This window comes from Streptomyces sp. NPDC000134, assembly GCF_042899225.1.
In the GTDB taxonomy this organism is placed as follows: Bacteria; Actinomycetota; Actinomycetes; order Streptomycetales; family Streptomycetaceae; genus Streptomyces.
In genome coordinates this window covers 57,672-115,342 of record NZ_JBIAZN010000018.1, presented here as the reverse complement: position 1 = coordinate 115,342, position 57,671 = coordinate 57,672, and the positions used below count along the sequence as shown (strand labels likewise).

Below are 57,671 nucleotides of genomic sequence, written 5' to 3'. Positions count from 1 at the left end.
CGACGCCCGCCACCCCGGGGAGTGGCGCGACACCCACGTCGAGGTGCGCGGCCCCGCCGTGGACGGCATCGCCGCCGCCTTCGCGCAGAACTGGGCCGAGTGCCACGACGAGTTGTACGACGACCGGGACCGCTTCACCGGCCACGAACGGCACGGCGACGCCGTCGTCCAGGTCGTGCGCGGTTCGGCCAGCATCGGCTGGCAGGACATGCAGACGCTGATCCGGCTCATGCTGACCTCCGCCGAGGAGCGGTTCCGCCTGGCCACCGCCTACTTCGCGCCCGACCAGTACTTCATCGACCTGCTGTGCGCCACCGCCCGCCGGGGCGTCGAGGTGGAGGTGCTGCTGCCCGGCCCGCACACCGATCAGCGGGCCTGCCGGCTCGCCGGACAGGCCCACTACACCGAGCTGCTCGACGCGGGCGTCAAGGTCCGGCAGTTCCAGCCCACGATGATGCACGCCAAGATCATCACCGTGGACGGGGTGGCCTCCCTGATCGGGTCCACCAACTTCAACCGCCGCTCCCTGGAGCACGACGAGGAGGTCATGCTCGCCGTGCTCGACGAGAACTTCACCGCCACCCTGGACGGCCACTACGACGAGGACGTCGCCCGCAGCGTCACCATCGACCTGAGCCGCTGGAAGCGCCGGGCCGCCCTCCAGCGGGCGGCGGAGCTGGCCGTGACGCCCATCCGCCGCTTCCTCTGACCGGCCGCCCGGCGGCCCCGCTACGCCGGGGCGCCCAGGGACCAGCCGGAGACGTCGCCGACCCGGCCGCGCCACAGCGGGGACGTGGGGGTCCCCGGCGCCGACAGGAACGTGACGTCGACCAGGTGGGCGAAGTCGTGCAGGCCGCCCGGCCCGGCGTCGTCGAGGGCGTCCTGCACGGTGCGGGGCAGCGTGACGACCTGCTCGGCGTCGTCCTGGTCGCCGACGGCCCGCGCGACGACGCCCTCCCACCGCTCGGCCCAGACCCGGCCCGCCACGAGGCTGCCGCTGACGATGCCGCCCACGGTCGTGAGGGTCACGGCGACGGCGGCCCCGGGCTGGGCCTCCACCAGCCGCAGCAGCATCTCCAAGTGCGCGTCCGGGACCGGGACGCCGGGCTCCGGCTCCCGTTCCCCGTTGTCGCTGCGGTCCTGCGTGCTCATACGGTTCCTCCAGGTCGTGCGTCCTGCTGGCCGGGGTGGTTCCCCGGCCCGTCGTGGTCACCGGCCAGCGGGGTGGGGGAGAGGACGGCCGGTTCCTCGCCGGGCTCCAGCAGGGTGTCGGCGGCGCCGACGATCAGCGGGTCCGGCTTGCCCACGTGGGCGTGTTCCTTGGCCGGGTAGTCCAAGCGGTCGAGCAGGCTGCGCATCGCCTCCAGCCGGCCGCGCCGCTTGTCGTTGTTCTTCACCACCGTCCAGGGGGCGTACGGGGTGTCCGTGGCACGGAACATCTCCACCTTGGCGGTCGTGTACTCGTCCCAGCGGTCCAGCGAGGCCAGGTCCGTCGGCGACAGCTTCCACCGGCGCACCGGGTCGACCTGGCGAATGGCGAAACGGGTGCGCTGCTCGGCCTGGGAGACGGAGAACCAGAACTTCACCAGCAGGACGCCGTCGTCGGTCAGCATCTGCTCGAACATCGGCGCCTGCCGCAGGAACCGCTGGTACTCCTCCTGCGTGCAGAAGCCCATCACCCGCTCCACACCCGCCCGGTTGTACCAGGAGCGGTCGAAGAAGACGATCTCCCCGCGGGCCGGCAGATGCGCCACGTAACGCTGGAAGTACCACTGGCCCGCCTCCCGTTCGGTGGGCTTCTCCAGTGCCACCACGCGGGCACCGCGCGGGTTCAGCCGCTCAGTGAACCGCTGGATGGTGCCGCCCTTGCCGGCCGCGTCCCGGCCCTCGCAGACCACGACGATGCGCTGGCCGGTGTCCTTCACCCAGCGCTGCATCTTGAGCAACTCGATCTGCAGGACCCGCTTCTGCCGCTCGTACTCGGCCCTGCGCACCTTGCGGTCGTACGGATGGTTCTCCCGCCAGGTGTCTATCGGGGTGCCGTCGGCGTTGAGCAGGATCGGCCTCTCCGGCCGCCGCTCGTTCACCGTCAGGCCGTCGAGAAGCTCGTCCTCGGGCACGTCCACCGACTCCTCTCCCGCTGGTCAGAACCGCACGCGCCGGCGCGCCCGCCGGCCGGCGGAGCCGCTGCGGCCCATGGCACGCGAACTGGAACTGAACGGCTTGCTGAGCAGCTTCCCCAGCGGACCGGGGGCCTTGGACCCGGTGCGCGAACCGGCACCCAGCACGCGCTGGGCACCGTTCTGCGGGTGCCGGGACAGCCGGGGGAGCAGGAAGGCGAGCACGGCCAGGACGACACAGGCGCCTATCACGCCGACGATCAGCACGGGGGACTCCAGAGGTCTCGACGGTAGAGCCGGACACGGACGCGCACCGCGCGTCCGCTGTGAACCGCGTGCCCCTTCACGTCGTGAACAGTCACCCGACCTGCCCCGGGATACGGAGCCCCGCACGGGCCGCGGCGGTCTCGGGCCGTCCCGCGTCCGGGCCGTCGTACCGGGTCCGCCGGCTACCGGGCCTTCCGCACGTGGGTGGTGTCGGCGTCGAGACGGGTGCCGTCGGCGCCGGCCGGCGCCAGTTCCGGTACGGGTGTGCCGTGCTGGTCGACAAGCACGGAACGGGGTTCGCCGGGGGTGAAGGCGTGGCGTTCTCCCCACTGCCGCAGCGTGAGGACGACGGGGAAGAGGTCGCGGCCGGCCTCGGTGAGCACGTACTCCTGACGGCGGCCCGAAGGCGCGGGGCGCTGCGCGAGAAGCCCGTGAGCGGTGAGCTTGCGGAGGCGGTCGGTGAGGATGTTGCGGGCGATGCCGGTGCGTCGCTGGAACTCGGTGAACGACCGTGTGCCGTCCATCGCGTCGCGGACCACGAGCAGGCTCCACTTGTCGCCGACGAGATCGAGCGTGCGGGCGACGGGGCAGTCGGGGTCGGTCCAGTCGGGGTTCGGGGCGCGCGTGGCGGCAGATGACATGACGCCTCCAAATGAGTTGCGGATCGAAACCATCATGCCGTACCGTCGAAACAGTTGCGATCTGCTACCAATCGAGTCGGGGTGCGATGAACGTATGGCGGCGGTCACTGCTGTCCGTGGTGTGTGGTGTCGCCGTGTCGGGCGTCTATGCCGCCCAGCCGGTCCTGGAACCGATGGGACGCGGTCTCGGTGTGCCGGAGGGACTGACGGGGTGGATCGTCGCGGCCGGCCAGTTCGGTTATCTGGCGGGGCTGCTGCTGCTGGTGCCGCTCGGTGACGTGGTCGACCGGCGCCGGCTGATCGCCCTGCACCTGGCGGTCACCGCGGCGGGCATGACGCTGACCGCCTCGGCGACGGTCGCCTGGGTGGCGTTCGCGGGACTCGCGGCGGCCGGGGCGTTCGCGGTCGTGGTGCAGACCGCGGTGGCCTACGCGGCGTCCGTCTCGCCGCCCGCCGAACGCGGACGCAACATCGGCGTCGTGACCTCGGGCGTCGTGGTCGGCATCCTGGGCGCGCGGGTCGTCACCGGCACGCTCGCCGAGAACTGGGGCTGGCGCAGCGTCTACGCCGTGCTCGCGGTGCTGTCACTGGCGCTCGCGGCCCTCGTCCTCGCCGTACTGCCGTCGGGGGAGCGCTCCGGTCCGCCGGTGCGGTACGCGCAGGCCGTCGGCTCCCTCGGCGCACTGTTCGGGCAGCGCCTCTTCCTGACGCGAGGGCTGATCGCGTTCTTCCTGTTCGCGTCGTTCGGCACCCTGTGGAGCGGGCTGTCCCTGCCGCTGGCGGGCGCGCCGTGGGAGCTGAGCGAAGGCCGGATCGGACTGTTCGGGCTCGCCGGACTCGCCGGCGCGCTCGGCGCGGCCCGCGCGGGGCGGTGGGCGGACGCGGGACGGGCGGCTCCGGTCAGCGGGCTCGCGCTCACCGTGCTCGTCCTGTCCTGGGCGGCGATCGCGCAGTTGCCGTGGTCGCTCTGGCTCCTCGCCGGGGGAATCGTGGTGCTCGACTTCGCGGTCCAGGCCGTGCACGTGAGCAGCCAGCACCTGCTCACCACCGCGCATCCGGACCGCCCCGGCGGTGTCCTCGGCGGCTACATGGTCTTCTACTCACTCGGCTCGGCCCTCGGCGCGGCCGCGACCACCGCCCTCTTCACCGCCTACGGCTGGTACGGCTCCAGTCTCCTCGGGGCCGGCTTCGCGGCCTGCGCGCTGGCCGTCTGGGCGGCGGACGGATCGCTGCCCCGGGGCCGCGCGGACCGCCGGTGCGGGGCGGGAGCGCCCCAGGCGCCGGCGGAGGGGCGGAGCACTCACCGAGCCGGACACCCGACGGACACCTCCAGCGCTCCGAACCCCGCGCGGCGGAGCTGCTCACCGTCCTGACCCGGCCCGGTGCCGCCTCGGTCGCCGACCGGCCCCCGCGTTCACCCCGGCGCCGGGGCCCCCTCGCGGGGCGGTGCCGTCGAGGCGCGTACCACCAGCTCGGTGGCGAGTTCGATGTGGTGGGACTCGGCCTTCCCGCCGTTGGCCAGTCGCAGGGCGATGCGCAGGGCGGTGCCGCCCATCTCGCGCAGCGGCTGGCGCACGGTGGTCAGCGGCGGTGAGGCCATCCGCGCGACGCTCGTGTCGTCGAACCCGACCACGCTCAGCTCCTCGGGGACGCGCAGGCCCCGGGCGCGGGCGGCCTCGACGACTCCGACCGCGATCTCGTCGTTGCCCGCGAAGACCGCCGTCGGCGGCTGCTCCAGGTCCAGCAGCGCCGCGGCGCCGAGCAGTCCGCTGTCGTACGTGAAGTCCCCGGGCCGGACGTAGGCGTCGGGCACCGGGGTTCCCTCGGCCTCCATGGCGGCGCGGTAGCCGTGCATGCGGGCCTGGTTGCACACGGCGTCGGCCGGTCCGCCGAGGTAGGCGACGCGGCGGTGGCCCAGGGACAGCAGGTGCCGGGTCGCGGCCAGGCCGCCGGCGAAGTTGGTCGCCCCGACGCTGTTGACCCGGCTGTCCGGCAGGTGCAGCGGGTCCAGCACCACCAACGGCAGCCCGGAGCGGGCCAGTTCGTCCAGGTGCGCCGCGGTGTACACACTGGTGACCGCGATGACGGCCCGGCGCCCGGCCGAGACCAGGTCCCGGGCCCGGTGCGGGGCGGAGGACGCCTTGCTGACCACCACCGAGGCCCCCAGTTCGGCGGCCGAGTCGATGATGCCCTCCAGGGTCTCGGCCACGTACGCCTTCAGGCCGCCCTTGAACTGCACCTCGATGGTCGGGTTCTCGGCTGCCTCGGTGTGGCGGGACATGGGGGCGAGGTACTCGTGCCGGTTCAGCAGCTCCTGCACCCGGGTGCGGGTGTGCGGGGCCACGTCACCGCGACCGTTGACCACTTTGGACACGGTCGCGACGGAGACCCCCGCGGCCTGGGCGATGTCCGCCAAAGTGGTGCGCTTGGCGTTCGGTCGCATCGGTTCCTCTCCGTCGTGCCTGGACAGTGCGTCAGCCGCAATCGTCGCACCCCACCCCTTCTGCCAGCCACCGTTTTCGAAACGTTTCGATCCCTGGCGGGGGTGCTGGTATGTCCTTCTCATCCCGGAAGAGGAAGGAAAGATGCAGGAAAATAACGGCCCCGCACATGTCTTGACAGTGCTTCAGTCGAAAACCTAACTTGCACGCACAGAGCCCGACGAAGCCATTTTCGAAAACCTTTCACCCTTACTTCCGAGAAGCCGGTGGCTCTCGAGTGCGGAGAAAAGACATGGCGCTCTCCCGACGTACCCTCCTCGGCCTGGCCGCCGGCATACCGGTCTCCGCGGCGCTGGCGGGCTGCGGCTCGTCCGGCCCCGGCAAGAGCGGCGGCGGGGCCACGTACTGGTACCTGAACGGTCAGCCGCAGGAAGGGGTGAGGGCCGGCGCGGTGGACGCGTTCAACAAGGCCCACCCCGACGGGCAGATCAAGGACACCACCTTCCAGAACGACGCGTACAAGACGAAGATCAAGACCGCCATCGGCGCCGGACAGGCGCCCACCATCATCTGGGGCTGGGGCGGCGGGACACTGCGCACCTACGCGGAAGCCGGCCAGGTCGAGGACCTCACCTCGTGGTTCGACGAACACCCCGAGGTCAAGAAGGGGCTGTTCCCGTCCTCGTTCGGCGCGGCGACCGTCGACGGCAAGATCTACGCGATGCCCTGCGAGACCGTGCAGCCGATCGTCCTCTACTACAACAAGAAGGTCTTCGACCGCGTCGGCGCGGAACCCCCGCAGTCCTGGGACGACATCATGGCGCTGGTGCCCCGGTTCAACGCGAAGGGCATCGCACCGTTCTCCCTGGGGGGCCAGTCCCGGTGGACCAACATGATGTGGCTGGAGTTCCTGTTCGACCGCATCGGCGGTCCCGAACTGTTCCAGGCCGTCATCGAGGGCGAGAAGAACGCCTGGTCCCACCCGGACGCCCTGACCGCGCTGACCAAGGTGCAGGAACTGGTCGAGGCCGACGGGTTCATCAAGGGCTTCTCCTCGATCACCGCGGACTCCAACGCCGACCAGGCGCTGCTCTACACCGGCAAGGCCGCGATGATGCTGCACGGCACCTGGTCGTACGGCATCCAGCAGGCCGACGGCGGGGACTTCGTCTCCAGCGGCGCGCTCGGCTACATGAACTTCCCGCCCGTGGAAGGCGGCAAGGGCGATCCGAGCGACACCGTCGGCAACCCCGCCCAGTACCTGTCCGTCTCCGCGAAGGCGAGCGCCGAGCAGAAGAAGATCGCCAAGGACTTCTTCGCCACGGGCGTCCTCCAGGACGCGGAGGTGAAGAAGTGGATCGACAACGGGTCGGTGCCGATCAGGCTGGGCACGGAGAAACTGCTGGCCGCCTCCAAGAGCGCCGATTTCCTCCAGTTCACCTATGACATCGCCAGCAAGGCCAAGGTGTTCGGCCAGTCCTGGGACCAGGCGCTCAGTCCGACGGCCGCCGAGACCCTGCTGGACAACATCGTCAAGCTGTTCCAACGGTCGGTGTCGCCCAAGCAGTTCGCCGCCAACCTCAACGCGGTCATCGGCGCATGAGCGCAGTCACCGGCCGTGTGCCGCGCCGCGAACCGCGCAGCGTCCTGCCGTGGCTGGCGGCACCGGCCCTGCTGGTCTTCGTCGGCTTCGCCGTGATCCCGCTCGTCGGTGTCTTCGCGCTGAGCTTCACCACCTGGGACGGCATCGGCGCCATCCACCCCTCCGGGCTGACCAGTTGGCGTGCGGTGCTCACCGACCCCGGGCTGCCGCACGCCCTGTGGGTGACGTTCCTGGTGATGGCGGTGTCCTGGGCCGTCCAGACGCCGCTGAGCATCCTGCTCGGCGCGTTCCTCGCGGGCCGCCAGCGCTACCGCGCGGTGCTGGGCGTGGTGTACTTCGTGCCGCTGATGCTCAGCTCCGCGGCGATCGCCATCGCCTACAAGGCATTGCTCGACCCCAACTTCGGGCTCGGCGCCGGCCTGGACATCCGCACGCTCAGCCAGGACTGGCTGGGGCGCCCCGGACTCGCCTTCGGTGTCGTCGTCTTCGTCGTCTCCTGGCAGTTCGTCCCCTTCCACACCCTGATCTACCAGGGCGGTGTCCAGCAGATCCCCAAGTCCCTCTACGAGGCGGCGCAGTTGGACGGAGCCGGACGCGTCCGGCAGTTCTTCAGCATCACCCTGCCCCAGCTCAAGTACACCGTCATCACCTCGTCCACGCTGATGGTGGTCGGCTCGCTCACCTTCTTCGACCTGATCTTCATCCTCACCGAGGGCGGCCCCGGCGACGCCACCCGGGTCCTCGCCCTGGACATGTACAAGCGCGGATTCCAGGCCAGCCTGATGGGACCGGCCAGCGCCATCGCCGTCATCCTGGTCCTGGTGGGCCTGGCCCTCGCCCTGCTGCTGCGCCGGCTCGGCGGCCGGGACGCCGGCGCCAGCCAACTCGAGGGGGCCTGAGGTGACCACCACGCTGACCGAGCCACGACGACCCCAGAAGACCCCCCAGCGCGAGCGGCGCCGCCCCGCCCGCCGCACGGCCCGCCGCCCCAACTGGACGGCCGGCCTCGCCGGATGCGTCTGGCTGGTGGTCGTCGCCGTACCCCTGTACTGGACCCTCATCACCAGCTTCAAGGCCCAGAGCCGCTACTACGCCGACAACCCGCTGGTGCCCTCGGCCGATCCCACCCTGGACAACTACCGGCTGGTCATCGAGTCCGACTTCCTCCGCTACTTCCTGAACAGCGTCGTGGTCACCGCCGGCGCCGTGATACCGGCGGTCGTGTTCTCCTTCATGGCCGCCTACGCGATCGTGCGCGGCTGGCGCATGCGGGTGCTGCGCGCGATGAACGGCCTGTTCCTGATGGGCCTCGCCATCCCGCTGCAGGCCACCGTGATCCCGGTCTACCTGATCATCATCAAACTCCGCCTGTACGACAGCCTGCCGGCCCTGATCCTTCCGTCGATCGCCTTCGCCATCCCGCTGTCCGTGCTCGTCCTCGCCAACTTCATCCGGGACGTGCCCAAGGAACTGTTCGACTCCATGCGGGTCGACGGCGCCACCGAATGGACCACACTGTGGCGGCTGGCCGCACCGCTCACCCGGCCGGCCATCCTCACCGTGACCATCTTCAACGCGCTGACCATCTGGAACGGATTCCTGCTGCCGCTGGTCCTCACCCAGAGCCCCGACCGGCGGACCCTGCCGCTCGCCCTGTGGACCTTCCAGGGCCAGTACGGGGTCAACGTCCCCGCCGTCCTCGCCGCCGTCGTCCTCACCACCCTGCCCGTCCTGGTGCTGTACGCGTTCGGCCGCCGCCAACTGCTCAGCGGACTGACCGCCGGATTCAGCCGTTGACCGCCTCGAGTCAGGAGGAAAGTGAACGCCGACGTGGCTGTAGAGAGCACCCCCGCGATACCCCTCTGGAACGACCCCGCCCTTCCCGTCGCCGAGAGGGTCGACGCCCTGATCGCCGCGATGACCCTCCAGGAGAAGACCGCCCAGTTGTACGGAGTCTGGGTGGGCGCCTCCGACCAGGGCGGCGAGGTGGCCCCGCACCAGCACGACATGGAGGAGGCCGTCGATCTCGACGCGCTGCTGCCCACCGGACTCGGCCAACTGACCCGGCCCTTCGGCACCGTGCCCGTCGACCCCGCCCTGGGCGCGCTCTCCCTGGCCCGCACCCAGGCCCGTATCGCCGCCACGAACCGGTTCGGCATCCCCGCCCTCGCGCACGACGAGTGCCTGGCCGGTTTCGCCGCCTGGTCGGCGACGGCCTACCCCGTCCCGCTGTCCTGGGGAGCCACCTTCGACCCGGACACGGTGCGCCGGATGGCCGCCGCCATCGGGGGCGACATGCGGGCCGTCGGCATCCACCAGGGCCTCGCGCCCGTCCTGGACGTGGTGCGCGACGCCCGCTGGGGCCGGGTCGAGGAGACCATCGGCGAGGACCCGTACCTCGTCGGCACCATCGGGACGGCCTACGTCCAGGGCCTGGAGTCCGCCGGGATCGTCGCCACCCTCAAGCACTTCGCCGGCTACTCGGCCTCTCGCGCCGGCCGCAACCTCGCGCCCGCCTCCGTCGGCCCGCGCGAGCGTGCCGACGTCCTGCTGCCGCCCTTCGAGATGGCGATCCGGGAAGGCGGCGCCAGGTCGGTGATGAACGCCTACACCGACACCGACGGCGTGCCCTCGGCGGCCGACGAGGAACTCCTCACCGGGCTGCTGCGCGACACCTGGGGCTTCGACGGCACGGTCGTCGCCGACTACTTCGCCATCGCCTTCCTGAAGACCCTGCACGGCATCGCGGCCGACTGGGCCGGCGCCGCCGGCGCGGCGCTGCGCGCGGGCATCGACGTGGAGCTGCCCAACGTCAAGACGTACGGCACGCCCCTGGCCGAGGCCGTGGCCGACGGCCGCGTCCCCGAGGCGCTGGTCGACCGCGCCCTGCGCCGGACACTCACCCAGAAAGCGGCGCTCGGCCTGCTCGACCCGGACTGGAACCCCCTGCCGGCCGGGCTCGACGGGGCCGGTCCGGACGACGACCCGGAGACCCTGCGCGGCCGGATCGACCTGGACGGTCCGGCGAACCGCGCGCTGGCCCGCACGGTCGCCGAGGAAGCGGTGGTGCTGCTGAGCAACGACGGCACCCTGCCGCTCGGCAGGCCGCGCCGCATCGCCCTGCTCGGCCCCAACGCCGACGAGCCCACCGCCGTACTGGGGTGCTACTCCTTCCCCCAGCACATCGGCGTCCGCCACCCCGGCACCCCCCTCGGCATCGAGCTGCCCACGCTGCGCGAGACGCTCGCCGCCGAGTTCCCCGACGCCGAGATCACCGTGGCCCGCGGCACCGGAATCGACGACGGGGACGTCTCCGGCATCGCCGAGGCCGCCCGGGTGGCAGCCGGGGCCGACGTCGCCGTGGTGGCGCTGGGCGACCGGGCCGGGCTGTTCGGGCGGGGCACCAGCGGCGAGGGCTGCGACGTCGAGACGCTGGTGCTGCCCGGTGCCCAGCAGCGGCTCCTCGACGCCCTGCTGGACCTGGAGACACCCGTGGTCACCGTGCTGATCGCGGGACGGCCGTACGCCCTGGGCCGCGCGGTGCGGGAGTCCGCCGCGATCGTGCAGTCCTTCTTCCCCGGCGAGGAGGGCACCCACGCCATCGCCGGGGTGCTCAGCGGCCGTACCGACCCCTCCGGGCGGCTCCCGGTCAGCGTGCCGCGCGGGCCGGGCGGCCAGCCGGCCACGTACCTCGGGGCACGGCTCGCCCACGCCGGCGGGGTGTCGGCCGTCGACCCGACCCCCGCGTTCGCCTTCGGGCACGGCCTGACCTATACGCGGTTCGACTGGACGGACCTGACCGTGGACGCCCAGGAGGCGCCGACGGACGGCGAGTTCACCCTCGGCCTCACCGTCCGCAACACCGGCGGGCGCTCCGGCACCGAGGTCGTCCAGCTCTATCTGCACGACCCGGTCGCCTCCGTCGTCCAGCCGGTGCAGCGCCTCGTCGGCTATTGCCGGGTCGCCCTGCGGCCGGGCGAGGCGCGCCGTCTGCGGGTCACGGTCCCGGCCGACGTCGCTTCCTTCACCGGACGCGACGGCCGGCGCGTCGTCGAACCCGGCGAGCTGGAGGTGCGGCTGGCCGCCTCCAGCGCGGACTGCCGCCTGACGGCGCGGGTCACGCTGACCGGGCCCGAACGCCCCGTGGACCACACCCGGCGCCTGCACGCCGCCATCTCGCAGGAACCGGCCTGACCCGGACGTGAACGGGACACGTCACTCGCCGCCGGCCGCCCCGGTACCCGCCGGGGCGGCCGGCCGTACGCTCACAGCACCCCGCGCCGGGCGAGGCCGCGCATCAGCTCCCGCACGCCGAACGTCCACGGCGCGGCCCGCTCGCTGGGCACGACGGTGTTGACCAGGGCGCCCAGCCGCGGGCTGGAGATCCGCACCAGGTCGCCGTACTCGTGGGTGAAGCCGCCGCCGGGGGCGTGCCGGTCCTCGGTGGGGGCGAACAGCGTCCCGGTGAACAGCACGAAGCCGTCCGGGTACTGGTGGTGCGGGCCGAGTGTGGCGGCCACCAGGTCCAGTACGTCGCGGCTGATCTCGCGCAGCGAACTGCTGCCGCGCAGCACATAGCCGTCCGGGCCGTCGACCCGCAGGCCGATGTCGAGGGCGCGGACGGCGTCGAGGCCGAAGCCGTCGTCGAGCAGGCGGACGAACGGGCCGATCGCGCAGGAGGCGTTGTTGTCCTTGGCCCGGGACAGCAGCAGGGCGCTGCGGCCCTCGATGTCGCGGAGGTTGACGTCGTTGCCGAGCGTCGCCCCGCGCACCCGGCCGCGCGAGTCCACCACGAGGACGGCCTCGGGCTCGGGGTTGTTCCACACCGAGGCGCCGAGCACCCCGATGTCGGCGCCGGTGCCGACCGCGGACAGCACCGGCGCCTTGGTGAACACCTCCGGGTCCGGCCCGATGCCGACCTCCAGATACGGCGACCACAGCCCCTCGGCGACGAGCAGTTCCTTGGCCCGCTCCGCTTCCGGCGACCCGGGGCGGACGCCGTCGAGCGCGCCGCCCACCACCTGGCCGACGCGGGCCCGCACCCGCGCCGCCTGCGCCGGATCGCCGCCCGTGCGCTCCTCGATGACGCGTTCCAGCAGGCTGCGGGCGAAGGTGACGCCCGCGGCCTTGATCACTTGGAGGTCGATCGGGGCGAGCAGATGCGGCAGGTCGGGGCGGCCGGGCGGTGCCTGGAGCAGTTCGTCCAGGCGCCAGGTGGCTCCGCCGGCGGCCTCGCGGACGACCGCCGCCGCGTCGTCGCGTTCCAGAAGGTCGGAGACGGTGGGTGCCACAGAGGTCAGGTCGACGACGTGCTCGCCGCGGATCGCGGCCACGCACGGCCCGTCCGCTTCCGGGTCGTGGACGCGGGCGACGAGGGCGGCCCGGTCGGCGTCCTCGGGCAGGACGGTGCCGGGGGTGAGGATCGGGCGGGGGCGCGCTGCTGCCGGTTCCACGGTCGATGCTCTCCTGAAGGCGGGGGCGCGGGCGCCCGGGGCGGGCTCAGTGGGAGTCGCGGGGGACCTCGTGGCCCCGGCCGCCGCGCAGGAAACCGAAGTCGGCGCCCCGGTCGGCCTGTTCCACGTGCTGGGTGTAGAGCCAGGTGTAGCCGCCGGTGTACTGCTCGGCGGGTGCCTGCCACGCCTGCCGGCGCCGGGCGAGTTCGGCGTCGTCCACGTCCAGGCGCAGGGTGCGGCGGGGGACGTCGAGGACGACCGGGTCGCCGTCGCGCACCAGGGCGAGCGGCCCGCCGACGGCGGCCTCGGGCGCCACGTGCAGCACCACGGTCCCGTACCCGGTGCCGCTCATCCGGCCGTCGCAGATCCGGACCATGTCCGTGACGCCGGCCTTGAGCAGCTTGGCGGGCAGCGGCACGTTGGAGACCTCGGGCATCCCGGGGTAGCCCTTGGGCCCGGCGTTGCGGATGACGACGACGGTGTTCTCGTCGATGTCGAGGTCCGGGTCGTCGGCCACCTCGTGGTACGCCTCGGGGGAGTCGAAGACCCGCGCGGGGCCGCGGTGGGTGAGCAGGTGCGGGGACGCGGCGGACTGCTTGATCACGGCGCCGTCGGGGCACAGGTTGCCGCGCAGGACGGCGATACCGGTGCCGGCCGGCTGGAAGGGCGCGTCGAGGCCGGTGATGACGTCGGAGCCGACACGTTCGGCGCCCTCGGTGTTCTCGGCGACCGTGCGTCCGGTGACCGTGATCTGCTCGCCGTGCAGCAGCCCGCCGCCGAGCAACTCGGCCAGGACGGCGGGCAGTCCGCCCGCGTAGCAGAAGTCCTCCATCAGATATCTGCCGCTGGGCATCAGGTCGACCAGGGTCGGCACCGCGCGGACCAGCTCGTCGAAGTCCCGCAGGTCCAGGTCGACGCCGACGCGTCCGGCGATGGCGGTCAGATGGATGACGGCGTTGGTGGAGCCGCCGATGGCCGCGTTGACCCGGACGGCGTTCTCGAACGCCTCCCGGGTCAGGATCAGCGAGGGGCGCAGCTCCTCCTCCACCATCCGTACGACGCGCTGCCCCGCCGCCTGCGCGGTCTCCATCCGCCGGGCGTCGACCGCGGGCCAGGCCGCCGAGCCCGGCAACTGCATGCCGAGCGCCTCGGCCAGGCAGGCCATCGTGGAGGCGGTGCCCATGGTCATGCAGTGCCCGTGGGAACGGGCCATGCAGCCTTCGGCGAAGAAGCACTCCTCCTCGGTCATCCGGCCGGTCTTCAGGTCCTCCTCGAACTTCCACACATGGGTGCCGGACCCCACGTCCTGGCCCCGGTACTTGCCGTTGAGCATCGGCCCGCCGGTGACCATGACGGCGGGCAGGTCGACGCTGGCGGCGCCCATGAGCATGGCGGGAGTCGTCTTGTCGCAGCCGGACAGCAGCACGACGCCGTCGAGCGGATTGGCCCGGATCAGCTCCTCGACCTCCATCGCCATCAGGTTGCGGTACAGCATCGCGGTGGGGCGCATCAGGGTCTCGCCGGTGGCCATGGTGGGGAACTGCAACGGGAAGCCGCCGGCCTGCCACACCCCGCGCTTGACGGCTTCGGCGACGCGGGTCAGATGCGCGTTGCACGGGGCGAGTTCGGAGGCGCTGGTGGCGATGCCGATGACGGGACGCCCGTCGAACACCTCGTGCCCGAACCCCTGGCTGCGCATCCAGGAGCGGTACACCATCCCGCCGCGGCCCCGCGCGCCGAACCACGCCTGGCTGCGGCGGCTGGTCTGCTGACCGTCGGTCATGTGGCACTCCCGTGGCTCCGGCGTCGTCCGCTCCGCGATGGGGCGCTGTCGGGTGCGGACCCGGGGGCCGTACCCTGTGACGCAATCATTAAATGATTCGATGAATGGCGTCCAGGGGGCGGGCAGAGATCGTGGTGCACTTCCTGACCATGCACCAGCGCGTGGTCGACGAACTCGGGCGGCGCATCACCGGCGGCGCGTGGGGGCCGGGGGACGCGCTGCCGGTGGAGGACGCGCTCGCGGCCGAGATCGGCGTCAGCAGGGGAGTGGTGCGGGAGGCGGTCAAGGCGCTGGTGGCCAAGGGGATGCTGCGCGTCCGCCCGCGCACCGGCACGCGCGTGCTGCCCCCCGGGCAGTGGAACCACCTCGACCGTGACGTGCTGCGGTGGCAGCAGGCCGGGGACGCCGCGGCCCTGCTGCGCGACACCGGTGAGCTGCGCCGGATCGTCGAGCCGGAGGCGGCCCGGCTCGCCGCCGGCCGGGCCGGCCCCGACGACGTACGCGTCCTGTACGCCGCCCTGGCGGCCATGGAGACCGCGGCGGCGCAACCCGGCCGCCGCGGCTACGTCGAGGCCGACATCGCCTTCCACCGGGCCCTGCTCGACGCCAGCGGCAACCGTCTGCTCGGCTCCCTCGGCCGCGCCGTCGACATCGCGCTGGAACACAGCTTCCAGGTCAGCACCCGGACCCCCGGCGCGGTGGAGGCGTCGCTGCCGGGTCACCGCGCCGTCGTACGGGCCGTCGAGGCCCGCGATCCCGAGGCCGCGGCGGCCGCCGTGCTGGCCATCGTCGAGGCCGCCGAACAGGAGATCGCCCGGTCGCCCGGACTGCCGGACGACGCCGTGTGACGACAGGCGGCCCGGCCGCACCGGGGCTCGGCGCCGTGCCGCGCCGTGCCGCGCCGTGCCGTGCCGCGCGGCGCCGGCGGTCAGGCCGCCGCGGGTTCCTCGGCGAGGAACTTCTCCAGGTACTCCCGGGCGCGTTCGTCGAAGGCCGCGTACTGCGCCTCTCGCTCGGCACCCGCGACCGCTTCGCCGACCAGGAGGTTGCCCTCGGCGTCGACGCGCTGCGGGCGCTCCTCGGCGTCGGTGAGCAGGCCGACGGCGGAGTGGGAGAAACCGCAGTAATAGGCGATGCCCTCGCTCAGATTGGCCTCCAGGACGGCCTTCATCCCCTCGATGACGGGATCGTCGGCGGTGGCGCCGGCCAGGCCCAGCCACAGGATGCGCTTGCCGGCCAGTCGGGGCTTGCTGCGGCCGTAGGCGAACCCGTAGTTCCATACGCGGTCGATCCAGCCCTTGAGGACGGCGGGCACGTTCTGCCAGAACACCGGGAAGACGGCGACGACGACATCGGCGGCGAGCAGGCGCCGCATGTGGGCGTGCGCCTCGTCCGAGTACCGCTTGTCCCGGTCGCCCCAGTCCGGCTGGTCCGCCACCGTCATCCGCGGGTCGAACCCCTCGGCGTGCAGGTCGAGCAGGTCGACGCGGTAGCCGGCGGCTTCGAGCCGGGCGGCGGCCCGGCGGGCCGTGTGCGCGGTGAGGGAATCGGTGCGGTGATGGGCGACGACGACGAGGGCTGTCTTGGTCTGGCTTTCCTGCTGCGGCACAGTGGCTCCCGGCTGGGTCTCGGTCGGTGCGATGACTCCAGTACAACCAGGGCGGCATGGATGATCCATGGGGGAAACGCTCCAAAACATAGGCCATCGTCTACGGTGGCTGCCATGGACCCTCTGAGTTCGCTGCTGAGCGGCATCCGGGCCGAGGGGTCGGTGGTCAGCCACGCCGTGCTGACGGTGCCCTGGACCATCCGCTTCGCCGACGCCGCGCCGCTCACCATGATCAGCGTGCTGCGCGGCGGCGGCACCCTGCTGCTGCCCGGCGGCATCGAACGAGCGGTCGGCGCGGGCGACACCGCCATCGTGCGCGGCCCCGAGCCGTTCCACCTCGCGGACCGTCCCGCCACCGTGCACGGCCCGCACGCCGCGTACGAGATCGCCTGCTTCGCCGCGCCCGGGGAATGCTCCGCCGAGGAACTGGGCGGCATCCGGTGGGGCGCCGACGACAAGGACACGACCGCGCTGATCGTGGGCGCCTACCGCGCCTCGGGCCACCGCCACGAGCGACTCCTGAAGGTCCTGCCGCCCGTCCTGGTGGTCGAGGAGGACGCCGAGGTCTGTGCCTGGCTGGAGACGGCCGCCGCCGACGCCGCGGACCGCTCGGCCGGTTCGCAGGCGCTGATGGACCGGCTCCTCGACTGGGCCCTGGTGTGCACGCTGCGCACCTGGTTCGACCGGGCGGGCGCCGACGCGCCCGCCTGGTACCGGGGCCTCGCCGACCCGGTCCTCGGCCCCGCCCTGCAGTCCTTCCACGACCGGCCCGCCGAGGCGTGGACGGTGGCCTCCCTGGCCGCCCGGTCCGGCGTCTCCCGGGCGCTGTTCGCCAAGCGCTTCACCCAGTTGATGGGCCGTCCGCCCCTGGCCTATCTCACCGAGTGCCGCCTGGACGAGGCCGCGGCGCTGCTGGCCGACACCGACCTCGGCATCGGCCTGATCGCCAAGTCCGTCGGATACGCCGACGCGTTCGGCTTCAGCGCCGCGTTCAAACGCCACAAGGGCCTGAGCCCCAGCAGGTTCCGCGCCGCGACCGCCGCGGCGGCCCTGGACCCGCCCCGACGCAGGAACTGACCGGTGCCCGCTCCCCGTTCACCGGCGATCGCCGGCCGGGCGGGTCCGAAGATTGTCGAGGTCATGTCCTGATGCGCTGTTTAGGCGCGCTCAGCCGGGCACCCGTGGGGCCTGAGATCCCGATCTTGGGATCTCCTACCGAAAGGGCTTCCTCATGAGTGCTGTGAATCCGGTCGGCAACGCGGGCCACCACGCGGGCACTGACACGGTCGCCCCCCGGACGCGCCGTCTCTCCACCGAGACGAAGGCTGCCTTCAAGACCACCGAGTTCTTCGCCTACGTCGCCGCGGTCGTCGCGGTGCTGATCGCCTCCATGGTCGTGGGAGACGACGAAGGCCACGCCGACTACTTCCGGGCCGACAAGGCGTGGCTTTACATCGTGGTCCTCACCGTCGGCTACATGATCAGCCGGGGTCTGGCCAAGTCCGGCAGCCGCGACCCCTATGACGAAACCCGCTGAGCACCTACAGCGTTCGTAGCGAAGGGTCCCTGCGCTCCGTGAGCGACAGGGGCCCTTCCGCTTCGACCCGCACGTCCGTGAGCACGGCGATCTTCGGGGTAGACGGGTTTCATGTTCTTCTTCAGCAATCGCATCGGCTGTCTGGGTTCCCTGCTCATCAGCGCGACAGCGACCGCCATTCTGTACCTGCTCCTTTCCCGCTGACCTCCGCTCGGTCCGCGGTGTCGGACGGCGGTCGTGGTGCAGACGCACGTTGCGCTCGGCCAGGCGGTGCGGAATCACGGGCACCGAGCAGTCCATGCGGCAGGCGCTGCGCTCCACGCGGCCCGGCGGCAACGTCGGCTTCGTCGGCGTCCCTCACGGCGTGGCGGTGGACGGCGCCGAACTGTCGCATCGACCCCGGCAAGGTCTTCGGCCTCACCCTGCCGCTCGAACGGGTGGCCGACGCCTACCGGGCCATGGACGAACGGCGCGCCATCAAGGCCCTCCTCAAGCCCTGAGCCGGCCGTTCCACGGCACCCGCGACACCGACACGCGTCGGCTGTGGCGGGTGCCGTGCCGTGTCGGGGGTCGGTACGTGGGTGTCCGGCCGGAGACGGCGGCACGGCAGGCCGCCGGTGTGTCCCACGGCCTGCGCTTCCAGGTCGGCGGGGGCCCGGTGCCGCACGGTCGGGAAAGCCGTGACCATCACTCTTTACAGTGACGGTGCCGCCGACCCAGGTACGGCCCGGCCGGCTCCTCGCTACGGTGGCGCGGTGTTCGTTACCTCGTACGTCCGCTTGGAGGCGGACGTCGTCCAGACCTCTTCCGCCCGCCCGCACACCGGTGCGTCCCGGCGGTCACCGGGCACGGCGACGGCGCCGCCGCACGGCCGAGGCAAGCCGGGCTCGCCGAAGCGGGGGACACCGTAGCGACGCCCGGTCCGGGCAGCACGCACGCCTGCCGCACCCCCGCCCGTCATGCGCCCCTACGAACCGAAGAGGTGTCTGTGCCTTCGCCCACGCACGCATCCCGTCCTGTGCCGACCGACCGGCGGCTGGCCCGCGAACCGATCGCCGTCATCGGCATGGCCGGCAGATTCCCCAAGGCCGGCGACGTCCAGGAGTACTGGGACAACATCGTCAAAGGACGCGACTGCTCGGACATCGTGCCGGAGAGCTGGTGGAAGACCGAGCAGCACTACGACCCGGACCCGTTCGCCGAGGACAAGACCTACTGCCGGCACGGCGGGTTCCTCACCCCCGAGATCTTCGACCCCCGCGAGTTCGGCGTGCCGCCCAACACCCTGGACTCCACGGGCCTGGTGCAGTTGCTGAGCCTGGTCGTGGCGAAGGAGACCCTGCTGGACGCGGGCCGCGGCCGCGAGCAGTGGTACGACCCGGCCCGCACGGGCGTCGTGCTCGGGGTGTGCGGCACCAACTCCACCCTGATCCCGCTCGCCACCCGGCTGCTCGCCCCGCAGATCACCGAGACGATGACCCGCCTGGGCTTTCCCGAGGAGGAGGCCCGCCGCGTGGTGCGGACGCTGCTGGCCGCCCTGCCGGGGTGGACGGAGGACTCCTTCCCCGGCATCCTCGGCAACGTCGTCTCCGGCCGGGTCGCCAACCGGCTGGACCTGCGGGCCGCCAACCACACCGTGGACGCGGCCTGCGCCAGTTCTCTCGCCGCCCTGCGTTCCGCGGTCGACGAACTGGTCGGCCACCGGGCGGACCTCATGCTCACCGGAGGCTGCGACGCGGACAACTCGATCGTGACGTTCCTCTGCTTCAGCAAGACACCCGCCCTCTCCCTCAGCGGCCGGGCACGGCCCTTCGACGCCGAGGCCGACGGCACACTCCTCGGCGAGGGCGTCGGCATGCTCGCCCTCAAACGGCTCGCCGACGCCGAACGCGACGGCGACCACATCTACGCCGTCCTGCGCGGCCTCGGCGGCTCCAGCGACGGCCGGGGCCAGAGCATCTACGCCCCCTGCGGCACGGGCCAGCTCACCGCGCTCCGCCGGGCCTACGAGGACGCGGACTGCCCGCCGCGGTCGGTCGAGCTGATCGAGGCGCACGGCACCGGCACCCGCGCGGGCGACGAGGTCGAACTGACCGCCCTCGACGAACTGCTGGCCGGCTCCGACGACCGGCACCACACCGCGATCGGCAGCGTGAAGTCCCAGATCGGCCACGCCAAGGCGGCGGCCGGAGCCGCCGGGCTGATCAAGGCGGTACTCGCCCTCCACCACAAGGTGCTGCCGCCCACCATCAACGTGCGCACCCCCAATCCGCGGGCGGCCCGCGAGGACGGGGCCCTGTACGTCAACACCGTCGCCCGCCCCTGGGTCCGGGACCCCGCCAGGACCGTACGGCGGGCCGGGGTCTCCGCGTTCGGCTTCGGCGGGGTGAACTACCACGCCGTCCTGGAGGAGTACACCGGCACCGGCGACGGCACGCGCGGCGAACCCGATCGCCCCCTGCACGACACCCCCCGCGTCCACCTCTGGCACGCCCCGGACGCCTCCGCCCTGCTTGACGCCCTGGAGCGGGGAGACGCCCCGCGGCGGGAACCCCCGCCGGCCGACCACCCCCGCATCGGCTTCGTCGCCACGGACCCGGCGGAATACGCCGACCTGCTCGCCCTCGCCGCGGACCGGCTCCGCGCCGAACCCGGCCGGGACGAGTGGAGCCACCCCCGCGGCGTCCACTTCCGCTCCGCCGCCCTGCCCACCGGCATCAGGACCGCCGTGCTCTTCCCCGGGCAGGGCAGCCAGTACGTCGACATGGGCCGGCCCGCCGCCCTCGCCCTGCCGCCGGTACGCAGGGCCTTCGACGAGGCCAACGCGCTGTTCCCGCCGACGGACAGCCTCGCCCGCACCGTCTTCCCGGCGCCGGGCACCGCGGAACCCGGGGCACTGGAGGCGCGCCTGCGCCGCACCGCCTACGCGCAGTCGGCGATCGGCGCGCTGTCGATGGGACAGTACCGGTGGCTGCGCGAACTCGGTCTCGCCCCCGACGGCTTCCTCGGGCACAGCTTCGGCGAACTGACCGCCCTGTGGGCGGCCGGCGCCCTGACCGACGAGGCGTTCACCGCCCTGGCACGGGCCCGGGGACTGGCCATGGAACCCCCCGCGGGACAGGACGCCGGGGCGATGGCCGCGGTACGGATGCCCGCCGAGGACCTGGCGCGGGCACTGGCCGACCACCCGGAGCTGGTGGTGTGCAACCGCAACGCGCCCGACGAGCACACCGTCGGCGGACCGACCGCCGCCGTCCGGGACTTCACCGGCCGCCGCGCCGCCGAGGGCGTCCCGGCGCACCTGCTGCCGGTCGCCGCCGCCTTCCACACCGCGCACGTGCGGCACGCCGTCGAAGCCTTCGCCGAAGCCTGCTCCGCGACGGACTTCGCCGAACCCCGCGTCCCGGTCTACCCGGGCACCGCGGGCGCCCGCTACGGCCGCGGTGCGCAGGCCGACCGGCGCACGCTGGCCGAACAGCTCCGGGAACCGGTGGACTTCGCGGCCCGGCTGGAGGAGATGTACGAGGACGGCATCCGGATCTTCGTCGAATGCGGTCCCGGGCAGACCCTGACCGGACTGGTGCGCAGGACCCTGGGCGACCGGGGCGTGGAGACGATCGCCTGTGACGCCGGTGCCCGCGCCGACGGTTGCGCGGCGCTCCACCAGGCCGCCCTGAAGCTGGCCGTGCTCGGACTGCCCCTGACCGGCTTCGACCGGTACGCCCGGCCCCGCACGGCCGAGCGTCCCGCCCCCTCGAAGATGGCCAGGGTGCTGGACGGCCCGAACTTCGCGACGGTGCCGCTGCGGCAGGATTACGAACGGCAGCTCGCGCAGGCGAAGGCGGAGGAGGAACAGGACCGCCACGCTCACCGGGCGGAGGTGCCGGTGGCGCCGGCGGCCGTACCCGAGACCGACCCGCTCACCCGGGCCGCCGCCGACCACCTCGCCGCCCACACCCGCTACCTCGACAGCCAGACGCGCACCGCGGAGCGGCTGACCGGACTCCTCGCTCAGCGCCCGCTCGACGACACCCTGGCGGCGGCCATCAGCACCGTCACCGACCACAGCGTCGCGCTGGGGGAGAGCCACGCCAAGGCCGGCGAGGCCGTCGCCGCCATGCTGCGGCTCGCCCACGACGGACGGCCGCCCACCGGAGGGGACGCGGACGCCGCGCCCACGACCGCGACCGGGACGGGCCAGGGACAGAGGCAGGACCAGGAACAGCCACCGGTCCCGCTGGTCCCCCGGCAGGAAGCCCCCGGGGACCGGACGGCCACCCCCGAGCCGGGCTCCGTCCCCGAGCCACGGGCGGGCTCCCCCCGTTCCGCGCTCGCCCAGTTGTGGGCCGCAGAGCAGAGCGGAGAGGGGCTGACCGGGGAAGCCACCATGGACGCCGGCACGGTGGACCCGGCCGAACTGGAGGAGGCGTTCCGCCGCGTGGTCGCCGAGAAGACCGGCTACGACACCGACATGATCGAGCCGGACATGTACCTCCAGGAGGACCTGGGCATCGACTCGCTGAAGCTGGTCGAGATCGGCGCGGAGATGTGGCGCCGCTACCCCGTGATCGGCCGTACCGAGATGTACCGCCTCAGCGAGGCCGGGACCGTCGGGCGACTGGAGGAGATGCTGCACGAGATCCTCGCCCGCCGGCCCCGGCTGGTCCTGGGCACCCATGCCCCGGGGACCGGACGGGTCTTCGTCACCCTCCGGGACCTGCCGCCCGCCGACGTGTGCGTCGACGCCTTCGCCCCCCGGCCCCGCGCCCTGCTGCTCGACGACGGCGGTGACCTGCCGGGCATCCTCCGGAACACGCTCGTCGCACGGGGCTGGGAGGTGTGCCGGCTGACGCTGCCCGGCACCGGCCGGCCCGGCGAAGGGACCGGTACCGCCGCCCGGCCGGCCGACTGGGGGGAACCAGCGCTGGCCTCGGCCATGGAGGAGGCGCTGGACGGGGCCGCACGGCTGGACCTGTGCGTGCTGCCGGTCAGCCGTACCGCGGACACCGACGCCGACACCATGCTCGACCGACTGCGGCACGCGGTCCTGGTGGCCAAGCACACCCGCCCCCTGCTGGAGGCCGCCGCGGCGGACGGCACCCGTACCGCGCTGGTGACGGTGACCCGACTGGACGGCGCCCTCGGCTATGCCGGGTCCGGCGGCGACCCCCTCGCCGCGCTCGCCGGCGGCCTGGGCGGCCTCGTGAAGACCTTCGCCATCGAGGCGACGCCGGTGTTCTGCCGCGCGGTCGACCTCGCGCCCGACCTGCCCGACGAGGACGCCGGCGAGGCTTTCGCCGCCGAACTGGGCGACCTCGCCACCGACGTCCGGGAGATCGGCGTCGACGCGCGGGGACGCCGTACCCCGGTCGTCTCCGCCGACCCTCCGCCGCGCCCGGCGGAACCGGACCGGGCCGTGGAGTTCACCGACGACGACCTGCTGCTCGTCACCGGTGGCGCCAGGGGCATCACCGCCTGGTGCGTCCAGGCACTGGCGGCCGAACACCGCTGCGGCTATCTGCTGTTGGGCCGCACCCCGCTGGAGTCCGAACCGGAGTGGGCCGACGGGCTCACCGAAGCGGAACATCTGCGCGCCGCCCTCGCCGAGCGGGCTCGGCAGTCGGGCGAGGACCCGGACCGGGACGCGGTCCGCGACAAGCTGGAGGACGATGTCCGACGGCTCCTGGCCCAGCGCGGCATCCGCTCCTACCTCGACGCGCTGCGCGCCCACGGCGTGGAGGCCGCCTACGTGTCCGCGGACGTACGGGACCCGCGGGCCGTGTCCGCCGCGCTCGCCCCGTACGCCGCACGGATCACCGGCGTGGTGCACGGTGCGGGCGTCCTGAGCGACCGGTCGCTGGCGGAAGTCACCGCCGAGTCCGTCGCCCCGGTGATCGACACCAAACTCGCCGGCCTCCACTCGGTCCTCGGCGCCCTGGACACCGACCGGCTGCGTCACCTGATCGTGTTCTCCTCCGTCACCGGCATCTGGGGCAACGTCCGGCAGGCCGACTACGCACTGGCCAACGAGAGCCTCAACCGCTTCGCCTGCGCCTTCCAGGCGGCCCACCCGCGCTGCCGGGCCCTGCCGCTGGCCTGGGGCCCCTGGGCCGGTGGCATGGCCGACCGGGTCATTGAGATGTTCACGGAGATCGGCGTGCCCATCCTCAGCCGGGAGGACGGCTGCGCCCACTTCCTCACCGCGACGACCGCCGGCGCCCCCACGGGCACCGTCACCGTCATCGGCCCCACCTCGCCCCTGCACCACCGCCAGGAGCACCTGCCCGCGGGCGGCCGCACCGCCCATCGGTCGCTGCGCGGCATCGCCGCCGAACCTCTCCTGCGCGACCACTCCTACGGCGGTGTTCCGTTGCTGCCCATGACCGCCGCCGTGGGCTGGGCCCTGCACGCCGTCGAACGCGCCCACGGCGGTCGCCGCCCCGTCGTCGAGTGCCGCGACATGCGGATCACCCACGGCCTGACCTTCCCCGACGGCCACGAGGAGGGCTTCCGGCTCCGCATGGTCCCCGAGGACGACCCCGCCGACGTCCGGGTGACCGTCCACGACACCACCGAACGGGCAAGGCTGCGCTTCGAGGGTTCCTTCCGGATCGCCGAACGGCCCGGCGAGCCGGAGAGGCTGGACATCCCCGAGTGCACGGCCGACGGGGACCCGCATCCCGGCTATGCCGACGGCAGGCTGTTCCACGGACCCACCCTACGGGGCCTGCGCGACGTGCTCGTGGCGGAACCCGACCGGTTCGTGATCGCGGCCCGGATGCCCGACCCGCCGTTCGCCGAGGGGGCGTACGCGGGCCTGCTGTACAGCCCGGCACTGTCCGACCTGCTGTTGCAGGCCGCGCTCCTGGCTATGGTCCGCGGTACGGACGACACCGAGGACGTCCCCCTGCCGGTCTCCGTCGAACGCCTGGAACTGTTCGCACCCCTGCCCGACGACGAGCCCTTCGCGGTGAGCGTCGAGGTGCACGACGACGACAACCGCTCACCGTTCTTCTCGGAGTGCACCCTGACCGCGTGCGCCGCCGACGGCCGGGCTCTGCAGCGGTGGCACCGGACGCGGGTGCTGTGGGTCGCCCCCGGCGCGATCACCGACAGCATCGCCCCGCCGGTCGGCCGCGCCGCGACCGCGGGCCGGAACTGAGGGAGGCGGCCGTGGACGAACTCGCCTTCGAGGGCACGCCGTTCATCGCGGAGCCGCCGCCCGTCGCCCCGGAGGCGGCGCCCGGCACGCCGGTGCCGCCACTCGCCGCCCCCGGACCGGCGCCCGTCGCCTCCGGGCCCGCGGCCGGACGCGTCGCACCCGCCGCCCCCGGGGCACCGGCGCTCCGGCTCGCCGCCCAGGTGCAGCGGGCCCACGCCGCGGTGCTGACGGCCCATCAGGCCATCGCGGTCTGGCAGTTCGCCCGTGTCGTACGGCCCGGTCGCACCCCGGCTTCCGTACCCGCGGCCGAGTCCGCCGACGGCAGGGGCGGGCTGCCGGCGGCGGTGGCCCGTGCCGTCCGCGACGCCGGTGCCGCCCCCGGTCCCGGCCGCCTCGCCGTCACCTTCCACGAAGTGGCGCCTGAGGGCGCGGTGACGCTGCGAGCGGTACGGCAGGACGAGGGATGGCAGGTCCGGGACGGCGTCCGCCCCGCCGCCACCGTCGTACCGCACACGGCCGAGTGGCCGCGCCGCCCCGTCCCCCGCTTCCCGGCCGACCCCCGGCCGCTGGCCCGTACGTCCGTGGACCGGCTCACCGAGACGGACCTGACCGCCTTCGCGGCCGGCGACATCGCGGCGGCGCTCGGCCCGGACTACGACCAGAGTCACCTCCCGCCCGACGCCCGGCCGGCGAAGGAGTCCTTCCGGCTCCTGAAGGGCGTCACCGGTATCGACCCTCGTGGCGGTGCCTACGGCCAGGGCAGCCTGCGGGCCGTACTCCGGCTGCCGGACGACGACCCCGGACCCCTCTGGGGCCACCTCGTCGCCGCGGCGCTGGAGGTGCTCCGGGCCTACGCGCTGTACCTCGGTCTGCACCTGTGCCTGCCGGGCGCGCGGGCCGTGCCCGTGTCCGCAGTGCCCCTGCTGGTGGAGGTGGGCGAGGGCGTGGTGCCGGGCGGCGAGCTGTGCGTCGACGCAGAGATCACCGCCACCGGCATGGTCGACCGGCCCTTCCTCGTCGCCGACTGCTCCTTCCGGGCGCGGGGACGCACGGTGGCCCGGGTGCGCGACAGCGGCATGGTGCTGCGGGAGAGCCGGGACACGGACCTGTCCGCCCGGCCGGACGTCCCGAGCTGCCGTCGCGCCCCCGGCGGTGCTCCGGTCTTCCTGCACGAGCTGCACGCCGCGCACACTGCGGAGGGCCGGCCGGGACTGTTCCCCGAGCTGGGCACCGCCCGGGTCCGTCCCCGGCTGCCGCGCGGAGACATGAGAATGGTCGACCGGGGGAGGTACGGCGGGGACGCGCGGCAGGAGTACCGGCCCGGCAGCAGCCTGGGCGTGTTCGAATACGACGTTCCCCCGGACCCGTGGTACCTGCGTGAGTCCGGCGAGGTGCTGCCGCCCTTGGCCCTCATGGAGGTCGCCCTGCAACCGGTCGGGGTGTTCAGCGTGCTGCTCGGCGGGGCCGGTGAGTACGCCGGTCAGGACCTGTACTGCCGCAACCTGGACGGCCGGTTGCGGCTGCTGCGGGAGACGGCGCTGCCCGCCACCACCGTCGAGCAGCGGGTGACGCTGCGATCCCGTACCCGACTGCCCGGCGGGGCGCTGCACCGCTGCGGCTGGGACCTGCGTTCCGGCGGCACCTCCTTCTGCACCGGCGAGGCCGTCCACGGCGTCTTCACCGCGGAGATGATGGAGCGTCAGCGGGGCCTGGACGACGGCCGGAGCGTGCCGCCCTGGCTGGAGGCGCACGGCCCGGCGGCGGGCTCGGTGCGCCGGGTCGACCTGCGGGGCGACGCCCGGCTCGGCCGGGGCCGGCTGGCCCTGCTGGAGGACGTGGTGCTGGTCCCCGGCGGCGGGGAGCACGGCGCGGGGTACGTGCTGTGCGACAAGCCGGTGCGGCCGGACGACTGGTTCTTCGACCACCACTTCTTCCAGGACCCGGTCATGCCCGGATCGGCCGGGGTGCAGATGCTCTTCCAGGCCGTGCACGCCTTCGCCCTGCACACCGGGCTGACGGACCACCTGGCCCGTCCCCGGTGCGCCCTGTCCGTGGGGGAGGAGCTGAGCTGGTCCTACCGCGGGCAGATCCTGCGCGAGCACGAGCGGGTACGCGGCGAGGTCCACCTCCGCCGCGTCCACCGGCACGCCACCGGTGTGCGACTGCACGCCGACGGCAGCGTGTGGCGCGACGACCTGCGGATCTACCGGGTGCGCAACATGGCCGTCGACATCACCGGTTGGGAACCCGGAGACCACGAGGCGCAGGAGGTGCCCGGATGACCGCGGCGGCGGTGCGCTACGACCCGCAGGGCGTGTACGAGGTGCTGGCCGACCTCGCGAGCCCTTGCTACATCGTCTCCGGCGGCGGCCGGGTCGGCGCCATGCCGGAGCCGCCCGCGCCCGGCGGCGGACTGCGTCCGCTGGCCGCCGTGGGACCGCTGTCCCCGGAGGAGATCGGTTCCGGGGACTTCCGGCGGCACCACGGGGCGCGGTACGCCCATATGGCGGGGGCCATGGCCGGCGGGATCGCCGGCGAGGAACTGGTCACCGCCTACGGCCGGGCCGGACACCTGGCCTCCTTCGGCGCCGCGGGACTGCCCCCCGCCCGGATCGACCGCGCACTGGAGCGGTTGCGGGGCGCGCTGGGTCCGTCCGAGGCGCCGTACGCCTGCAACCTCCTGCACCACCCCACGGACCCGGCCGCGGAACGTGCCTGCGTCGACGCGTGCCTGCGGCACCAGGTGCGGTGCGTGGAGGCGTCGGCCTTCGTGCGGCTCACCCCGGACCTGGTGCGCTACCGCGTGGCCGGTCTCGCCCCCGGCTTCGCGTCCGGCGGGGTACGGGCCGGTCACCGGGTCGTCGCCAAGGTGTCCCGTCCGGAGACCGCGGAGCTGTTCCTGCGGCCCGCCCCCGAGGCCATGGTGGCGGACCTGCTGGCGCGAGGACAGGTCACGGGCGAGCAGGCGGCCCTCGCCCGTACCGTCGCGATGGCCGACGACATCACCGTCGAGGCCGACTCCGGCGGCCACACCGACCGCAGGCCGCTGGTGGTGATGCTGCCGATGGTGCTCCGCCTCCGCGACCGCCTGGCCCGCGAGGTGCCGGCCGCCGCGCGGGTCCGGGTCGGCGCCGCGGGCGGGATCGGCACCCCGGAGGCCGTGGTGGCGGCCCTGGCCCTCGGCGCCTCCTACGTGGTCACCGGATCGGTCAACCAGGCCCTCACCGAGTCCGGGACCTCGGCGGCCGTCAAGCGGCTCCTGGCCGAGGCCGGTCCGGCCGACTGCACCATGGCCCCGGCCGCTGACATGTTCGAACAGGGCGTCACTGTCCAGGTACTCGGCCGCGGCACGATGTTCGCGGGGCGGGCCGGACGGCTGTACCGGCTCTACCGCGACCACGCGGGGCTGGAGTCCCTGCCGGACGCCGAACGCGCGTACCTGGAGGGGCGCATCCTGCGCCGTCCCGTGGCGGAGGTGTGGCGGGACACCGCCGCCTATCTGCGGGAGCACCGACCGGAGTGGCTGGACCGCGCCACGGGCGACCCCAAGTACCGGATGGCGATGGTCTTCCGCTGGTACCTGGGCATGGCCTCCCGCTGGGCCACCGAAGGCGACACCGCGCGCCGGGGCGACTGGCAGGTCTGGTGCGGCCCCGCCCTGGGCGCCTTCAACGCCTGGACGGCGGGCAGCGCGCTGGCCGCGCCGGAGCACCGGCACGCCGCCGACGTCGCCGGGCACCTGCTGCGTGCGGCGGCCTTCCACAGCCGGGTCACCCAGCTCCGCCTCGCCGGGGTACGGCTGCCCGCCGTCTGCACCACCTACCGGCTGCCGTCCGCCGCCTCCGGGCCCGGTACGTCCCCGGGCGCGCGGACGGCCGGTCCCTCACCGGTCCCGGCACCGGCTCCCGCCCCGGGCTGACCACTGTGGGCTGACCACTGCGGGCGGCGTCCCGGTGGCCGTCCCGACGCGCACGGCTCCGGGACGCGGACCGCCGCGCGCCCCGCCCATCGGGAGCGGTCGCACGCAGGGGCCGTCGCGCGGGACCCGCTCCGGACGCCTCGCGGGCGACCGTCACCGGAACACCGCTCCCGCCGTCCGCTCTCGCCGTCCGCGCCGGCCGTCCGCGTCAGATGACGCCCTGGGCGAGCATCGCGTCCGCGACCCGTTCGAAGCCGGCGATGTTGGCGCCGGTGACGTAGTCGCCCGGGGCGCCGTAGCGCTGGGCGGTCTCGTGGCAGGTGGCGTGGATGTCGTTCATGATGCGGGTCAGCTCCTCCTCCACCCGGGCCGGCGACCAGGCCGTACGCGCGTGGTTCTGCGCCATCTCCAGGGCGCTCACCGCGACCCCGCCCGCGTTGGCGGCCTTGCCGGGGCCGAAGGCGACGCCCGCGCGCTGGAAGAGGTGCACCGCCTCGGGGGTGGTGGGCATGTTCGCGCCCTCGGCGACCGCCTTCACGCCGTTGCGCACGAGCATCGCCGCGGCGTCCGCGTCCAGCTCGTTCTGGGTGGCGGACGGCAGCGCGATGTCCGCGGGCACCTCCCAGACCCGTCCGTCCGGCACGAAGCGGGCGGAGGCCCCGCGCCGCTCGGCGTAGGTGCTGATCCGCCCGCGTTCCACCTCCTTGACCTGCTTGAGCAGTTCTACGTCGATGCCCTTGTCGTCGACGACGTACCCGCTGGAGTCCGAGCAGGTCAGCGGGTTGGCGCCGAGGGCGAGCAGCTTCTCGACGGTGTAGATGGCGACGTTGCCGGAGCCGGAGACGACCGCCGTCTGCCCCTCCAGGTCCTCGCCGCGCTCGCGCAGCATCGCCGCCGCGAACAGCACGCTGCCGTAACCGGTGGCCTCGGGCCGGATCGCCGAGCCGCCCCAGCCCGTGCCCTTGCCGGTGAGGACCCCGGCCTCCCAGCGGTTGGTGATCCGCCGGTACTGCCCGAACAGGTAGCCGATCTCGCGTCCGCCGACGCCGATGTCGCCGGCCGGGACGTCGGTGTGCTCGCCGATGTGCCGGTACAGCTCCGTCATGAACGACTGGCAGAACCGCATGACCTCCGCGTCGCTGCGGCCGTGCGGGTCGAAGTCGCTGCCGCCCTTGCCGCCGCCGATGCCGAGGCCGGTCAGCGCGTTCTTGAATATCTGCTCGAAGCCGAGGAACTTGACGATCCCGAGGTTGACGGACGGGTGGAAGCGCAGGCCGCCCTTGTACGGGCCGAGGGCGCTGTTGAACTCCACCCGGAAACCCCGGTTGACGTGCACACGGCCCTGGTCGTCCTGCCAGGGCACCCGGAAGATGACCTGGCGTTCCGGCTCGCACAGCCGCTCGATGAGGCCCGGCTCGGCGTACTCGGGCCGCGCCGCCAGCACCGGGGCGAGCGTGTCCAGCACCTCGTGCACGGCCTGGTGGAACTCCGGCTGGGCCGGGTTGCGCCGCTCGATCTCGACGCGCAGGGCGTCGAGCCGGGTCTTGCTGTCGTCTCGGGTCGTCACAGGGGCCCTTCCTCACACGGCTGCCACCGGTACGAGACCGGTGCTGAGCGCTCGGCGCCGTTGCCGCGCGCAGGACGGGCCGTCCCGGGTCGTCGCCCGGAAACGGCCGGTCCTCAGTGTTACCCCTGTGTAAAGCCCGAGGCCAGCACGGATGTGCCAACTGTCCGGACTCTGAGACTCCGCGCCTGCGCGACGGCACGGCGACGGCCGGGTCGAGCATGTTGACGAGGCCGCCGGTGCCGACGCCGAGGCAGCGGGCGCTCTGCCGCAGTACCGGGTTCACGGCGAGTCGGGCACGGGGGCGGCCGCCACCGGAGTCCTCGGCGAGACCTCGCTGAGCACTCCCCGGTCCAGCACCCCGAACCGGCCGGCCCGGCGCACGTCGCGGGAGGAACGTATACCCACGGCGACCAGTCCTCCAGGGCCGGACCGGGATCAGGCACCCGCCGCCCGAGGCACCCCCGGCCCTCGGCGGCGGCCGTGGTCTTGACGCTGTCCTCGGGGGCTGGTTAGCGTCGCGAGCACTTCGTCCGACGGTCGGCCGACGGGTCAGGTGAAGCCGGCCCGGCAGCGATGGGAGCGTGCGACACCCGTGACCGACATACCCGACCGCCGTGCGCTGGTGGTCCGTGGCGGCTGGGAGGGCCACGACCCCGTCACCATCACCGACCTCTTCCTGCCGTTCCTCAAGGACCACGGTTACGCGGTCGACACCGCGGACGATCTCGCGGTCTACGAGGACGCCGAACGGCTCGCCGCCACCGACCTGGTGGTGCAGTGCTGGAGCATGGGGGAGATCACCGCCGGGCAGAGCCGCGGCCTGTCGGCGGCCGTGCGGGCCGGTACCGGCTTCGCCGGCTGGCACGGCGGCATCATCGACGCGTTCCGCGGCGACCTGGACTACTTCCTGCTGACCGGCGGTCAGTTCCTCATGCACCCGCCCGGATTCGTCGACCACGAGGTGAACCCGGTCCCCGAGCGGTCCGACCACCCGGTCCTGCGCGGGCTCGGCGACTTCCGGGTGCACACCGAGCAGTACTGGGTCGCGACCGACCCGGCCATCGACGTCCTCGCCACCACCACCTTCGGCGCGGACACGGACGCGGACACGGACACGGACCACGACACGCCCGTCGTCATGCCCGCGGTGTGGACCCGCCGGCACGGCGCGGGACGCGTCTTCGTCTCGGCCATCGGCCACAAGGCCGACGACTTCGACGTCCCCGAGGTGCGCACGCTGACCGAGCGGGGACTGCTGTGGGCGAGCCGGTGAGCGCACTGCGGGTCGGCATGGTGGGAGCCGGCCACATCAGCGGCCAGTACCTCGCCACCCTGGCCAGGTCGCCGAACCTGCGGCTGACCGCGGTGACCGATCTCGACCCGGCGCGGGCCGCGCGGGCGGCGGCGGGCACCGGTGCCACGGTGGCGCGCGATCTGCCCGCCCTCCTCGCGTGCGACGACGTCGACGCCGTGCTCAACCTGACCGTGCCGGCCGCGCACGCCGAGGTCGCGCTGGCCGCGATCGCCGCGGGCAAGCACGTCTACGGCGAGAAGCCGCTGGCCGCCACCCGGGAAGAGGCCCGTGCCGTTCTGGCCGCGGCGGACGCGGCCGGTGTCCGCGTCGGCTGCGCGCCGGACACCGTGCTCGGCACCGGCGTCCAGACCGCCCGCCGGGCCGTCGACGACGGACTGATCGGCACCCCCGTGGCCGCGACGGCGTTCATGACCGTCCCCGGACACGAAGTCTGGCACCCCGACCCGGAGTTCTACTACCGGCCGGGCGGCGGGCCGCTGCTCGACATGGGCCCGTACTACCTGTCCGCGCTGATCCACCTGCTGGGCCCGGTCACCGCGGTCACCGGCGCGGTCTCCGCGCCGCGCACCGAGCGGGTGATCGGCTCGGGCCCGCGCGCCGGGCAGCGCTTCCCCGTCCAGGTCGACACCCACGTCACCGGCATCCTGCGGCACGCGGGCGGCGCCCTGTCCACGCTGGTGATGAGCTTCGACGTGCACGCCTCCCGGCTGCCCAGGATCGAGGTGTACGGCACCGAGGGATCGCTGTCCGTCCCCGACCCCAACTGTTTCGACGGGCAGGTCGAGCGGTACGCCGCGGAGCGGGGGGAGTGGGAGCCGCTGCCGGTGTCCGCCGGGTACCCGGGCGCCGGACGCGGCACGGGACTGGCCGACCTGGCGGACGCGCTGGCCGCCGGGGAACCGCACCGCGCGTCCGCCGAACTGGCCGCGCACGTACTGGAGGTCATGCTCACCCTCCTGGACGCGGCCCGCGAGGGCGGCACCCTGCCGGTCACCGGCTGCCCGCGCCCCGCCCCGGTCCCGGCCCCCGACGCACCGGCCGCCCCCGGCACGGCAGCCGTCGCCTGACAGCGGGGTACGGCGGCGGGGCCCTGGGCGGGGCAGCGGCGACGCGGCGCGCGGCTGCCGGACACGGCAGCACTCAGTGGGTGATCAGGCCCCGCCCTTGCGGCGGCGCGGCGCGGCCGAGCGGGGCGGCGCCGCGCGCATGTGGTCGCGTACCGGCGCCGGCGGACCGGCGAGGGTCCGCCCGTCGTCCGGCGAGAGCGGTGTGCACGGTCGAGAACAGGTCGGCCGCATCCCGTGACTGGCGGCTTTCGGTCTGACCGTCCGGGGCCGCGGGCCTCACAATGGCGGGCACACGCTGTAGGAGGCCACCGTGAACCCTGCACGTACCGCCAGCCCCTTCGGGACCGCCCTGCGGGCCGCGCTCATCCTCGTACTGCTGCTCGGCTGGTCCGCCGCCCGCGGCCCGGACGCGCGGGCGGCGGAGCGGGGAGAAACACGGGCGAGCGCCGTGGTGCACGGCGGGGACACGCTCTACAGCGCCGCCACCCGGTGCACCGTGGGCTTCAACGCCCGGTCCGGCTCCACGATGTTCGCGCTGATCTCCGGCCGCTGCGCCCAGGGCGCCGGCAGCACCTGGTACGCCGACGCCGCCCTGACCACCGTCGTCGGGGTGACCACGGGGGTGAGTTACCCGGGCAACGACTACGCGACCGTCCGGTACACCAACACGGCGGTCTCCTACCCGGGTGAGGTCTCGCTGGGCGGCGGAGCCACCCGCGACATCACCGCCGCGGCCAACCCGGTCGTCGGGCAGGCGGTCTGCCACGTCGGACGGACCACGGGGTACCGCTGCGGAACCGTCCAGGCGGTCAACGTCACCGTCAACTTCGGCGGCGGCGGCATCGTGAGCGGCCTGTTCCGGTCGAACATCTGCTCAGAGGGCGGCGACACCGGCGGCCCGGCGTTCTCCGGCGGCACGGCCCTCGGCATCATCGTCGGCGGCAGCGGCAACTGCACCTCGGGGGGCGTCACGTACTACCAGCCGGTAACCGAGTGGCTCTCGGTATACGGCCTGAGCATCTACTGAGCCGGGGACCGGCCGGCCGCCACGCGCGGACGCCGGATCGGTCCGCGCGCCCGAGCCGCTCGTCGTCACCGGGCGCAGGTCGGGTTCCGGGGCCGGTACACGGCGGCGTCTTCGCCTCGATCTGGCACTCCATGAGCTCGCCGGAGAAGCGGTCACCCAGCAGTGCCACGGCGGCCGGGAGGACGGCCGAGGCGCCGTCGGCCACGGCACGGCTCTCGGCGGCGGTCAGGAAGTATTCCTCTTCCACCCCCACCGGGGGCTGGTCCTCGGGCACAACCGTCATGGCACAACAGTTCCGGCCGGCCCCCGAGGCCGCAACGCGAGGTCCAGCACGCCGGGGACGGGAGCTGGCGGCGCAGGCGGCACGCGGTGACGGTGAGCCAGGCCGCCAGGGCGGTCCAGGCCAGCGGGTGCTGCGCGGCGGCCGCGGTGCCGATGTGGTGCGTCGCGACGAGCCGGGCGGTGGCGGTGGCGTACATGCCCGCGGGGAAGACGATGCTCCACAGGGCGGGTTCGTAGCCGAGCGGGACCCGGTGCCGACGGTGGCGCCAGACGCCCGCCGCCAGCAGGAAAGGGATCAGGACGGTGGCCCAGGACCACAGGGCGACGACCGTGGCGGTCAACGGCGTCCGCGCCGGGCGGGGCAGCAGCCCGAGGTGACCGAGGAGGACGCCGCCGGCGAGGGTGCTGATGGCGGCGGCACCCATGGTGATCCAGTAGCTGGGCGCGAGACCGGCGGGCGGCGGGGGCGCGTGCCACAGGCGCCGGATCACCGCCGTCAGCGTGGCCAGGTACAGCAGGACCCCGGTGGCCCACAGCGCGAGCGCGGCCGCGAGGGCGACCCGGCCGGGGTACAGCGTGGCGCCGGTGATGACGAGCGATTGCAGGCCGACGGTGGCCAGGAACCACGTGCCGTCCGCCTGCCGGAGCACGCCGCCCGCGCCGGGGCGCACCAGCCGGGCGGCGGCGCGGGCGAGTGCCGTCCACACGCCGCCCGCGAAGGCCAGCAGCGCGCAGGCGGCGACCCGGGCGGGGCCGTGGTCGAGGCGACTGGCGAGGACACCGCTGGCGGCGACCAGGGTGAAGTGCCCGAACAGGCGGGCGGGAGTGCCGAGTTCGCAGCGGACGGCGTCCGGGTGGCAGGCGGCCTTGAGCCCCGTGGCGGCGAGCAGCGCGAGGTACAGCGCGGTGGCGATGCCGTACAGCAGCAGCGACACCGGGCGGACGCCGACCTGGGCCAGGGCCTTGGAGACGATGCCGGTGGCCATGACGGGGGCGAAGCACGCGGGGGGCAGCTCCCGGCACCGGGCGCGCAGTCCCGGCCGTTTCACCGCGAGCGGGTCGCCTGCGGTCCCGGCTGCGACCGGTGGGCGGAGGACGGCGACCGGTTGCCACGGGAGCGGTAGACGACGTAGGGACGGGTCAGGTAGCCGAGGGGGGCGGTGAAGGCGTGCACGAGACGGCTGAAGGGCCACAGCGCGAACAGCGCCATGGCGAGCAGGGCGTGCACCTGGTAGGCGAGGGGGGCATGGGCCATGGCGGACACGTCGGGGTCGAGGGTGAACAGGGAGCGGAACCACACCGAGACGCCCAGGCGGTAGTCGTACGGGTCGGGCTGGAGGGTGGTGGCGGTGGCGGTGAGCCCGGCCAGGAGGACGCAGGCCAGGACGGGGTAGACGGCGCGGTCGCTGCGGCTGGTGGCGGCCCGGACGGCGGGCACCCGCAGACGCCGGTGGAGCAGGATCGCCAGGCCGGCGAGCGTGGCGAGGCCCGCGGTGCCGCCGACGATCAGGGCGTTGGCGTGGTAGAGCCACTCGTGGACGTGGACCTCTTCGGTGAGCGACTCGGGGACGAGCAGGCCGATGACGTGACCGGCCACCACGAACAGGAGCCCGAAGTGGAACAGCGGGCCGCCGACGGCCAGCAGCCTGCTCTCGTGCAGTTGACTGGAGCGGGTGGTGAAGCCGAACCGGTCGTAGCGGTAGCGCCAGGCGCTGCCGGTGACCAGGACGGTGGTGACGAGGTAGGGAAGTACGCCCCACAGGGCGGTGTGCAGGTGGTTCACCGGGGCGTCTCCTGCCTGTGCGGGGTGCCGGGGGTGCTCTGCGGATAGGGCAGGAGGCCGACGGACTCGGTGGGCGGTCCGGTCCGGGCGAGTTCGAGGGCCTCCTTGCGGCTGCTCGGACCGCGGCCGGGCAGGGTGCGGCAGACCGCTTCGACGACGTCGGCGTAGGGGCTGCGGTGGGCGGCCAGGGCGAAGCGCAGCAGTTCCAGGCCGGGCCGGTACTCGGTCAGCAGTCGGGTGCCTGCCTCGGGGGCGCGGGCGGCGAACTCCAGCATCAGGGGCAGGAAGTCGGGCAGTTCGTCGGCCGGGGGCTGCCAGCCGTGCTCGCGGTAGAGGGCCTTCACACGGGCCAGGGCCGCGCCGCGGCGGCGGGTGTCGCCGTCGGTGTAGTAGGTGAGGTACAGGCAGCGGCGCCGGCTGCGGTCGAACGTGGCGACGTACCGGGCCGCCCACTCCAGCGGGGCCCGGCCCCCGGCCCGGTCGCAGAAGCCCAGCAGCAGGCCGACATCGGCGCCGGGCACCGGCTCCAGCGCGGCGCGCACGGTGCGCAGTCGGGCGTGCCAGTCCTCGTCCGGATAGCCGAGCAGCAGGGCGGCGGCCTGATGGACGACCGGGCGGCTCACCGCGACCCGCCTTCCCCGCCGGGGAAGAGACCCTCGGGCCGGCCGCGGCCGTTCCAGTTCAGCAGGTTGACCCGGCCGCGCAGCGAGGTCCCCGCGTGCTCCGGATCGGGGCGGTCCGCGAGCGGGGCGTGGAAGGCGTCCGCGTCCAGCATGCCCACCCCGCCGTGTCCGTCCAGACTGCACCCCTGTGCGATGTCGTCCTCGGGGGTGCGGGCCGCGTAGCCGGTGGGGATGACGTAGCGCTCGTCGTACTTGGCCAGGGCCAGCAGCCGGTACATCGCCTCGATGCCCGGGGCGTCCAGGCCGACGGCGCGGGCGATGGCGGGGTCCTGCCGCTCGCCGAGGTTGACGCGCCGCATGTGGGCGCGCATCGCCGCCAGCCGGCACAGCGCCGCCTCCACGGGGGCGGGGTCGCCCGCGGTGAACAGCCCGGCGAGGTACTCCACCGGGATGCGCAGGGAGTCGATCGCGGCGAACAGCTTCGCGGGGTCCTCGCCGTCGTGACCGGTGGCGGTGAGGGACTCCACCACCGGCGACAGCGGCGGGATGTACCAGACCATGGGCATGGTGCGGTACTCCGGATGCAGCGGCAGCGCCACCTTGTACGTGCTGATCAGCGCGTGCACGGGGGAGCGGCGGGCGGCGGTGATCCAGTCGTGCGGGATTCCGGCGTCCTCGGCGGCACGCTGCACCGCGGGGTCTTCGGGGTCCAGGAAGCAGTCCAGTTGGGCCTGGTACAGGCCCTGTTCGTCCTCGGTGGCGGCGGCCTCGCCGACCCGGTCGGCGTCGTACAGGATCACCCCGAGGTAGCGCAGCCGGCCGACGCAGGTCTCGGAGCAGACGGTCGGCTGGCCCGCCTCGATGCGCGGGTAGCACAGGGTGCACTTCTCGGCCTTGCCCGACTGGTGGTTGAAGTAGACCTTCTTGTACGGGCAGCCGGACACGCACATGCGCCAGCCGCGGCACCGGTCCTGGTCGACCAGGACGATGCCGTCCTCGATCCGCTTGTACAGCGCGCCGGAGGGGCACACGGCCACACAGGACGGGTTGAGGCAGTGCTCGCAGATCCTGGGCAGGTAGAACATGAACGACTGCTCGTACTCCAGGCGCACCCGCTCGTTCATCTGCTGGAGCACGGGGTCGCCCGCCAGGTGCGCGGGGCCGCCGCCCAGGTCGTCGTCCCAGTTGGGGCCCCAGGTGACCTCGGTGGGGCGGCCGTCGATCAGGGAGCGGGGCGCGGCGGTGGGCACGTCGTCGCCCAGGGGTGCCGAGATCAGGTTCTCGTAGTCGTAGGTCCACGGCTGGTAGTAGTCGTCCAGGGACGGCAGTTCGGGGTTGGCGAAGAGCCGGGCCAGGCGGCGCGCCCGGCCGCCGGCCCGCGGTACCAGCCTGCCGTGCTTGAGGTGCCAGCCGCCCTTCCACTTGTCCTGGTCCTGGTAGCCGCGGGGGTAGCCCTGGCCGGGGCGGGTCTCGACGTTGTTGAACCACACGTACTCGGTGCCCTGCCGGTTGGTCCAGGTCTGCTTGCAGGTGACCGAGCAGGTGTGGCAGCCGATGCACTTGTCGAGGTTCATCACCATCGCGACCTGGGCCATCACCCGGCCGAGGGGCGCGTCGCCACGGGACATGTCAGTACTCCACATTCTGGGTGCGACGCCGGATCACGGTGACCGCGTCACGCTGGTTGCCGGTGGGTCCGTAGTAGTTGGGGGCGAAGGAGAGCTGGGCGTGGCCGCCGATCAGATGCGTCGGTTTGATCAGCAGGCGGGTGAGGGCGTTGTGGACACCGCCGCGCCGGCCGGTCGTCTCGGACTTGGGGACGTTCACCAGGCGTTCCTGCACGTGGTACATGAACACCGTGCCGGGAGGCATCCGGTGCGAGACGACCGCGCGGGCGACGACCACGCCGTTGGCGTTCACCGCTTCGATCCAGTCGTTGTCCGCGACGCCGATCGACTCGGCGTCCGCCACGCTCAGCCAGATCACCGGGCCGCCCCGGGCCAGGGTCTGCATGACGAGGTTCTCCTGGTACTCGGAGTGGATCGACCACTTGGAGTGCGGGGTGAGGTAGCGCACCGTCACCGACCGGCCGCCGTCCTCGTCCCGTGCCGTCCCACCGAGGACGTCGAGTCCCAGCGGGGGCCGGTAGACCGGCAGTTGCTCCCCGTACTCGGCGATCCACTGGTGGTCGAGGTAGAAGTGCTGGCGGCCGGTGAGGGTGTGCCAGGGCTTGAGGTGCTCGGTGTTGATGGTGAAGGGCGCGTACCGGCGGTCCGGGCCCTCCTTGCCCGACCATTCGAAGCTCGCGCCGACCTGGACGGGCCGGACCTGGGTGTCGGCGAACTCCACCCGCCGCTCGGCCACCGAGGCGCCCAGTTCGGTGAACCCGCTGTCGGTGCCGCAGCGTTCGGCGAGCCGCTCGAAGCCCTCGGCCGCCAGTCGGCCGTTGGTGGTGCCCGACAGGGCGAGGATCGCCTCGCACAGCTTGACGTCCGTGTCCAGCCGGGGCCGCCCGCGCGCCGGTTCGCGGGTGGCCGTCCCGCAGCGCGCGGCGAGGCGGGCGACCTCCGGCCGGGGGTGCACCGTCACGCCCTTGACCGTGATGCCCAGCTCGTCGACCAGCGGTCCCAGCGCCGCCATCTGCTCGCCGATGGCGGTGTAGTCCCGTTCCACGACGGTGAACTGCGGCCTGGTGGTGCCGTCCGGCGGCGCCTCGCCGGGGGTGTCGTGCTGCAGGGGCGTGGCGACCAGGTCGTGCGCCACGTCGAGGCGGCCCTCGGCGAGGCGGGCGACCTCGGCGGCCAGTTGGTGGAAGATCTCGAAGTCGGTGCGGGCCTGCCAGGGCGGGTCGATGGCGGGGGAGAAGGCGTGGACGTAGGGGTGCATGTCCGTGCTGGACAGGTCGTGCTTCTCGTACCAGGTCGCGGCCGGCAGGACCAGGTCGGCGAAGAGGGTCGTGGAGGTCATGCGGAAGTCCAGCGCGAGCAGCAGGTCGAGCTTGCCGCGCGGCCCCTCGTCCTGCCAGGTCACGTCGCGGGGCCTGGCCCCGGGCGGTGCCTCCTCGGCACTGGCGTTGTCGGAGGCGCCCAGGAGGTGCCGCAGGAAGAACTCGTTGCCTTTGGCCGAGGAGCCGATCAGGTTGGCCCGCCACACGGTGAGCACCCGCGGCCAGTTGGCCGGGTCGTCCGGGTTCTCGCAGGCGTAGGAGAGCCGTCCGGCGTCGCGTTCGCCGGCCAGCCAGGCCGCGGGGTCCGCACCGCTCTCGTGCAGGCGGCGCCCCAGTTCCAGGGGGTTGGCGGAGAACGTGGGGGCGGAGGGCATCCAGCCCTTGCGGACGGCCTGCGCGATCAGGTCGGCGGTGTGCAGTCCGGCGAGGGTGCCGGGCGCGGTGGGCGAGGTGAGCACGTCGGCGGTGTGCTGCTCGTAGCGCCACTGGTCGGTGTGCAGATACCAGTACGGCGTCCCCGCCATCTGCCGGGAGGGCCGTACCCAGTCCGACGCGGTCGCCATCTGCTGCCAGCCCGCGAAGGGACGGACCTTCTCCTGGCCCACGTAGTGCGCCCAGCCGCCGCCGTTGACGCCCTGGCAGCCGGTGAGCAGCAGCAGCGACAGGAACGAGCGGTAGATCGTGTCGGAGTGGAACCAGTGGTTGGTGCCCGCCCCCATCACGATCATGCAGCGGCCCCGGGTGCGCTCCGCGGTGTGCGCGAACTCCCGCGCCGCACGGACCACCGCCGACGCGGACACCGACGTGATCTCCTCCTGCCACGCCGGGGTGCACGGCACCGCCGCGTCCTCGTAGGAGGCCGGCCACTGCCCGTCCAGGCCCTCGCGCCCCACCCCGTACTGGGCGAGCAGCAGGTCGAAGACGGTGGTCACCAGGCGTCCGCCGACGCGCAGCGCCGGCACCGAGCGCCGCAGCGTGCCGCCGGTGTCGTCGAAGCGGGGCAGCAGCACCGACGCGGTCGCGGCCCCGGGCCGGCCGTACAGGGTCAGCAGGGGGTCGAGGTCACCGAGCGACAGGTTCCACCGGCCCTCGCTCGCCTTGGCCCAGCGGTCCCCCAGCGTGCCGTTGGGCACCGCCGGCCGGCCCGTCACCGCGTCGAACAGGACCGGCATCCAGCGCCGGGCCTCACCCGCCGCCTCCTGGGCCGCACCGAGGTCCTCGGCGGTGACGAACGCCCCCGGCGCGTGGGCGCCGGAGCCGCGCTCGTCCAGGGCGACGAGGAACGGCAGGTCGGTGAACCGCTTGACGTAGTCGGTGAAGTAGGGCACCTGCCGGTCGACGAAGCACTCCTTGAGGACCACGTGCCCCATGGCCATGGCGAGCGCGGCGTCGGTGCCCGGATGCGGATGCAGCCACTCGTCGGCGAACTTCGTGGCGTCCGCGTAGTCCGGGGAGACCACCACCACCTTCTGGCCCCGGTAGCGGGCCTCGGCCATCCAGTGCGCGTCCGGCGTGCGGGTCACCGGCACGTTGGAGCCCCACAGCATCAGGTACGCCGCGTCCCACCAGTCACCCGACTCGGGCACGTCGGTCTGGTCCCCGAAGACCTGGGGCGAGGCGATCGGCAGATCCGCGTACCAGTCGTAGAACGACAGCATCGGGGCGCCGATCAGCGCGTGGAAGCGGGCGCCGACCGCGTGCGAGGCCATCGACATCGCCGGGATCGGGGAGAAGCCGGCGATGCGGTCGGGCCCGTACTCCTTCAGGGTGTGCACATGCGCGGCGGCGGCGATCTCCAGCGCCTCCTCCCAGCCGATGCGCACCAGCCCGCCCTTGCCGCGTGCCGACTGGTAGCGGCGCCGCCGCTCCGGGTCACCCGTGATCTCGGCCCACGCGGCGACCGGGTCCCCGTCGTGGCGGCGCTTGGCGTCCCGGAACATCTGCACCAGCACCCCGCGTGCGTGGGGGTACTTCACCCGCGTGGGGGAGTAGGTGTACCAGGAGAACGACGCCCCCCGGGGGCAGCCCCGGGGCTCGTAGTCCGGCCGGTCCGCGCCGGCCGAGGGGTAGTCGGTCGCCTGCGTCTCCCACGTGATCAGGCCGTCCTTGACGTACACCTGCCAGGAACAGGAGCCCGTGCAGTTCACGCCGTGGGTGGAGCGCACCACTTTGTCGTGCGCCCAACGCTCCCGGTACGGCGAGTCGTTGACCCGCTGGTCCAGCTCGAACACCGCCCGCCGCTCGGGCGTCACCGGGGCCCGCCGCAGTGACTGCCCCACCGCGAAGAGCCGTTCGGCCGCGTCCGCTGCGATCCGTTCGGCCTCTGCCTTGCCGCGTCCCACGTCTGACTCCCCTCGCGGACAGTGCCCCGAACCTTCACTCGGTGCACTCGTCTGCCGACGAACGGAGGCCAGACTCCCGCTTTCACCCGGCCGATATGGATCTGTTTTTGGCCAGTTTGTCGTAACTAGAACTTATTTTTCTTGGGGTTTTGCTACACCTGACACGCCGGAAACCTCACCGACCCATCCGGTATCCGGCGCCGCTGGTCGACGCGGGTGGGGCCCCGAAGTCCGCTAGGTGGCGTATACGATCCGGCCGGGCGGCCTCGCCCCGTACGGCGTCCGATGCCGTCCGGGCCGGGTGCCGCGCCCGTACTCCGCGGCCGGGAAGCACTCCTTCCGCGCCGTCGGTCCCCCCGGCCGCGCGGTCGGGCTCGGGTTCGCCGTCTCAGACCGGGCCCAGCGACAGGAGGCGCTCGCTCGTGTCCCACAGGTCGCGGGCGACGCGCGGGTCGCGGGTCTGCGGGTGAGGGTGCCTGGCGGGCCCGCGCCCCTCGTAGTAGGTGCCCGAGGTCCAGTCGACGCCGGGCCGGGTACCGGCGAGCCGGACGAGGCGGCGCGCGGCCTGCTGGGGCGTCGTCATCAGCCGGCGCGCGACGCGGTTGCCGTAGAGGTGCCGCAGGAGCGTGCCCGGCTCCGAGGCGAAGTGGGAGGCGACGAGGCCGGGGTGGAAGGCGGCGGCGGAGAGTCCTCGGCCGTGGTAGCGGCGGTGCAGTTCCTGGGTGAACAGGATGTTCTGCAGTTTGGCGGTGCCGTAGGCGCGCTGCGGGGTGAGGCGCGTGGGGCGTCCGAGGTCCTCGGGGACGACCTTGCCGAACAGGCGTGCGGCGACGCTGGAGGTCTGGATCACCGCGGCCCCGCTGGTGAGGAGGGTGTCCAGGAGCAGGTGGGTGAGGAGGAAGGGCGCGAGGTGGTTGACCTGGAAGGTGAGGTCGAATCCGTCGGCGGTCGTGGTGCGGCCGCCGAAGACACCGCCCGCGTTGTTCGCCAGCACGTCGATGCGGGGGTGTGCCTCGCGCAGCTCCCCGGCGAGCCGCCGGACGTCGTCGAGGCGGGCGAAGTCGGCGGTGTGCCGGTCGGCGCCGAGTTCGTCGGCGACGGCGTCGGTCTTGCGCGGACTGCGGCCGACCACGACGACGCGGTGACCGAGCCGGTGCAGTTGGCGCGCGGCCTCGGCGCCGATGCCGTCGCTGGCTCCGGTGATGACGATGGTCCTGGGCGTCGGGTCGCAGGTCGGTCCGTCGTCGGGGCGTGGTGTCATGCCGGCTCCCTCAGAGATAGATGTGGCGCAGTCGGCCCAGGAAGAACCGGCCGAACTGTCCCACGGCCGCGGGGCCGCCCGGCCCCGACGCGCGGAAGCTCGCGAGCTGCCGGGCGAAGTCCAGCGGACGCAGCCGCAGGGTGCCGGTGGCGGTGGTGCCGTGCGCGTCGTCGGGCGGGCTCAGCCGGAAGGGCAGTGTCGTCGTCTCACGCCACAGCCCGGACGGGGCACCCGCGGTGAGCCGCTTGCGGCCCAGGAGGACCAGCTCGCGCCCGGCGCCGTCGGTGAGGCCCAGCCGGTACTCCATGGTGCGGTCGGTGCCGGTGCCCGGGTCGTCCACCGGGAAGAGGGCCAGGCGCCCGTCGAGCAGGGGGCGCCGGCCGCCGTGCGCCGGCAGGTCGAGCCAGCCGTCCACCCGTGCCTCGTGATCCGGGTCCGCCAGGAACGCCGGTACGTCGTCGACCGTCACCGTCAGCCGCGCCGAGCAGCGCAGGGGCGCCGCGTGCCCGGGGCCCCGTACGGCGCAGAGGTGCTGGGCCGGGGAGGTGTAACGGCCGGTCATGGACTCGGTGAACACGAGGGAGGTGGCCGGGGTGTACCGGCGCGGGGCGGCCGGCGGGCGGGCGCCGGGTTCTTCCGGTCGCGTGGGCCCCGGCCGGCGCGCCGCCCCGGCCGGTGCCCGCGTCTCCAGCAGGCGCTCGCTCATACGGTCGGCCAGCGCCGCGATGGTGAGCGACGGATTGGTGCCCACCGGACCCGGCAGGGCCGAACCGTCCGCGATGTACAGGCCGGGGTGGCCGTGCACTTCGCCGAACGGATCGCAGACACCGGTGTCGGGGTGAGCGCTCATGGGCGCGCCGCCCACCGGATGGGCCGCGACGACCCTGCGGGCGTACCACAGCGGATTGTCGACGTAGGCGGCGCCCATGGCCCGTGCCGTGTCCCGCATACGGGCGCGCAGTTGCCGGAAGTACGCGGCCGAGGCGTCCATGGTCCACGCCACGTCGAGCCGTCCGTCGCGCAGCGTCATCACCCCGTCCGGTATGTCGCGCCCCATGCCGAGCAGCGGCAGCGAGGTGCTGCTGAGCAGGCCCCGGCCCACCAGGTCGGACAGCCCCTTGGACAGCGCCGGATCGGGGTGCGGCGTCAGCCGTGCGCGGACCCGGCCGAGCGCGAACCGCGCGGCCCGCGACAGCCCCTGGGGCGCCCGCGCGCTCTCCACCAGCCACTGCACGAACTCGGGGTAGCCGCCGTCCTCGATGTATCCGCCGCGCTCGGACAGCCCGGCCGCGGCGGCCCGTGGGCCGTCGTCCAGCGCGTCGGGCAGCCTCAGCGCGCCCGTGACCACCGGGCCCCGGCTGGGCAGCAGCGGCCGGGGCCGGCCGTCGTCCCGGGCGCCGACCGCGAAGCCCAGGAGGTCGCCGTTGGTGGAGAACCGGGTGCCCAGGGCCGGCCCGAGGGCGGGCAGGTGCTTGCGCGAGCGCAGCAGCAGATACGTGGTGCCGTACGTGCCGGCCGCCAGGATCAGCCGGTCGCAGCCGATCGTGGCGGGCACCGGCCCGGCCGCCGGCCCGTGCGGACGCTCCGTGGTGTCGCGGCGTACGTAGTCCACCAGGTAGCCGCCGCCGGGGCGCGGCCGGACGCGCTGTGCCTCGTGGCCGGTGCGCAGGTCCGCCCCGTGGTGCCGGGCGGCGGAGAGGTAGGTGTGGTCGAGGGTGTTCTTCGCGCCCTCGTTGCAGCCGAGGTCGCAGGCGCCGGTGAGGCGGCAGGTCCGGCGGCCGACGCCGTGCAGATTGCCGTAGGGCTGCTCGTCGACCGGCAGGCCCGGTACGGGATCGGCGGCCGGGCCCGGGGCGAAGCTGACGGCCAGCGGAGGCAGCCGGAAGTCCAGCCCCAGCCGGTCCGCGGCGGCCCGCAGGGCGTGCGCCTTGGGCGTGTCGTCGTAGGGCGGCCGGTCCAGGGGGTAGGGGGTGGCGCCGAGCATCTTCTCCACGGCGTCGTAGTGGGGTTCGAGGTCCGCGCGGCCGAGCGGCCAGGACTCGTGTCCGCCGCCGGGCAGGGGCTGTGCGTCGACGAACCAGTGCTCGTCCTTGCGCAGCAGCACATTGGCGTAGATCAGGGACCCGCCGCCCAGCCCCGCGGCCACCACCGAGTCGAAGGAGCGGAAGCTGCGCACGTCGAACAGGCCGTGCAGGCCGCCGGCCGGGGCCCAGAACGCCCGGCCCAACTCCTGCGGGGTGCGCGGGAACCGGCCGGGCGCGTGGGCGCGCCCGCGCTCCAGCAGTACGACGGAGTGGCCGGCCGCGGCCAGCCGGTAGGCGCTCACGGCGCCGCCGAAGCCCGAGCCGATCACCAGCGTGTCGACGTGCTCGGAGCCGCTGCCGCCGACGGGTGTCCTGCCGTCGGCGGTCATGACGCCTCCCCCCGGCGCACCAGGAAGTCGAGCAGGTGCGGGAAGACGTCCCGGTGCGCGTCCTTGCCGATGACCAGGTCCTGGTGCCCGTAGCCGGGGACGACACAGAGTTCGTACCGGTCCGCGCCGTGGGCGGCCAGCCGCCGGTGGCACTCGACGTTGGAGTCACCGAACACGTGGTTGCGGTCGCCCGTCAGCAGCAGCACGGGGGTCCGGTTGCGGGCCGCGTGCGCGAGGTAGTCGTCCGGGAGGGCCCGGTGCCGGGGGTCGGCCGGGGCGTACTTCACGGCGTGACCGGCCCTGACCACCTTGCGCAGATGGCGGTAGTAGGACAGCCCGGTGGGCCCGAGCAGGTCGGCGATGCGCTCGTGGGTCTCGGGTGCGAGGTTGCCGTGCAGGTACAGGGCCGGCCAGCCGCTTCCCCACATGAAACTCGCCATGTGGCAGGCGGGGTTGTCGCACTCCTGGTGCACCAGTGACACCAGGCGGGACAGCAGCCAGCCCGGTGTGAGGGGAGTGTCATGGGCGCCGCGCGGGTCGAGGCAGCGCAGCCCGCCGAGCCGTCCGGCCAGGACGGGCCCCAGCTCCAGCTTGACCCGGGACCACGACGGCACCCGGGCCACCAGGGCGACGCTCAGCGCCGTCATGCTGTGGATGCCGGTGACCGCGCCGCCGAACAGGCTCATCGCGAACGTCATGGCCCCCAGGCAGTGCGCGATGACGTGCACGCGCCGGTCACCGACGTGGCGGCGCAGTTCGGCCAGCGCGGCCGGATGGTCGTACAGGGCGACGTCGTCGAGCGTGTACCGGTGGGGCTCCGTGTTGTAGGGGAAGCGGCTGCTCATCCGGAAGTCGAGCGTCCACACCTCGCCGAAGCCGTGGTCCAGGAGGTGACCGACCAGGTTGCGGTGTTCGGGCATGACGAACATGTCGCTGGAGGAGGTCAGCCCGTGCACCAGCAGGACCACGTCGCCGCCGGGCTCCCGGCGGAAGCGCAGCATCTGGAGTCCGAGGCCGTCAGCGGTGGTGAAGGGGTGCACGGACGTTCTGGCGTCCGGTACACCCTCCAGGCCGTACCGCGCGATGGCCCTGGTCGTCGTCGAAGTGCCGTCCATGGTCCCCCTTTCGCGGCGCCGGCGTTCGGCCGTCGGTCCGTACGGCCACCGCACCGCCTCGAACGGACGCTAACGGCGGCCCCGCCCCGGCGTCGTCCCCCGGCCGATTGACCCTCCTCTCAGCCGGGGGCGGTAGTCCGGCACCGCGTACAACTCCCGCGGTAGCGGCGGACCGTCACGGCCGGCTCGGCACCTTCCGGAGGAGCGGAGGTGGTGCGCGCACCGGAACCCGGCCCCCCGCGGCCAGGAGCGGGCACGCTGTCCGTGTCCGGTGACGAGCCGGTCGGCACCCGCCCGGGGGCCTTCGCCGGTCCGGAGCCGTACGAAGGCGCCGGACGGGTTGCCGCTTGGGCCCTGCGACGATCGTCCGGCACCCCACCACCCCAGTCGATCCTGGGGTTCACTCCACCGACCCCAGGTGTAGCTTGGGCGCCATGACCCTGGACGACCTGCGCGTGTTCGTCGCCGTGTGCCGGGCGGGCAGCCTCAGCGCCGTGGCTCGTGACCTGTCCTGTACGCAGTCCGCGGTGAGCCAGCACGTCAAGCGCCTGGAGCGGGAGACGGGCGTGAGCCTGCTGGAACGCCAGCCGCGCGGGGTCGTCCCCACGGCGGCGGGCCGCATCCTGTGCGAGGCCGCCGCCGACGGGATCGCCGGGCTCGACCTCGCGCTGCGCCGCCTGGGAGACCTGGTGAACGGCGCAGGCGGCTCCGTGCGGATCACGACCGGCGGCACGACCGTCCGGCACTTCATGGCCGAGGCGATCGTCTCCTTCCGCCGGCGCTACCCGAAGGTGAGCCTGGAGTTCCAGACCGAGACCTCCAGCCGCGGCTGCTTCGACGCCCTCCTGGCCGGCAACCTCGACCTCGCGTGGATCACCGTCGGCGGCCCGGTGCGCGGCATCGAGCAGCGCCCCGTCGTCGAACTGCCCTGGGTGCTCGCCACCCGGTCCGACGATCCGCTCGCGGCCCGGACCCGCATCGAGGCCGCCGACCTGACGGGCATCCGCCTCGTCCGGCTGCCGCCGAACTCCACCTCCGGCGCCCGACTGGACACCGGCTTCGCCGAACTGGGGGTCCGCACCGGCTCGGACACCAGCGTCGCCGACTGGGACACGGCCCTGCTCCTCGCCGAACTCGGCCTGGGCCACGCCGTCGTGCCCGCCGTACCGGGCCTGACCGCCCCCGGCGGCAGCGCCCTGCGGCTCGTTCCCGTCCCGGCGCTGCCGCCGCTGCCGGTCGGCTGGGCCGTCCGCCGCTGGGACGCGCTCTCCCCGCTCGCCCGCAGCTTCGCCGACGCGGTCGCCGCGAGCTGCACGACGAGGCCCGCCCCGGCGGGAGCGGTGCCCGGCCGCCACGGGCGGGATCTAGACTGAGCCGGGTGACCAGCACGAGCGAAGACGTGGTGACGGGGGACGAGGAGGGCGCCGCGGCACCCGTCCGGCCGCAGTCGCTGATGCTCAGTTTCCTGGGCCTCTACGTCCTGGACCGCGGCAGCGCGGTGTACTCCGGCAGCGTCATCGACGTGTTCGCGCGGATGGGGGTCTCCGAGGAGGCGGTGCGTTCCACGCTGGCCCGGATGGTCAAACGCGATCTGCTGGTCCGTCACCGGCGGGGCCGCAGGATGTACTTCGGGCTCACCGCGCGCTCCAGCGAGGTGCTCAGGGACGGACACGACCGGGTCTGGGACGCCGGAGCGGTCAACCGCGACTGGGACGGGACGTGGACCCTGGTCGCCTTCTCCATGCCGGAGGCGTGGCACAGCCAGCGGCACGACCTGCGCTCACGCCTGGTGTGGGCCGGCTTCGGCTCCCTGCAGAACGGGCTGTGGATCGCGCCCGGCCGTATCGACGTCCCCGCCGTCGTCGCCGGGCTCAACCTCGCGGACCACCTCAACGTGATGTACGCCCACGCGGCGCCGCCCACGGAGGCCGCCCAGTTGATGAACCGGGCCTTCGACATCGCGAGCATCGCCGCGCGCTACCGCGCCTTCCTCGGCCGCTGGGACCGTCCGCGCCCCGTCCCGGACGTGACCGACGACCTCGCCCGGCAACTGCTGCTGCACACCGACTGGCTGCAACTGGTCCGCTCCGACCCCCGGCTTCCGGCCCAGCACCTCCCCGACGACTGGCCCGCCATCCGCGCGGAACGCCTCTTCCGTACCCTGTCCGCCCGGTACGACGCCCCCGCCAAGCAGCTCGCCGACGCCGTTCTCGACACCGTTCCCGCCTAGCCGGCGGCCGGTCGCGCCGGGTCAGTGCCGGGTGTCGCCGGGGTGGGCGAGGTCGTAGGGCCGGGGGTGCGCCGCCGGGTGATGGCGGACGAAGCGGGGCTCGGTGGTCGTCGCTCCCACCGCGCGGGCGCGGGCGTCGAGGACGCGGGGGTCGGTGGACCAGCGGCCGGTGGCCAGGCGGTCCTCGAGCGTGTGGACGGCGGCGATGGTCTCGTCCGGGGTGAAGGTGCAGTGACCCGGTGCGTCGACGGACGCCTGCGCGAGCATACGGCCGCTGCCGGCCGCTGCCGCGGCCCGTCGGTAGGCGCTCTCGGCGGACTCGGGGATGAGCGCGTCGCCGGTGGTGTGGAGGGTGAGCTGGGGGTCGGTGAGCCGGCCGGTCAGGACGCTGGTGGCGCGCATCCAGCGGACCGCCGCGCGGTCGGCGGAGATCCGCGGTGCGCGGTTGAGGGCGGCCAGGTCGGCGCCCAGCGGCAGTCCGGCGCTCTTGTACAGCTCGGTCACCTCCTTGTACAGCGGCGACCGGCGCAGCATGGCGGTGTAGTCGACGCCGGTGTTCCAGGAGGGGTTGCCACCGGCCCGCTGCTCGGCCTCCTGCCGCCAGGCGAACGCGGGGAACTGGAGCAGGGAGGCGATGGCGGCGTACTGGTTGGCCTGCTGGGTGTCCCGGTCGGCCGGCGCGGGCTCGGGCTGGGCGGCGTCGTTGTAGCCGGGGATGTGCTGGAGGGCGGCGGCCAGTGCCGTACGGGCGCGGCCCGCCGGGGACCGCTGGGCGGCGGTGACTTCGGCGCCGAGGGCGCGTGCGGCTGCCTGGGCCTGAGCCGGGTCGGTGAAGCCGGTGAGGGGGATGTCCTGGCCGGGCGCGAGCAGGGCCTTGAGCGCGAAGACCGGGTCGAGGGTGTTGTTCCAGTTGGCGATGCCGCCTTGCAGCATGCCGCACAGCGACAGTGAGCCGTCGAAGCGGTCCGCGTGCCGTTCGGCCAGCATGGTCGTGACGAAGCCCCCGTAGGAGGTGCCCCAGGCGAGGGTCCGCCGCGCGGTGCCGAACCGCCGCGTGAACAGGTCCAGCGTGGCGAGCTGGTCGGGGACGGCGTCGGTGACCGCCCAGCCGTTGGTCGCGTAGGAGGAGCCGATCAGCGCGTAGCCCTTGTCGAGGAGGGCGTCCCGGGTCGTCGCGTCGGGCGCGTTCTGGGCGGGGTTGGGCCAGTCGACGGGGGCGTAGCCATGGCTGTAGAGCAGGACGGTGCCGTTCCAGGCGGCGGGTATGTCCATCAGATAGGCCGCTCCGGAGGGGAGCCGGCCCTCCACCCGCGCGTCCTCGGCGCGCGTGTCACCGCCCGCCGTCGCCGCCTGGGCGGGAAGGGCGCCGGACGCCAGCAGGGCCAGGGTCACCAGGACGGTCGAGGCTTTCAACGGAGGGTTCCTTCGGGGCTGGGCGCCGAGATGCCGGGCGCGGGGGAGTCGAGGGTGTTGGTCCGTGTCTCGCGCAGGCGCCACACGGTCAGGGCGGTGATCGCCGCGCCGCAGCACAGCAGCAGGGAGACCGGTGTGCTGCCACCGCCGGTGGAGGCGAGGAGGCTGCTCGCGATGAGCGGGGAGAAGCCCCCGCCGAGCAGGGTCGCGCTCTGGTAGCCGAGGGAGGCGCCGGTGTAGCGGACCTCGGTGCCGAACATCTCGGTGAGCAGGGCGCCCAGCGGTGCGTACATCGTGGACTGGGCGATGCCGTGCCCGAGCACGCAGGCGAGGATCAGCAGGCCGGGGGAGCCGGAGTCCACCAGTGCGAGCACCGGGAAGGCGAGCACCGCCGAGGCGATCGCCCCGGCCAGGACCACGGGACGCCGGCCGACGCGGTCGGACAGCGCCGAGGCCGCCGGCAGCGCGAGCAGGGCGACGCAGGAGGCGGCGGTCACGGCGGTGAGGACCTGCGACCGGCTGTAGCCCTGGTCGACGGCGTACGAGATCATGAAGCTGGCCAGCAGTGACTGGGCGGTGAACGCGCCGATGCCCACTCCGGCCGCGCGCAGTACCGGCAGCGGACGGCGCAGTACCTCCACGATCGGCGGCCGCGCGGCGAGCCCCGCCTTCGCTTGTTCGAACAAGGGGCTCTCCGCCACCTTCAGGCGGACGAACAGACCGACGGCCAGCAGCACGATGCTGAGCAGGAACGGCACCCGCCAGCCCCACGTACGGAAGTCGTCGTCGGGCAGCGAGGAGACCAGCGTGACCACACCCGTGGACAGGACCGAGCCGAGCGGGGCACCGAGCTGGGTGGCGCTGGACCACAGGCCGCGCCGGGAACTCTGTCCCCGTTCGGCGTGTTCGACGACCATCAGCGTGGCGCCTCCCCACTCGCCGCCGATGGCCAGGCCCTGCATCACGCGCAGGGCGACGAGCAGCACCGGTGCCCATACGCCGATCGAGTCGTAGGTCGGCAGTACGCCGATGAGGAAGCTGCCGCAGCCCATCAGGGTCATGGTCAGCAGCATCATCGACTTGCGGCCCCTCCGGTCGCCGAAGTGGCCGAAGAGGATGCCCCCCAGCGGGCGGGCCACGTAGCCGGCGGCGAAGGTGCCGAAGGCCGCGATGGTGCCGACCGCGGGATCGGCGCCGGGGAAGAACAGATCACCGAAGACCAGAGCGGCGAGCGTGCCGTACACGAGGAAGTCGTAGAACTCGACGGCGGTCCCGAGCAGGCCCGACAGGGCCACCCGGCGCAACCGGCGGTGGTCCGTGGTGGGTCGACCGGCGGCGGAAGGGGAGGGGGACATCTGCACGATGGGCTCCTGGGGCTGTTGCCGATGCCCGAGGAACCTAGGTAGAAAGCTCACGGCCGTCAATATTCTGCACAACATAAAAGCGGCCGTTCCTCGGCCGTCCCGGCGGCGGGCGACGCCCGGCCCGCCGCCGCCGTACCGCTCCGGACCGGGCCCCGGGTCTCACTGCCAGGCGGCACCCCCGCGGTAGACCCGGTGGTCGGAGACGCGCCGCTCGCCGCCGTAGAGGCTGTCCCCCTCGACGGTCCGGAAGTCGGCGGAGCTGAGGAAGATGTAGTCGATCTTCTTCAGCGTCGGGGGATCGGTGGCCTCGGAACTGAAGGTGATCTCCCCGCTGCGGCCCCGGACGGCTCCCGCGGGCCAGGAGGCGGAGTAGTCCGCGTCCGACTCGTCGGCCTCGTGGAAGATCCCCTCGCCGCCGCTGTGGCTGTAGAACTTGTCCATGACGGGGTCCAGTGGCTCCGCGTTGAAGTCCCCCATCAGCACCACCGGCTTCGTGACGTGCCACCCGGCGGCCAGCGCCGCCAGGTTCGTCGCCTGCGCCGCCCGCTGCTCCGCGGAGGCGGCGGTGAGATGCACGGAACAGGCTTTCACGGGGCGGGCGCCGAGGGCGGTGTCGGCGCAGAGCAGGAGATTGGGGTGGTCCGCGGTGCCGAGGTTGTGCGTCTCCCTGGGGGTGGCGATGGGCTGCTTGGAGAACAGGGCCATGCCGAACCCGTCGCCCTCGGAGGCGTCGTGGTCGTCGCACTGCCCGCCGGTGCCGCTGCTGGCGTACGTCGCGTGGTACCCCTGGGCGACCAGGGCCGCGCGGATGGCGCGGTACTGGCTGTAACAGGCCTCGTTGAGGGTGACGATGTCCGGGCTGTAGTTGCCGACGGATTCCACGATCTGGGCCGCCCGCACGGTGACTTCCCCGCGGGAGTCGGTGCCGGGCAGGTAGTTGTGCGGGGCGTCGGGCCGCCAGCAGACGTTCCCGCACATGTTGAAGTGCCAGAACCTCAGGTCGGTGCCGGCCTCGGCCTGCGGGCCGCTGATCCCCGGCAGCGCGGTGAGCGCCAGCGCGCCGAAGGCGGCGGCCAGATGGCGGAGAAGGCGTCTCGGTCGTGTCATGGCGATGATTCCTCCGAAGCGTGCGGTGTGTACGTCGCGTAGAACTGTCCGTTCCTACGACGAAGTCGCCGCCGCTGTTGTGAGACCTGGCGGCAGTCGGCGGACAGTCCACCGTCGAGGGCGACAGGAGAGGGCGGCAGGAGAGGGTGGCGGGCCGGTCGCGGGACCGGACCGGCCGACCCGGCGGCTCCCGGCGCGCAATACGGCCCGGCGCGCAATACGTTTCCCACCGTGGAGTTCACGCAATCCGGAGCGCGGGTCCTGCTTTTCCGCTCCCTCCGTACACTCCCGGCGCCAAATAGTGCGCAGGGGCGCATGAAAAGGCATTCACGATCGCCGGGTTCGTGACTTGAACAACGCGCTGCCTCCGTCCGGCGAGGGAAAGGAATGCCGCCATGAGACTGGTGTGATGTGCTCACCGGAGACGGAGGTTGCTTTTCGGCCAACCTCCCGGCCTGTCTTTTATCGCCCGAAGTCAACGGGTACCGTGAGCGAGGTCGCAGCGCATTCTGCCTGTATCCGCCCACCTGTGAGATCTTTTCGCCCCGCTCCCTGACAGCGGCATGGCCCGGGTAATCACCTCCCGGCATCTCACGAATTGGGTGTCCGACACGGACGCCGGCCCGCCGGTGTCACTTTCCGGGAATTTCCTGCCCTGTCTGGCCCGTGCAGGGTAAATGGCGTCTCAAGGCGCCGGACAAGCGTGAGCACCAAGGAGGTGCCTTGACCAGTGTCTCGCCGGGGACAGCGCGGCAGAAACGTTCCTCCCCCCACACTCGGCTGGCCTGCCTCGTCGACCCCGGAAGCTTCTCCGAATTCGGGAAGAGCGCCCTGGCCAGGCCGTTCAGCGGACTGGGCACGCGGCCGGAGGGAGACGGCGTGGTCACCGGGTCCGGATCGGTGGACGGCCGGACCGCATCGGTGTTCGCGCAGGACAGCGGTGCTCTGGGCGGCTCGCTCGGCGAGACGCACGCCCTGAAGATCGTGCGCCTCCAGCAAAGGGCCATGCGCTCCCGCCATCCCCTGGTCGGCCTGGTCGACTCGGCCGGAGCCCGGATACAGGAGGGCGTCGCGGCGCTGGACGGATACGGCGCCATCTTCCGGCAGAACGTCCTGGCGTCAGGGCGCATCCCGCAGATCTGCGTGGTCCTCGGCGCGTGCGCCGGAGGCGCCGTGTACTCACCCGCGCTCACCGACATCGTGATCATGCAGAGCGGACGCGGGCAGATGTTCCTCACCGGACCCGCCGTGGTCAAGGAGGTGACGGGCGAGGACCTGACGGGGGAGGAGATCGGCGGGGCCCGCATGCACAGCCACCACTCCGGCCTCGCCCACCTGGTGGCCGACGAAGAGGCCGGCGCGATCGGACTGGCGCGCCGCGTCCTGTCGTACCTGCCGGACTCCTGCTGGCACACCCCGCCGGCGGTCGCCGGGCGTCCGGCGGGGCGCATGCCCGCCGTCCCGTCGGAACAGCGCAAGGTCTACGACGTGCGAGCGGTCGTGGGCGGGGTCGTGGACGGCGAGTCCTTCCTGGAACTGCAGCCGCACTTCGCCCCCAACCTGATCACCGGGTTCGCCCGCTTGGAGGGCAGGTCCGTGGGGATCGTCGCCAACCAGCCCCTGCGGCTGGGGGGTGTGCTGGACGCCGCCGCCGGCGACAAGGGCGGGCGCTTCGTGCGACTGTGCGACGCGTTCGGAATTCCACTCGTCGTCCTGGTCGACACACCCGGATTCCTCCCCGGACGGGACCAGGAGAGCAAGGGCATCATCCGCCGGGGCGCGAAACTCCTCTACGCGTTCTCCGAGGCCACCGTGCCCCGTGTGACCGTCATCCTCCGTAAAGCGTTCGGAGGCGCCTACATCGCCATGAACTCGCGTTCACTGGGCGCCGACCGGGTGTACGCCTGGCCCACGGCGCAGATCGCCGTAATGGGGGCGGAAGCAGCCGTCGGCATCATCCACCGGCGTGAAATCGCCGAACATCCGCACCGCCGGTCCCGGCTCGTCAGCGAATACCGCGAGCACGTGATGACACCACAGCGGGCGGCCGAACTCCTCGCCATCGACGCCATCATCCAGCCGGCGGACACCAGGACGGTGCTCGCCGCGGCTCTGCGGGAAATCGGGCACCCCCCACCGGTATTCCGGCATGACAACCTCCCGCAGTGACATGCCGTCGATACCGCGCGGGCGACTTCGCGTCCGGTCGGCGAGACCGCGGCGAAATCCCCGGCTCCGACCCGCTCAGCGGCTCACCCCCGCCGGATGAGCGGCAATTCGTACCGCCCCCCTCACGAAAGGGTCAGTGATGTCTCCACGCTGCGCAGTGATGTTCCCCGGACAGGGTGCCTACCTTCCCGGAGTCCTCGCCGAACGGGTCCGGCACTTCCCCAGGGCCGTCGAGGTGCTGGAGACCATCGACCAGGTCGCGGCGGAGCGAGGTTTCGAGCCCGTGTCGCCCTTGCTGCTGGAACGGGACGCCATCGCGTTGGAGGACCTCCTCGCCAAGAACAGCGACCTGCTGGATCTGGCCATCTACGCCACCGACGCGGCGGCCCACGAGATCCTCACCGCGGTGGGCGTACGGGCCGATGTGCTGGTCGGCCACAGTTTCGGGGAGTTCGCCGCGCTCTCGGCGGCGGGAGTGGTCTCCGTCGCCGACGTCGCCCGCATGGCGTGCACCCGCACGGACGCCTTCCACCGGGCCGAGCCGGCCGACGGCGGGCTGCTGGCGCTGGACATGCCCGCGTGGCGCGTGGAGCACCTGGTGGGCCTCCTCGACGACCCCGGCCTCCGCCTGGCGATCGACAACGGGCCGGGGCAGACGGTCCTGTCCGGGCCGGCGGCCTCCTTGCGCGCGGTGGAGGAGCTGTCCGCGGGCCTGGGATTCCGGGCCACCCGGCTGCGGGCCCGGTACGCGTTCCACAATCCGCTGCTGCACGGCGCCGCGGACGTCTTCCGCGCCTCGACGGCCGACGGCCGACGTGCGACTGAGCGAACCGCGGACGGCGGTCTTCTCCCCGGTCCTGGGCCGGTACGTGCGCACGGCCGCCGACGCCCGCGAGGTGATCGACCGGAACATGGTGTCCCCGGTGCACTTCTACGACGGGCTGCTGGCCCTGTTCCGTACGGGCACCCGGGTGTTCGTCGAGGCCGGCGCCCGCCAGGCGCTGACCGGCATCGTCCGGGCCTCGCTGCCGCCCGCCGCCCGCGCGCTGCCCCTCCTGCCCAGCCGGGGTGACATGGAGGACGTGATCGCTTCGCTGACCGGGGCGGGATTCCCGGTGAGCTGGGACCCGTCGTCCGCCGGCTCCGTCCAGGACGACGCCGGCACCGACGCCGACGAGCGGTCGGCGCCCCCCGCTCGGCAGGAGCCGCCCGGTCACGGCGACGTGCTGGCCGAACTGGCGGACCTGTACGCCCAGGACCTCGGGTTCCCCGCGGAGATGCTGACCCCCGACATCGACCTGGAGGCCGACCTCGGGGTGGATTCCCTCAAGCAGCTCGCCCTGTTCCAGCGGGTGCGCGAACAGTACGGCCTGGCCGAACCGCCCGCCGAGCGGCGGGTCCGCGCGACGACGCTGGGCAGGATAGCCGAGCTGGTGGAGGAACACCGCTGATGACGTGCTACGGAACCGACGAGCTGATCGCGGTGGTGGGCATGGGCGTCGCGGTCCCCGGCGCCTCCAGCCCCGCCGAGTTGTGGCGGGTGCTCAACGGCCCCCGCGACGTCTTCGCCGAACCCGGGGACCGCTACCGGCTGGACCGCTTCTGGTCGCCGGACCGGGGGGAGACCGACCGGACGTACGCCCGCCGGGCCGGCTATCTGCACGACTTCCGGCCGCACCACCGCCTGGCGGCGCAGGACGCGGACGGAAAGCGCGGCGACCAGGCCGCCCGGTGGCTGCGTCACTCGCTCCTCCAGGCCCGTACCGGCGTCGGCATCAGGGCCGGTGACCGGTGCGGGGCCTACGTGGGCGCCTGGCCGGGCGGCAGCCAGAGCCTCGTGGGATCGGTCCTGGTCGAACTCCTGTCCCGGCCGGGGCCGGGCGAGGCGCTGGACGAGGAGGTGCGGGCCGCCCTGCTCGCCCACTACCCCCACGCCGTACCGCTGGAGCGGGCGGCCACCCCGGACGCCGTCGTGCGCCAGGTCTTCACCGGACTCACCGAGCAGGTGACCGAGTCGTTGGTGGTCGACACCGCGTGCGCCTCCTCGCTCTACGCGGTCGACCTGGGCTGCAAGTCGTTGCTGGCGGGCGAGTGCGAGATCGCGTACTGCGGCGGAGTGAACGTCATCGACCCGACGATGGCGGTGATGTTCGCCAAACTGAGCGGTCTCTCCCCCCAGGGCCGGGTCCGCGCCTTCACCGGGGACTCGGACGGGACACTGTTCAGCGACGGCGCCGGCATGGTGACGCTGAAGACGGTACGCCGGGCACGGGAGGACGGCGACGAGGTCCTCGGTGTGCTCCTCGGCTTCGGCGGAGCGGCCGACGGCCGGGGGAAGTCCATCTCGGCTCCCAACCCGGCCGGGCAGCGCCGCGCCGTACAGCGGGCCCGGTCGGTGTGCGGCATCACCGGTGAACAGGTCGACTGGGTCGTGGCCCACGGCACCGGCACCCCTGCCGGGGACGGCGTCGAGTCCCAGGTCGTGGCGGAGCTGGGTCCGGCGTCCGGCCAGTGGACCAGCAGCAACAAACCGGTGTTCGGCCACACCGGCTGGACCGCCGGGGTGCTGTCCCTCATGCACGCGCTGTCGGGGCTGCGCAAGGGCTGGATACCCGGGCAGTTGGGGGCCGCGGAGCCCGTCACCCGGGTGAGCGGAGCGAACATCAGGGTCCCGGGCAGGCCGGTGCGGTTCGCGCCGCGACCGGACCGGCGCCGCGTCGTGGGGGTGTCGGCCTTCGGCTTCGGCGGGACCAACGCGCACCTGCTGGTCGCCGACCGGGCCGACGACGACCGCCTCCGATCGGGGCGCGCCGTACGCCCCGACTCCGGCGAACTCGCGCTCGTCGCCTGGTCGGCGCACCTTCCCGGCGCGCCGCCCCGGACCGCCGTACAGGAATGGCTGGGCGGGTCGGGGACCGCCCCGGCGGCGCGCTTCCCCCACCCCTACCCGTCGCCCCCCGCCGCCGAAGCGCGGCTCTCCGCGCGGACGTTGCCGTCCGTCGACGCCGGCCAGCTCATGGCCCTGCAGGCGGCGGCGCGCTTCGTGCGGGAGCACGGGGAGCCGTGGGCGGACATCCGGGAGAGCACCGGGGTGATCGCCGCCCACACCGG

41 protein-coding genes and 2 pseudogenes (2 of these 43 cut by a window edge) are annotated in these 57,671 nt (G+C 73.3%); 22 read left to right on the top strand and 21 right to left on the bottom strand.

Annotated elements, in window-relative coordinates:
• A protein-coding gene (locus tag ACFY32_RS25545) for a phospholipase D-like domain-containing protein (protein ID WP_359197974.1) crosses the window boundary here: on the top strand, nucleotides 1–709 show its 3' portion. Its footprint begins 491 nt before the window's first position; 709 of the gene's 1,200 nt are visible here — the last part of the coding sequence; the start codon falls outside the window, past its left edge; the stop codon is at nucleotides 707–709.
• A gap of 20 nt (nucleotides 710–729) precedes the next feature.
• Here ACFY32_RS25545 and ACFY32_RS25540 read toward each other — a convergent pair whose 3' ends face one another.
• The 4 genes from ACFY32_RS25540 to ACFY32_RS25525 all read right to left on the bottom strand — a co-directional run bounded on the left by ACFY32_RS25540 (nucleotide 730) and on the right by ACFY32_RS25525 (nucleotide 3,028).
• The gene (locus ACFY32_RS25540) at nucleotides 730–1,152 is read right to left on the bottom strand and encodes a hypothetical protein (protein WP_359197977.1); all 423 of its coding nucleotides are present in this window, start codon (nucleotides 1,150–1,152) and stop codon (nucleotides 730–732) included.
• Entirely contained in the window at nucleotides 1,149–2,126 is a 978-nt protein-coding gene (gene ppk2 / locus ACFY32_RS25535) for a polyphosphate kinase 2 (RefSeq protein WP_359197980.1), read from the bottom strand. Before ppk2 ends, ACFY32_RS25540 begins: the two co-directional genes overlap by 4 nt.
• Before the next feature lie 18 nt (nucleotides 2,127–2,144).
• Nucleotides 2,145–2,387: a DUF6411 family protein gene (locus tag ACFY32_RS25530; protein ID WP_359197983.1), complete on the bottom strand. Its 243-nt coding sequence runs from the start codon at nucleotides 2,385–2,387 to the stop codon at nucleotides 2,145–2,147.
• A 182-nt stretch (nucleotides 2,388–2,569) separates the two neighbouring features.
• Nucleotides 2,570–3,028, bottom strand: coding sequence for a helix-turn-helix domain-containing protein (locus tag ACFY32_RS25525; RefSeq protein ID WP_359197986.1), 459 nt, complete (start codon nucleotides 3,026–3,028; stop codon nucleotides 2,570–2,572).
• A gap of 86 nt (nucleotides 3,029–3,114) precedes the next feature.
• Between ACFY32_RS25525 and ACFY32_RS25520 the strand changes: the two genes are divergently transcribed.
• Nucleotides 3,115–4,401 carry an MFS transporter gene (locus tag ACFY32_RS25520; protein ID WP_390675362.1) on the top strand — a complete coding sequence of 429 codons (1,287 nt, stop codon included), beginning with the start codon at nucleotides 3,115–3,117 and terminating at the stop codon, nucleotides 4,399–4,401.
• 41 nt (nucleotides 4,402–4,442) lie between these two features.
• Here the strand turns inward: ACFY32_RS25520 and ACFY32_RS25515 are convergent, their stop codons facing one another.
• Complete coding sequence (locus ACFY32_RS25515; RefSeq protein WP_390675361.1) at nucleotides 4,443–5,471, bottom strand: LacI family DNA-binding transcriptional regulator; 1,029 nt, start codon at nucleotides 5,469–5,471, stop codon at nucleotides 4,443–4,445.
• Nucleotides 5,472–5,761: 290 nt separating this feature from the next.
• Here ACFY32_RS25515 and ACFY32_RS25510 point away from each other — a divergent pair, with 290 nt between their 5' ends.
• From ACFY32_RS25510 to ACFY32_RS25495, 4 genes are read left to right on the top strand one after another with little or no spacing between them, the layout of a single operon-like run.
• Complete coding sequence (locus ACFY32_RS25510; RefSeq protein WP_390675360.1) at nucleotides 5,762–7,072, top strand: extracellular solute-binding protein; 1,311 nt, start codon at nucleotides 5,762–5,764, stop codon at nucleotides 7,070–7,072.
• Complete coding sequence (locus ACFY32_RS25505) at nucleotides 7,069–7,971, top strand: sugar ABC transporter permease (RefSeq protein ID WP_359197998.1); 903 nt, start codon at nucleotides 7,069–7,071, stop codon at nucleotides 7,969–7,971. Before ACFY32_RS25510 ends, ACFY32_RS25505 begins: the two co-directional genes overlap by 4 nt.
• A gap of 1 nt (nucleotide 7,972) precedes the next feature.
• A complete protein-coding gene (locus tag ACFY32_RS25500; RefSeq protein ID WP_359198001.1) occupies nucleotides 7,973–8,869 on the top strand; it encodes a carbohydrate ABC transporter permease in 897 nt (298 codons plus the stop codon).
• A gap of 21 nt (nucleotides 8,870–8,890) precedes the next feature.
• Complete coding sequence (locus ACFY32_RS25495) at nucleotides 8,891–11,266, top strand: beta-glucosidase (RefSeq protein ID WP_390675359.1); 2,376 nt, start codon at nucleotides 8,891–8,893, stop codon at nucleotides 11,264–11,266.
• Nucleotides 11,267–11,337: 71 nt separating this feature from the next.
• On the opposite strand, the gene ACFY32_RS25490 is transcribed toward ACFY32_RS25495, so the two are convergent.
• Both ACFY32_RS25490 and ACFY32_RS25485 read right to left on the bottom strand, forming a co-directional pair.
• A complete protein-coding gene (locus tag ACFY32_RS25490) occupies nucleotides 11,338–12,525 on the bottom strand; it encodes a fumarylacetoacetate hydrolase family protein (protein ID WP_390675358.1) in 1,188 nt (395 codons plus the stop codon).
• 46 nt (nucleotides 12,526–12,571) lie between these two features.
• Nucleotides 12,572–14,308, bottom strand: coding sequence for an IlvD/Edd family dehydratase (locus ACFY32_RS25485; protein WP_359198009.1), 1,737 nt, complete (start codon nucleotides 14,306–14,308; stop codon nucleotides 12,572–12,574).
• Nucleotides 14,309–14,412: 104 nt separating this feature from the next.
• On the opposite strand from ACFY32_RS25485, the gene ACFY32_RS25480 reads away from it, so the two are divergent.
• Nucleotides 14,413–15,156 carry an FCD domain-containing protein gene (locus ACFY32_RS25480; RefSeq protein ID WP_359198012.1) on the top strand — a complete coding sequence of 248 codons (744 nt, stop codon included), beginning with the start codon at nucleotides 14,413–14,415 and terminating at the stop codon, nucleotides 15,154–15,156.
• A gap of 80 nt (nucleotides 15,157–15,236) precedes the next feature.
• Here the strand turns inward: ACFY32_RS25480 and ACFY32_RS25475 are convergent, their stop codons facing one another.
• Nucleotides 15,237–15,917, bottom strand: a complete 681-nt coding sequence (locus ACFY32_RS25475; protein ID WP_390675357.1) for an NAD(P)H oxidoreductase — start codon at nucleotides 15,915–15,917, stop codon at nucleotides 15,237–15,239.
• Between the two features lie 105 nt (nucleotides 15,918–16,022).
• Here ACFY32_RS25475 and ACFY32_RS25470 point away from each other — a divergent pair, with 105 nt between their 5' ends.
• The 6 genes and pseudogenes from ACFY32_RS25470 (at nucleotide 16,023) to ACFY32_RS25445 (ending at nucleotide 28,535) form a co-directional block, all read left to right on the top strand.
• On the top strand, nucleotides 16,023–16,994 hold the full coding sequence (locus tag ACFY32_RS25470) for an AraC family transcriptional regulator (protein WP_359198018.1): 972 nt from the start codon (nucleotides 16,023–16,025) through the stop codon (nucleotides 16,992–16,994).
• Nucleotides 16,995–17,148: 154 nt separating this feature from the next.
• Entirely contained in the window at nucleotides 17,149–17,454 is a 306-nt protein-coding gene (locus tag ACFY32_RS25465) for a hypothetical protein (RefSeq protein WP_359198021.1), read from the top strand.
• Nucleotides 17,455–17,737: 283 nt separating this feature from the next.
• Nucleotides 17,738–17,954, top strand: a pseudogene (locus ACFY32_RS25460) (IMP dehydrogenase); the annotation flags it as partial.
• Between the two features lie 518 nt (nucleotides 17,955–18,472).
• Nucleotides 18,473–24,616, top strand: coding sequence for a beta-ketoacyl synthase N-terminal-like domain-containing protein (locus ACFY32_RS25455; RefSeq protein WP_390675356.1), 6,144 nt, complete (start codon nucleotides 18,473–18,475; stop codon nucleotides 24,614–24,616).
• 11 nt (nucleotides 24,617–24,627) lie between these two features.
• Complete coding sequence (locus ACFY32_RS25450) at nucleotides 24,628–26,898, top strand: 3-hydroxyacyl-ACP dehydratase (protein WP_390675355.1); 2,271 nt, start codon at nucleotides 24,628–24,630, stop codon at nucleotides 26,896–26,898.
• On the top strand, nucleotides 26,895–28,535 hold the full coding sequence (locus ACFY32_RS25445) for a PfaD family polyunsaturated fatty acid/polyketide biosynthesis protein (RefSeq protein WP_390675354.1): 1,641 nt from the start codon (nucleotides 26,895–26,897) through the stop codon (nucleotides 28,533–28,535). The genes ACFY32_RS25450 and ACFY32_RS25445 overlap by 4 nt, the downstream gene beginning before the upstream one ends.
• A 208-nt stretch (nucleotides 28,536–28,743) precedes the next feature.
• Here the strand turns inward: ACFY32_RS25445 and gdhA are convergent, their stop codons facing one another.
• Together gdhA and ACFY32_RS25435 are read right to left on the bottom strand one after the other, a co-directional pair.
• Nucleotides 28,744–30,102 carry an NADP-specific glutamate dehydrogenase gene (gene gdhA / locus ACFY32_RS25440; protein ID WP_359198032.1) on the bottom strand — a complete coding sequence of 453 codons (1,359 nt, stop codon included), beginning with the start codon at nucleotides 30,100–30,102 and terminating at the stop codon, nucleotides 28,744–28,746.
• A 279-nt stretch (nucleotides 30,103–30,381) separates the two neighbouring features.
• Entirely contained in the window at nucleotides 30,382–30,507 is a 126-nt protein-coding gene (locus ACFY32_RS25435; protein WP_390675353.1) for a hypothetical protein, read from the bottom strand.
• Nucleotides 30,508–30,694: 187 nt separating this feature from the next.
• Here ACFY32_RS25435 and ACFY32_RS25430 point away from each other — a divergent pair, with 187 nt between their 5' ends.
• The 3 genes from ACFY32_RS25430 to ACFY32_RS25420 all read left to right on the top strand — a co-directional run bounded on the left by ACFY32_RS25430 (nucleotide 30,695) and on the right by ACFY32_RS25420 (nucleotide 33,511).
• Nucleotides 30,695–31,375 (top strand): ThuA domain-containing protein, encoded by a 681-nt coding sequence (locus ACFY32_RS25430; protein WP_359198035.1) that lies wholly within the window; start codon nucleotides 30,695–30,697, stop codon nucleotides 31,373–31,375.
• The gene (locus ACFY32_RS25425) at nucleotides 31,360–32,484 is read left to right on the top strand and encodes a Gfo/Idh/MocA family oxidoreductase (RefSeq protein ID WP_359198038.1); all 1,125 of its coding nucleotides are present in this window, start codon (nucleotides 31,360–31,362) and stop codon (nucleotides 32,482–32,484) included. Before ACFY32_RS25430 ends, ACFY32_RS25425 begins: the two co-directional genes overlap by 16 nt.
• A 310-nt stretch (nucleotides 32,485–32,794) precedes the next feature.
• Nucleotides 32,795–33,511 carry a S1 family peptidase gene (locus ACFY32_RS25420; protein WP_390675352.1) on the top strand — a complete coding sequence of 239 codons (717 nt, stop codon included), beginning with the start codon at nucleotides 32,795–32,797 and terminating at the stop codon, nucleotides 33,509–33,511.
• A 152-nt stretch (nucleotides 33,512–33,663) separates the two neighbouring features.
• On the opposite strand, the gene ACFY32_RS25415 is transcribed toward ACFY32_RS25420, so the two are convergent.
• The 8 genes from ACFY32_RS25415 to ACFY32_RS25380 form a co-directional block, all read right to left on the bottom strand.
• Nucleotides 33,664–34,842: a tellurite resistance/C4-dicarboxylate transporter family protein gene (locus tag ACFY32_RS25415; protein WP_359198044.1), complete on the bottom strand. Its 1,179-nt coding sequence runs from the start codon at nucleotides 34,840–34,842 to the stop codon at nucleotides 33,664–33,666.
• The gene (narI, locus tag ACFY32_RS25410; protein WP_390675351.1) at nucleotides 34,839–35,576 is read right to left on the bottom strand and encodes a respiratory nitrate reductase subunit gamma; all 738 of its coding nucleotides are present in this window, start codon (nucleotides 35,574–35,576) and stop codon (nucleotides 34,839–34,841) included. The genes ACFY32_RS25415 and narI overlap by 4 nt, the downstream gene beginning before the upstream one ends.
• The gene (narJ, locus tag ACFY32_RS25405; protein WP_359198049.1) at nucleotides 35,573–36,199 is read right to left on the bottom strand and encodes a nitrate reductase molybdenum cofactor assembly chaperone; all 627 of its coding nucleotides are present in this window, start codon (nucleotides 36,197–36,199) and stop codon (nucleotides 35,573–35,575) included. Before narJ ends, narI begins: the two co-directional genes overlap by 4 nt.
• Nucleotides 36,196–37,827: a nitrate reductase subunit beta gene (gene narH / locus ACFY32_RS25400; RefSeq protein ID WP_390675350.1), complete on the bottom strand. Its 1,632-nt coding sequence runs from the start codon at nucleotides 37,825–37,827 to the stop codon at nucleotides 36,196–36,198. The genes narJ and narH overlap by 4 nt, the downstream gene beginning before the upstream one ends.
• 1 nt (nucleotide 37,828) lies before the next feature.
• Nucleotides 37,829–41,488: a nitrate reductase subunit alpha gene (locus ACFY32_RS25395; RefSeq protein WP_390675349.1), complete on the bottom strand. Its 3,660-nt coding sequence runs from the start codon at nucleotides 41,486–41,488 to the stop codon at nucleotides 37,829–37,831.
• A gap of 388 nt (nucleotides 41,489–41,876) precedes the next feature.
• Nucleotides 41,877–42,749, bottom strand: coding sequence for an SDR family NAD(P)-dependent oxidoreductase (locus tag ACFY32_RS25390; protein ID WP_390675348.1), 873 nt, complete (start codon nucleotides 42,747–42,749; stop codon nucleotides 41,877–41,879).
• 10 nt (nucleotides 42,750–42,759) lie between these two features.
• A complete protein-coding gene (locus ACFY32_RS25385; RefSeq protein WP_359198057.1) occupies nucleotides 42,760–45,162 on the bottom strand; it encodes a GMC family oxidoreductase in 2,403 nt (800 codons plus the stop codon).
• Nucleotides 45,159–46,277 (bottom strand): alpha/beta fold hydrolase, encoded by a 1,119-nt coding sequence (locus ACFY32_RS25380; RefSeq protein WP_359198060.1) that lies wholly within the window; start codon nucleotides 46,275–46,277, stop codon nucleotides 45,159–45,161. Before ACFY32_RS25380 ends, ACFY32_RS25385 begins: the two co-directional genes overlap by 4 nt.
• Before the next feature lie 434 nt (nucleotides 46,278–46,711).
• Between ACFY32_RS25380 and ACFY32_RS25375 the strand changes: the two genes are divergently transcribed.
• Together ACFY32_RS25375 and ACFY32_RS25370 are read left to right on the top strand one after the other, a co-directional pair.
• Nucleotides 46,712–47,650 (top strand): LysR family transcriptional regulator, encoded by a 939-nt coding sequence (locus ACFY32_RS25375; protein ID WP_359198063.1) that lies wholly within the window; start codon nucleotides 46,712–46,714, stop codon nucleotides 47,648–47,650.
• Between the two features lie 5 nt (nucleotides 47,651–47,655).
• The gene (locus ACFY32_RS25370) at nucleotides 47,656–48,507 is read left to right on the top strand and encodes a PaaX family transcriptional regulator C-terminal domain-containing protein (protein WP_359198065.1); all 852 of its coding nucleotides are present in this window, start codon (nucleotides 47,656–47,658) and stop codon (nucleotides 48,505–48,507) included.
• Between the two features lie 21 nt (nucleotides 48,508–48,528).
• Here ACFY32_RS25370 and ACFY32_RS25365 read toward each other — a convergent pair whose 3' ends face one another.
• The 3 genes from ACFY32_RS25365 to ACFY32_RS25355 form a co-directional block, all read right to left on the bottom strand.
• On the bottom strand, nucleotides 48,529–49,920 hold the full coding sequence (locus ACFY32_RS25365; protein ID WP_390675347.1) for an alpha/beta hydrolase family protein: 1,392 nt from the start codon (nucleotides 49,918–49,920) through the stop codon (nucleotides 48,529–48,531).
• On the bottom strand, nucleotides 49,917–51,275 hold the full coding sequence (locus ACFY32_RS25360) for an MFS transporter (protein ID WP_390675380.1): 1,359 nt from the start codon (nucleotides 51,273–51,275) through the stop codon (nucleotides 49,917–49,919). The genes ACFY32_RS25365 and ACFY32_RS25360 overlap by 4 nt, the downstream gene beginning before the upstream one ends.
• Before the next feature lie 168 nt (nucleotides 51,276–51,443).
• Nucleotides 51,444–52,391, bottom strand: coding sequence for an endonuclease/exonuclease/phosphatase family protein (locus ACFY32_RS25355; RefSeq protein ID WP_390675346.1), 948 nt, complete (start codon nucleotides 52,389–52,391; stop codon nucleotides 51,444–51,446).
• A gap of 666 nt (nucleotides 52,392–53,057) precedes the next feature.
• On the opposite strand from ACFY32_RS25355, the gene ACFY32_RS25350 reads away from it, so the two are divergent.
• The 4 genes and pseudogenes from ACFY32_RS25350 to ACFY32_RS25335 form a co-directional block, all read left to right on the top strand.
• Nucleotides 53,058–54,560, top strand: coding sequence for an acyl-CoA carboxylase subunit beta (locus ACFY32_RS25350; protein WP_390675345.1), 1,503 nt, complete (start codon nucleotides 53,058–53,060; stop codon nucleotides 54,558–54,560).
• A gap of 139 nt (nucleotides 54,561–54,699) precedes the next feature.
• Nucleotides 54,700–55,329 (top strand): annotated as a pseudogene (locus tag ACFY32_RS25345) (ACP S-malonyltransferase); the annotation flags it as partial.
• Nucleotides 55,330–55,375: 46 nt separating this feature from the next.
• Nucleotides 55,376–56,011, top strand: coding sequence for a phosphopantetheine-binding protein (locus ACFY32_RS25340; RefSeq protein WP_390675344.1), 636 nt, complete (start codon nucleotides 55,376–55,378; stop codon nucleotides 56,009–56,011).
• On the top strand, nucleotides 56,011–57,671 hold the 5' portion of the coding sequence (locus tag ACFY32_RS25335; RefSeq protein WP_390675343.1) for an SDR family NAD(P)-dependent oxidoreductase. Its footprint extends 3,295 nt past the window's final position; only the first 1,661 of its 4,956 coding nucleotides appear in the window; it begins with the start codon at nucleotides 56,011–56,013; its stop codon lies beyond the right edge, outside the window. Before ACFY32_RS25340 ends, ACFY32_RS25335 begins: the two co-directional genes overlap by 1 nt.

Bases quoted from the DNA above. Each gene is read 5' to 3' on its own strand.
- ACFY32_RS25375 (WP_359198063.1), top strand. From the start codon at position 46,712: ATGACCCTGGACGACCTGCGCGTGTTCGTCGCCGTGTGCCGGGCGGGC.
- ACFY32_RS25380 (WP_359198060.1), bottom strand. From the start codon at position 46,277: ATGGACGGCACTTCGACGACGACCAGGGCCATCGCGCGGTACGGCCTG.
- ACFY32_RS25515 (WP_390675361.1), bottom strand. From the start codon at position 5,471: ATGCGACCGAACGCCAAGCGCACCACTTTGGCGGACATCGCCCAGGCC.
- ACFY32_RS25480 (WP_359198012.1), top strand. From the start codon at position 14,413: ATGGCGTCCAGGGGGCGGGCAGAGATCGTGGTGCACTTCCTGACCATG.
- ACFY32_RS25465 (WP_359198021.1), top strand. From the start codon at position 17,149: ATGAGTGCTGTGAATCCGGTCGGCAACGCGGGCCACCACGCGGGCACT.
- ACFY32_RS25510 (WP_390675360.1), top strand. From the start codon at position 5,762: ATGGCGCTCTCCCGACGTACCCTCCTCGGCCTGGCCGCCGGCATACCG.
- ACFY32_RS25525 (WP_359197986.1), bottom strand. From the start codon at position 3,028: ATGTCATCTGCCGCCACGCGCGCCCCGAACCCCGACTGGACCGACCCC.
- ACFY32_RS25385 (WP_359198057.1), bottom strand. From the start codon at position 45,162: ATGACCGCCGACGGCAGGACACCCGTCGGCGGCAGCGGCTCCGAGCAC.
- ACFY32_RS25520 (WP_390675362.1), top strand. From the start codon at position 3,115: ATGAACGTATGGCGGCGGTCACTGCTGTCCGTGGTGTGTGGTGTCGCC.
- narH (WP_390675350.1), bottom strand. From the start codon at position 37,827: ATGTCCCGTGGCGACGCGCCCCTCGGCCGGGTGATGGCCCAGGTCGCG.
- ACFY32_RS25505 (WP_359197998.1), top strand. From the start codon at position 7,069: ATGAGCGCAGTCACCGGCCGTGTGCCGCGCCGCGAACCGCGCAGCGTC.
- ACFY32_RS25390 (WP_390675348.1), bottom strand. From the start codon at position 42,749: ATGACACCACGCCCCGACGACGGACCGACCTGCGACCCGACGCCCAGG.
- ACFY32_RS25360 (WP_390675380.1), bottom strand. From the start codon at position 51,275: ATGTCCCCCTCCCCTTCCGCCGCCGGTCGACCCACCACGGACCACCGC.
- ACFY32_RS25485 (WP_359198009.1), bottom strand. From the start codon at position 14,308: ATGACCGACGGTCAGCAGACCAGCCGCCGCAGCCAGGCGTGGTTCGGC.
- ACFY32_RS25445 (WP_390675354.1), top strand. From the start codon at position 26,895: ATGACCGCGGCGGCGGTGCGCTACGACCCGCAGGGCGTGTACGAGGTG.
- ACFY32_RS25355 (WP_390675346.1), bottom strand. From the start codon at position 52,391: ATGACACGACCGAGACGCCTTCTCCGCCATCTGGCCGCCGCCTTCGGC.
- ACFY32_RS25540 (WP_359197977.1), bottom strand. From the start codon at position 1,152: ATGAGCACGCAGGACCGCAGCGACAACGGGGAACGGGAGCCGGAGCCC.